The following is a 57,671-nucleotide window of genomic DNA, read 5'->3' as shown; positions in this document are numbered from 1 at the left end:
CTCCGTGAAAGCGGTCAACGCCGCGCGTATGGCGCTGCGTCGTACCAGCGAGCCGCGCGTGTGCCTCGATAAAGTTATTGAGACCATGTACGAAACCGGTAAAGACATGAACGCCAAGTACCGTGAAACCTCTCGCGGCGGCCTGGCGATGAAGATTGTCGCCTGCGATTAAGTCCTACCACGTTTCAGGATCTGTAGGCCGGATAAGGCGCTCGCCGCCATCCGGCATTTATTGCCTGAGGGCGCTTCGCTTATCAGGCCTACGGATCGCGCTATTTCGCAACACTCGCCTCCTGTCGCCCTGGATGTTACCCTGTCCCCAAATTTGTCAGGGAGAACACCGTGGCCGTCCATCTGCTTATCGTCGATGCACTGAATTTAATTCGCCGTATTCATGCGGTTCAAGGCTCTCCCTGCGCGGAGACCTGCCTGCATGCGCTTGAGCAGTTGATTGTACACAGTCAGCCGACACACGCCGTCGCCGTATTTGACGATGACGCGCGCAACAGCGGCTGGCGTCATCAGCGTCTCCCGGACTACAAAGCCGGTCGTCCTCCCATGCCTGACGAGTTGCACAATGAAATGCCCGCAATACGCGCCGCCTTCGAACAGCGCGGCGTGCAATGCTGGGTTTCCAGCGGCAATGAGGCGGATGATTTAGCCGCTACGCTGGCGGTCAAGGTCACACAGGCCGGGCATCAGGCCACTATCGTTTCTACCGACAAAGGCTACTGTCAGTTGCTCTCCCCGACACTGCGTATCCGCGATTATTTCCAGAAACGCTGGCTGGATGCGCCATTCATTGAGAAAGAGTTCGGCGTCCTTCCCCAACAGTTGCCGGACTACTGGGGACTGGCGGGGATCAGCAGTTCAAAAGTCCCCGGCGTGGCGGGCATCGGCCCCAAAAGCGCGACCCAATTGTTGGTTCAGTTTCAGACTCTGGAAGGGATTTATGCGCACCTCGACGAGGTGGCGGAAAAGTGGCGCAAGAAGCTTGAAGCGCATAAAGAGATGGCATTTTTATGCCGCGATATCGCGCGCCTGCAAACGGATCTCCATATCGACGGGAACTTACAGCAGCTACGGCTGACGCGGTAGCTGTGTTGCCGGGTGGCGCTGCGCTTATCCGGCCTACATTTCGTGCAATCCTGTAGGCCGGATAAGGCCATCTGGCAAAATTACCAGGCGGTATGATACAACTCGACGATATCGGCAATACTCGCTTCACGCGGATTACCACCGGTGCAAACATCGTCAAATGCCGCCTGCGCCAGCGCCGGAATATCCTCTTTACGCACGCCGACATCGCGTAAATGCAACGGAATACCGACGTCCCGGTTGAGGGTAAATACCGCTTCCACGGCGGCATTACGCGCCTCGCTCAAACTTATCCCTTCGACCTTCTCGCCCATCGCACGCGCGATATCACGGAACTTCTCACCGGTATATTCCGCGTTGTAGCGCATGATATGCGGCAGAAGAATCGCATTAGCAACGCCGTGCGGAGTGTTATAAAACGCGCCCAGCGGATGCGCCATCCCGTGCACCAGCCCAAGCCCCACGTTGGAAAAGCCCATCCCGGCAACGTACTGCCCCAGCGCCATCGCTTCGCCCGCTTCACGCTCGCCCACAACCGAACCACGCAATGCTCCGGCGATGATCTCAATGGCCTTAATATGCAGCGCATCCGTCAACGCCCACGCGGCACGGGTGATGTATCCTTCGATCGCGTGGGTTAACGCATCCACCCCGGTTGCCGCCTTCAGCGCGGGCGGCATGCCATCCATCATGTCGGCATCAATAAACGCAACCTGCGGGATATCATGCGGATCGACACAAACAAATTTACGCCGCTTTTCTTCATCGGTGATCACATAGTTAATGGTCACTTCCGCTGCGGTTCCCGCAGTGGTCGGGATCGCCATCACCGGCACGCTCGGATAACGGGTCGGCGACAGACCTTCCAGACTGCGCACGTCAGCAAACTCAGGGTTATTGCTGATAATACCGATCGCCTTACAGGTATCCTGCGGGGAGCCGCCGCCGATGGCAATCAGGTAGTCTGCCCCGCTTTGTTGAAATACGTTCAGCCCCTCTTTCACCACGCCGATGGTTGGATTTGGGATCACGCCATCGTAGATCGCCCATGCCAGCCCTGCGGCATCCATCTTCTCCGTGACGTTTCTGACCACACCGCACTGCACCAGCGTTTTGTCACTGACAATTAGCGCCTTGCGATAGCCCCGGCGTTGAACCTCATCGGTTAACGCCGCCACCGCCCCCCGGCCAAACCATGCCGTTTCGTTCAGGATCATTCTGTTCGCCATAGCCCGTCTCCTTCGCTGTGCGAAATTACTCTTCGATACGTAATCCGTAGGTTTTGAATTTTTCCAGCACAATGGCGATAGCCTCATCATCCAGTACAGGCACCGGATCGGTAATCGCCAGCGTACTGAGGTACAGCTGCGCCAGCACTTCCACTTCATGCGCCAGCCACAGCGCTTTTTCCAGGTTCTCTTCGCAGGCGATCAACCCATGATGCTGTAGCAGGGTCGCTTTGCGATTTTTGAGCGCAACGGCAACGTATTCAGAAAGTTCACGCGTGCCGAACGTGGCGTAAGGCGCACACGGAATGGAGTTCCCCCCCGCCGCCGCAATCATGTAATGAATGGCTGGAATAGGACGATTGAGGATCGACACCGCCGTGCAGTGAACGGCATGGTTATGGACGACAGCGTTAGCATCCGGGCGCGTCTGGTAGGCCGCCATATGAAAACGCCACTCGCTGGAAGGCAATTTTCCCTGCTCATGCTGGCCCTCTGCATCAATAAAGACGATATGTGATTCGGTGAGTTTGTCATACGGAATGCCCGTTGGCGTGATCAGCATCCCGCCCTGATAACGCACGCTCACATTGCCTGCGGTCCCCTGGTTCAACCCCAGCCGGGTCATCTCCAGGCAGGTGTCGATAATCTGGCGGGCCAGTGTGTTTCGTTCCATTAGTTACCTCTCTCAGTCATTCAAAACGCGACAACAGAACAGCACGTTGCTCTGCTGAATTAATTGAACATTTGGTAACCATCATCATATTGAATAGCGATAAAGAAATTTACATGACTTTATTTTGTGATACGCATCAATTAATCACGTCAGTTAAATACCGTTTTCGCCGGATTCACTCCCTCCAAAATGACCGCTCTTAATATTATTTATCCAAACGGGCATTTTCATAATATTTGTAACAAATGCCCGTTTTCGCAGTAATAAATTAAATCGGTCATCAACGCTGTGGGTTTTTAATTTTATTTACTCAAACGGGCATCATTTTTCAGAAATTAAAGTGATGATAATCACATAAAGCCACCCTCCAGGTGCTAAATGTGACCACCATCATATTAAACAGCGTTTTTTATTTGAAAATGAATTCATGAGTTCACCATCAACAGCCAATTTTCTCTGGCAGATAACAGGAACTCGCCTGGTTTGTCGATCTGGTGAGAAACACCGGTCGTACTTCTAAAATGTTGAACACGCTTCTGAGCCAATGAGGATGCTATGGGAAACACAACAATACAGACGCAGAGTTTTCGTGCGGTGGATACAGGGCAAAGCAAACGCTATATCATTCCGTTTGCTTTACTCTGCTCACTGTTTTTCCTTTGGGCGGTTGCCAATAACCTGAATGACATTTTATTACCACAATTTCAGCAAGCCTTTACGTTAACTAATTTTCAGGCAGGTTTGATTCAGTCTGCTTTTTATTTCGGCTATTTTGTTATTCCCATCCCCGCGGGTATTTTGATGAAAAAGCTGAGTTATAAAGCGGGGATAATTACCGGACTATTCTTATATGCTTTTGGCGCAGCATTATTCTGGCCGGCTGCTGAAGTGATGAATTACACCTTGTTTTTGATTGGTCTTTTTATTATTGCCGCAGGACTTGGTTGTCTTGAAACCGCCGCGAACCCTTTTGTTACGGTATTAGGGCCAGAAAGCGGTGGCCATTTCCGTCTCAATCTGGCGCAAACATTTAACTCTTTCGGCGCTATTATCGCCGTGGTGTTCGGGCAAAGTCTTATTTTGTCTAACGTCCCACATCAATCTCAGGACGTGCTCGATAAAATGACGCCTGAGCAATTGAGTACGTATAAACACAGCCTGGTTTTGTCGGTACAGACGCCTTATATGATCATCGTGGCTATCGTTTTACTGGTTGCCCTGCTGATCATGCTGACCAAATTCCCGGCGCTACAGAGCGACGATCACAGTGACGCCCAACAAAGTTCATTCACCGCTTCGCTTGCCCGCCTGGTGCGTATTCGCCACTGGCGCTGGGCGGTGCTGGCGCAGTTCTGCTACGTCGGCGCGCAAACCGCCTGCTGGAGCTACCTGATCCGTTACGCTATCGAAGAGATCCCCGGTATGACGCCTGGCTTTGCCGCCAACTACCTGACCGGCACAATGGTGTGCTTCTTTATCGGCCGCTTCTCCGGCACCTGGCTTATCAGCCGCTTTGCGCCGCATAAAGTGCTGGCTGCCTATGCCCTGCTCTCCATGATCCTGTGTCTGGTTTCAGCCTTTAGCGGCGGCCATATCGGTCTGCTGGCCCTGACGCTGTGCAGCGCATTTATGTCGATTCAGTACCCCACTATCTTCTCGCTGGGTATTAAAAATCTGGGACAGGACACCAAATACGGCTCGTCGTTCATCGTCATGACCATCATTGGCGGCGGCATCGTCACGCCGGTCATGGGTTTTGTCAGCGATGCGGCGGGCAACATCCCAACGGCTGAGCTGGTCCCGGCGCTCTGCTTTGCCGTCATCTTCATCTTTGCCCGTTTCCGTTCACAAGCGGCAACTAACTGAACATTTTTCCGAATAACGTGAGGAACCTGTAATGAAAAAAATCAGCTTACCGAAAATTGGCATTCGCCCGGTTATTGATGGACGTCGCATGGGGGTACGCGAGTCGCTGGAAGAACAGACCATGAATATGGCGAAAGCCACCGCTGCGCTTATCACCGAAAAACTCCGCCATGCCTGCGGCGCGCAGATTGAGTGCGTGATTGCGGATACCTGCATTGCCGGAATGGCGGAATCCGCCGCCTGTGAAGAGAAATTCAGCAGCCAGAATGTTGGCGTAACAATTACCGTGACGCCGTGCTGGTGCTACGGCAGCGAAACCATCGATATGGACCCAATGCGCCCGAAAGCCATCTGGGGCTTCAACGGTACGGAACGTCCCGGCGCCGTTTATCTGGCCGCCGCGTTGGCCGCGCACAGCCAGAAAGGCATTCCGGCATTCTCTATTTATGGTCATGACGTACAGGATGCCGACGACACCTCGATCCCTGCCGACGTTGAAGAAAAACTGCTGCGCTTTGCGCGCGCGGGTCTGGCGGTCGCCAGCATGAAAGGCAAAAGCTATCTCTCTGTGGGTGGCGTCTCAATGGGGATTGCCGGTTCCATCGTCGATCACAACTTCTTTGAGTCCTGGCTGGGGATGAAAGTGCAGGCGGTGGACATGACCGAGCTGCGCCGTCGCATCGACCAGAAAATCTATGACGAAGCCGAACTGGAGATGGCGCTGGCGTGGGCGGATAAAAACTTCCGCTATGGCGAGGATCAGAACGCGCAGCAGTACAAACGTAATGAAGAACAAAGCCGCGCGGTGCTGAAAGAGAGCCTGCTGATGGCGATGTGCATTCGCGACATGATGCAGGGCAACAACAAGCTGGCGGAAAAAGGGCTGGTCGAAGAGTCGCTGGGTTATAACGCTATTGCGGCAGGCTTCCAGGGCCAGCGCCACTGGACCGATCAATACCCGAACGGCGACACCGCCGAAGCGCTGCTGAACAGCTCCTTTGACTGGAACGGCGTGCGCGAACCGTTTGTCGTCGCTACCGAAAACGACAGCCTCAACGGCGTAGCGATGCTGCTGGGCCACCAACTCACCGGAACCGCGCAGGTCTTTGCCGACGTGCGAACCTACTGGTCGCCGGAAGCGGTAGAGCGCGTCACAGGCCAGCCGCTCACCGGCCTTGCGGAGCACGGCATCATTCACCTGATCAACTCCGGCTCTGCGGCGCTGGACGGCTCCTGCAAGCAGCGCGATAGCGAAGGCAAACCGACCATGAAGCCGCACTGGGAAATCAGCCAACAGGAAGCGGACGCCTGCCTAGCCGCCACCGAATGGTGCCCGGCGATCCACGAATACTTCCGTGGCGGCGGCTACTCCTCTCGCTTCCTGACCGAAGGCGGCGTGCCGTTCACCATGACCCGCGTGAACATCATCAAGGGTCTGGGGCCGGTACTGCAAATCGCTGAAGGCTGGAGCGTGGAACTGCCGAAAGAGATGCACGATCAGCTCGACGCCCGCACCAACTCGACCTGGCCGACCACCTGGTTTGCGCCACGTCTTACCGGTAAAGGCCCGTTCACCGACGTTTACTCGGTGATGGCGAACTGGGGCGCTAACCACGGCGTACTGACCATCGGCCACGTCGGCGCTGACTTCATCACGCTCGCCGCCATGCTGCGTATTCCGGTCTGTATGCACAACGTGGACGATGCGAAAATCTACCGTCCTTCCGCCTGGGCTGCGCACGGTATGGATATTGAAGGTCAGGATTATCGCGCCTGCCAGAACTACGGGCCGCTGTACAAACGTTAATGCGTCACTTCTTTGCCCGGTGGCGTAAGCTTACCGGGCCTACAATTTCGCATTTTGTAGGCCGGATCAGCGCAGCGCCATCCGGCAACGTTTCGGAGCTACTATGAAACAAGACGTCATTCTGGTTCTCGACTGCGGCGCCACCAACGTACGGGCAATGGCCGTTGACCGTCAGGGAAACATTGTCGCCCGCGCATCAACAGCGAATGCCAGCGACATCGCCACGGAAAATAGCGCCTGGCATCAGTGGTCGCTGGCGGCCATTCTGCAACGCTTCGCGGACTGCTGTCAGCAACTGAAGACGGAACTGGCGGCCTGCCGGGTTCGCGGCATCACCGTCACGACGTTCGGCGTAGACGGCGCGCTGGTTGATGAACAGGGTCAGTTACGCTATCCGGTCATCAGTTGGAAATGCCCTCGCACCCTTGCCGTCATGGAAAACATCGGCCGCTTTATGCCGCCGCAGCAGTTGCAGGCGATCTCCGGCGTCGGCGCATTCGCCTTTAATACGCTGTATAAACTGGTGTGGCTGAAAGAGAACCACCCGCAGTTGCTCGAACAGGCGCACGCCTGGCTGTTTATTTCATCGCTGATCAACCACCGTTTAACCGGTGAATTCACCACGGATATCACCATGGCGGGCACCAGCCAGATGCTGGATATCCACCAGCGGGATTTCAGCCCGGAGATTTTACAGGCCACGGGTTTACCCCGCCGTCTGTTTCCACGGTTAGTTGAGGCGGGCGAACGGATTGGCACGCTGCAAAACGACGCCGCAAACCTGCTTGGGCTTGAGGCGGGTATTCCGGTGATCTCCGCCGGGCATGACACGCAGTTTGCCCTCTTTGGCGCCGGCGCAGAACAGGATGAACCGGTACTCTCATCCGGTACGTGGGAAATCCTGATGGTACGCAGCGCGCAGGTGAACACGCCGCTGCTCAGCCATTACGCCGGTTCCACCTGTGAACTGGACAGCCAGGCCGGACTTTATAACCCAGGCATGCAGTGGCTGGCTTCCGGCGTACTCGAATGGGTGCGCAAACTGCTCTGGACGCCAGAAACGCCGTGGCAGACGCTGATTGACGAGGCGCACGCCATTCCGCCGGGTGCTGAAGGCGTGAAGATGCAGTGCGATCTCCTCACCTGTCAAAACGCGGGCTGGCAGGGGGTGACGCTGAACACAAAGCGTGGTCATTTTTACCGCGCCGCGCTGGAAGGGCTCACGGCGCAACTGCAACGTAATCTGCAAACGCTGGAAAAGATTGGTCACTTCCAGGCAACTGAGCTTCTGCTGGTTGGCGGCGGAAGCCGCAACGCGCTGTGGAATCAAATCAAAGCCAATCTGCTTGATATACCGATTAAGGTGCTGGATGACGCGGAAACCACCGTCGCCGGGGCCGCCATGTTCGGCTGGTATGGCGTAGGCGAATTTGCCAGCCCGGAACAGGCCCGAGCCCAGGTGCGCTATCAGTACCGCTATTTCTGGCCGCAAACTGAACCCGAATTTATTGAGGGAGTGTGAGATGCTAAAAACTATTTCGCCATTGATATCCCCTGAGTTACTGAAAGTGCTGGCTGAAATGGGGCACGGGGATGAGATTATTTTTTCCGATGCCCACTTCCCCGCGCACAGCATGGGACCGCAGGTTATTCGCGCAGATGGTCTGAAAGTCAGCGATCTGCTCCGGGCGATTATCCCGCTGTTTGAACTGGACAGCTACGCGCCGCCGCTGGTGATGATGGCCGCCGTAGAGGGCGATTCGCTCGACCCGACGGTTGAAGCGCGTTATCGCGATGCGCTCTCATTGCAGACGCCGTGCCCGGAGATTGTCCGCATCGACCGCTATGCGTTTTATGAGCGGGCGCAAAAAGCCTTTGCGATCGTTATCACAGGAGAGTGCGCGAAGTACGGGAATATTCTTTTAAAAAAAGGGGTAACGCCGTAATCTCTTGCCGGTGCGCCCGCATGATGCGGGCGTTCATCGAATGATGGGGTGAGAAAAGATGAAAGCGGCACGCCAACAAGCGATAGTAGACCTGCTGATCAACCATAAAAGTCTGACCACCGAGGCGCTGTCGGTACAGCTTAACGTCAGCAAAGAGACCATTCGCCGCGATCTCAGCGAGCTACAGGCGCAGGGAAAAGTGCTGCGCAATCACGGGCGCGCCAAGTATATTCACCGGGAAAACCAGGACAGCGGCGACCCGTTCCACATCCGGCTGAAAAGCCACTATGCGCATAAGGCGGATATCGCCAGGGAAGCGCTGGCATGGATAGAACCGGGCATGGTGATCGCTCTGGACGCCAGCTCAACCTGCTGGTATCTGGCCCGCCAGTTGCCGGACATTGATATTCACGTCTTTACCAACAGTCACCCGATTTGCCAGGAGCTGGGCAAACGCGAGCATATTCAGCTCATCAGTTCCGGCGGCCAGCTTGAGCGTAAATATGGCTGCTACGTCAATCCGTCGCTTATTTCTCAGCTTAAGCCGCTCGACATTGACCTGTTTATTTTTTCCTGCGAGGGGATCGACCGCGGCGGCGCGCTCTGGGACTCAAATACGATCAACGCGGATTTCAAATCCACGCTGCTTAAGCGCGCATCACAGTCTTTATTGTTGATCGACAAGAGTAAGCTCAACCGCTCGGGAGAGGCCTGCATCGGGCATCTGGATGATGTGACGCACATCATTTCCGATGAGCGCCAGGGGGTAATTCACGCCTGATAGCCTTGCCGCTTATCAGGCCAACAAATACCCGGCGCAGGCCGGATAAGGCATTTACGCCGCTATCCGGCAATCCATCGTATTACCGCTCGTCGCGACGCCCGCCCACGGCGGCCCACAGCCGACGGACATGCACGGTCACTTCTTCACGATCGTGATACAGCTGTCGCGCCTGAATTTGCGCGTTAATGCCGTGTTCATCAAGCTGCGCCTGAATGTACGCCAGGTTCTGCGACACCTCTTCATAGCGTTTTTTCATCGGCAGCTTGAGATTGAAGATCGTCTCGCGACACCAGCCGTTTACTAACCACTGCGCCATCAGCGCGGCAACCTTAGCAGGCTTTTCCACCATGTCGCACACCATCCACGAGATGTTATTGCGATTCGGACGGTATCTGAATCCATCTTCGCGCAGCCAGGTCACCTGCCCGGTATCCATCAGGCTCTGCGCCATTGGGCCGTTATCGACAGAGTAAACCCACATGTTGCGCTTCACTAACTGGTAGGTCCAACCGCCAGGGCAGGCGCCTAAATCCACGGCATACATCCCGTTCGCCAGACGTTCATCCCACTCATCCGCCGGAATAAAAACATGCAGCGCTTCTTCCAGCTTCAGCGTCGAACGGCTTGGCGCATCGGCCGGGAATTTCAGCCGTGGAATCCCCATATAGAACGGCGAGTTGTTGTCAGGATACGAATACCCGGTATAACAGCAGCCCGGCGCGATGAAGAAAACATGCACCACCGGACGCTTTGGCGTTTCATAGTTTGTCAGAATCCCCGCGTCGCGCAGCGCGGCCCGCAGCGGCACCGTAAATTTACGGCAAAACTTCATCAACTCTTTGCTTTCATTGGTGTCTGCGACTTCAACACGCAGCTCGCCGCCTTTTTCCACAACGCCCTGTAGCATCCCGACAATCGGCGTAATGCGATCGTCCGGCGGCAGGTCGCGCAGCAGCTCGCCGACGACGAACATCTGACGCGCAAAAATGAGCGAGGAAAAAGGCAACTCTTTTACTATTTTTTCAGCATCGTCCGGCTGATAGCACTCAAAGACGACGTATCCGGCATTGTCTTTAACACGAGCGAAGCCAAAGATTTCCCGACGCGCCGCCTTATCCGTCATTTCAGCAGCACACTCCTTTTCAAAACCAGGGCGACACAACAATACAACCTTATTCATGACCAACGCCCTTACGTTTCAAACGGATGGCGCCAATTAACATCAGCACCCAGCCTGCCAGGAAACTCACGCCGCCGACAGGAGTAACAAACGCCCACAGGCGTAAATGAGACAGCGCCAGGCAATACAGGCTGCCGCTAAACAGCACCGTACCTAACGCCAGAAAAACGCTGCTCCAGTAAAACCAGATGCTAATGCGTCGCTGCATCGCAACCGCCAGGCCAAAAATGGCCAGCGTATGAAACGCCTGATATTGCAGGCCGGTCTGGACCCAGCCCATTTCAACCACACCAAGAGTTTTGCTCAGGACATGCGCCCCAAAGGCACCCAGAGCAACATAGATAAAGCCGCTTATCGCGGCAAAAATCAGCATAAAACGGCTGGTCATGGTAGTACCCTAAATAAATTATTGTTCGTAACGAAAGCGGAATTTTTCTTGTTCAGCGGCCGCTTTGGTCAGAATCCACTGACGAAAGGCGGCTATTTTACCCAGTTCTGCCTGACTGTCATGACAAACCAGATAAAAAGCATTTTTACTGACCAGAACGTCGTTAAAGGGACAGACAAGACGCCCGGCTTCAATTTCTGATTGCGCCATGACGTTGTTCGCCAGCGCAACCCCCTGTCCGTGGATGGCAGCCTGTAGCACCATTGCGCTATGGCTGAAAATAGGTCCCTGCTGCACATTAATATGATTCAGCCCCAACTGACGCGTATAGGTCTGCCAGTCTCTTCGCGAAGCATCATGCAGTAATGTATGTTTTGCCAGATCTTCCGGCGTCTTTAACGGCTTATCGCCCGTCAGTAATAACGGTGAACACACCGGCAGTAAATATTCTGCGTACAATTTTTCGACGCGCAAGCCCGGCCAGTTGCCACGCCCATAAAAAATAGCGACGTCGACATCATCAGCCAGCTTATCTTCCTGACGGTCCACGGCCTGAATTCTGACATCGATTCCCGGATAAGTTGAGTTAAAGCTTGAGAGTCGAGGAACCAGCCACTGGATCGCAAAACTGGGCAATAAACTGACCGTAAGCGCGCCTTTTGCACTCCGCGCCTGAAGTTTACGCGTCGCTTCGGTTAATTGCGAAAAAATCTCTTTGATGTCGAGGAAATAGCTCTGCCCCTCTTCCGTGAGCAAAAGCGAACGATTGCGACGACGGAACAGTTTTAGCCCCAAAAAATCCTCAAGTGACTTGATTTGGTGACTTACTGCGGCCTGTGTCACAAAAAGCTCTTCTGCTGCGCGAGTGAAGCTTAAATGCCGCGCTGCGGCATCAAAAACACGTAATGCATTTAAGGGTGGTAATCGTTTTGACATGGCTTTTAGACTTTGATGTTAAATAAATTTAACAATTAGGTAACTTTGTGTAACCTATTAGTTTTTTTAATCTGAGCCATTATAATTTGTCCGTTGAGGTTCTACCAGCAAATACCTATAGTGGCGACACTTCCTGAGCCGGAACGAAAAGTTTTATCGGAATGCGTGTTCTGATGGGCTTTTGGCTTACGGTTGTGATGTTGTGTTGTTGTGTTTGCAATTGGTCTGCGATTCAGACCATGGTAGCGAAGCTACCCTTTTTCACTTCCTGTACATTTACCCTGTCTGTCCATAGTGATTAATGTAGCACCGCCAATTGCGGTGCTTTTTTTTGTCCATGATCGACCGGTTACTGATCCAGTTCGACCATCTCTTTAACGTCAGTACGATTGATCTGCTGTTTGTTGCCGTTAGCGTCTTTATAAGAAATCATGCCGGTTTCATCATCGGTTTTTGGCTTACCGTCTGACACGATAGTACGGCCATCATTTGTGTGCATCACATAATTCGGACCGGAACAGGCGCTCAGGGCAAAAGTCAGCATACATGCAGAGATCATTGCGGCAGTCTTTTTCATTTTCATCTTCTTCTCCTTAAAGCTGTTTATGCTAAATAAAACGGGTTCCGTAACAGGCAAAAACATTCGCCTAACACTATTTAGCATAACCTGCTTCCCTGACTTCACCAGGATAACCAGACAATTCCGATGGTTAGGACAAACCTTGTATCACAGCCCTTTTTGCGCCACGATCGGTATACTGAATTGAGGAATACCATGAACGCTTTCAATCCTGCGCAGTTTCGCGCGCAATTTCCTGCCCTTACCGATGCGGGCGTTTATCTCGACAGCGCCGCGACGGCGCTTAAGCCTCAGGCCGTGATCGACGCCACGCATCAGTTCTACAGCCTGAGCGCCGGAAACGTCCATCGCAGCCAGTTCGCCGAGGCACAGCGGCTAACCGCGCGCTATGAAGCGGCGCGCGGCAAAGTGGCGCAGTGGCTGAACGCGCCTGATGATGCTTCGATTGTCTGGACACGCGGCACCACGGAAGCCATCAATATGGTGGCGCAATGCTATGCCCGCCCGCGCCTGCAACCCGGCGATGAGATAATCGTCAGTGAAGCGGAGCATCACGCGAATCTCGTTCCCTGGCTGATGGTCGCTCAGCAGACGGGCGCAAAAATCGTCAAACTGCCCCTGAATGCCCTTTTCCTCCCCGACGTGGAGCGTCTGCCTGAACTCATCACGCCACGCAGCCGGATTCTGGCCCTGGGACAGATGTCGAACGTCACGGGCGGCTGCCCGGACCTGGCGCGCGCTATCACGCTGGCGCACGCGGCAGGGATGGTGGTGATGGTTGACGGCGCGCAAGGCGCGGTGCATTTCCCCGCCGATGTACAGCAGCTGGATATTGATTTTTATGCCTTCTCCGCCCACAAGCTGTACGGCCCGACGGGCATCGGCGCGCTGTACGGCAAACCGGCCTTACTGGAAGAGATGTCCCCGTGGCTCGGCGGCGGCAAGATGATCGCTGAAGTCAATTTTGAAGGATTCACAACCCAGGCCGTTCCCTGGCGTCTGGAAGCCGGCACGCCAAACGTGGCTGGAGTTATTGGCCTTAGCGCCGCGCTGGAGTGGCTGGCGGAAGTGGATATGGCGCAGGCCGAAAGCTGGAGTCGCGGTCTGGCGACGCTGGCGGAAGACGCACTGGCGAAGCGTCCGGGTTTCCGCTCTTTCCGTTGCCAGGACTCCAGCCTGCTGGCCTTCGATTTTGCCGGCGTTCATCATAGCGATATGGTGACATTACTGGCCGAATACGGCATCGCCCTGCGCGCCGGGCAGCACTGCGCGCAGCCGCTGCTGGCGGCGCTTGGCGTAACGGGCACCCTGCGCGCCTCTTTTGCGCCGTATAATACAAAGCATGATGTGGATACGTTGGTCAGCGCCGTTGACCGCGCGCTGGAAATACTGGTGGATTAATGACAAGCCCTCTTTTTGCCGGACACCCGTTTGGCACGACCGTAACGGAAGAGACGTTACGCGCTCTCTTTATCCCGCTCTCGCAGTGGGAGGACAAGTATCGCCAGCTTATTCTGTTGGGTAAGCAACTCCCGGCATTGCCGGATGAGCTAAAAACGCAGGCAAAAGAGATCGCAGGATGTGAGAACCGCGTCTGGCTGGGGCATACCCTGTCAGAGAAGGGAACGCTGCACTTTTTCGGTGACAGCGAAGGGCGTATTGTACGCGGTTTGCTGGCGGTTTTACTCACGGCGGTAGAGGGAAAGACCCCGGCGGAACTGCTGGCGCACTCGCCGCTGGGGTTGTTTGATGAGTTAGGCTTAACAACACAACTTAGCGCATCGCGCAGCCAGGGGCTGCATGCGCTGAATAACGCGATTATTGAGGCTGCCCAGCAAGCCGGATGACGACACTGATGCGTCTTATCCGGCCTACAACACCGCACGAACCGTAGGTCGGATAAGCATAGCGCCATCCGACACAATCAAGCCTGACGCGCCGCCTTCGCCATCATCTTCTTCAGCGCATGAGACACAGCAACAAAGCCAAAGGTCGCAGTTACCATCGTGGCTGCGCCGAATCCAGAGGCGCAATCCATTCGTTTCGGCCCTTCCGCCGTCGCTTTCATCGCACATACGGAACCATCAGCCTGCGGATAAACCAGCGCTTCCGTTGAGAACACGCAGTCCACGCCCAGTTTGCCCTTGCTGTTTTTCACCACGCCAAAGTCGCTTTTCAGTCGTTCGCGCAGTTTCGCCGCCAGCGGGTCCTGGATGGTTTTCGCCAGATCCGTTACCTGAATCTGGGTCGGGTCTATCTGCCCACCCGCCCCGCCGGTGGTGACTAACGGAACCTTATTTCGGCGGCACCAGGCAATCAGCGCGGCTTTTGGCCGCACGCTGTCGATGGCATCAATGACATACGAAAACCCTGCGCTCATATACTCCGCGACATTATCCGGCGTGACAAAGTCATCCACCACCGTCACCCGGCACTCCGGGTTGATCTGACGAATACGCTCAGCCATCACCTCGGCTTTCGCCAGACCGACGTTATCGCGCAGCGCATGAATTTGCCGGTTGGTGTTGGTGACGCATACGTCATCCATATCGATGAGCGTGATCGCGCCAATGCCGGTACGCGCCAGCGCCTCTGCCGCCCAGGAGCCGACGCCGCCGATTCCGACCACGCAAATATGCGCACCGGCAAACAGCTGCAACGCTTTTTCACCATACAGACGGGCGGTGCCGCCAAAACGCTGGCGCCAGGCATCACTAATTACAACAGACATACGACCTCAGAATTAAAAAGGGGTAATACGATCGTAGGCCGGATACGTCGCTTGCGACGCCATCCGGCATGATTTGCCTGATGGCGCTACGCTTATCAGGCCTACGATTTAAATCTTCAGCGAAGCCGCCATCAGGCAATCAACCGCTAAATACGTTACCGGTTCCCGGGGCGTTTTTCAGCACCCAGACGCGCCCATAGTGATTATACCAGCCTGCGCGGTGCCCGGCGTCCGGGCCAATCCCCTGATAAATATCAAAGTGCTGGCCTTTAATCGCGCCGCCCACGTCCAGCGCCACCATCAGGCGCAATTCGTACTGGCCGTTAAACTTGCCGTTGTTATCCAGCAGCGGGACTTCCGCCAGCAGGGTTGTTCCTGCCGGGATAATGCTGCGATCGGAAGCCACAGACGCACGGCCGATAAGCGGCACGGCGCTGGCGCCTTTCACCGGGGCAAAAGATTGCGGCTTAAAGAAGACGAATGACGGGTTTTGCTCCAGCAGCTCGCGCACTTCCGCTTCACTGTGGGTTTCTCCCCAATGGCGAATAGCCTGCATCGACATATCTTCTTTCTTCACTTCACCGCGATCGATCAGCACCTTGCCGATACTGCGGTAAGCATGGCCGTTTTTCCCGGCATAGCTGAAGAAATTCAGCGGGCTGCCGTCGCCAAAATCAATATAGCCGCTGCCCTGAACGTCCATGATGAAGTTATCCATCAGCGAGTTGCTGTACGCCAGAATGTAGCTGTCGCTCAGCGCGCCGGAATAGATCTCGGCACGAGACGGTAAGCGGCCGCGTTTTGGCGGCATACGATAAATAGGGTACTGGAACTCCCCCTGACGGGTATGGCGCGCCTGAATAACCGGCGTGTAGTAACCGGTGAACTGGACGTTGCCGTAGTTATCCGCCCCTTCCATCTGCCAGGCATCAATACCAAACTGGCGCATCATTCGCGTATCGCCACCGGAACGTAACCACTCCTGCACGGCGTTATAGACGTTGCTCTGGTTGCCATACAGACGCGGCGACGCGCTGCGGATTTGGTTGACCTGCTCGGCGAAATCGCCTGCGTTGATAGGCGCCCCAATGGCGTCAGGTTGGTTCACCAGTGAGAAAGGCTGGGTAAACTTCCCGTCTTTATACTGCTGGCCGCGATCGGTCGGTTTAGAGGAACAGGCGGCAAGCATTGCAACCACTGCCCCCATAAGAAGGTAATTTGCCCAACGTCCTTTCATGAGTTCTCGTCTTTTAGCTGTAAATCTTGCACTATGAAGATAACAAACCCCCGAACCTAATGAAATGCGAAGCGCTCCCCTGACGCAAATTACGCACAAAAAACGTACCAAAGCGCGTTGTTTTTGCACACAATCATCCCAATTTCGTGATCCGGGTGAAAAAAGGGTTGCATGAAAATGTTAGCAGAGTATAGTGCGCATCCACGGACGCGGGGTGGAGCAGCCTGGTAGCTCGTCGGGCTCATAACCCGAAGGTCGTCAGTTCAAATCTGGCCCCCGCAACCAATACAATGTGAAGAAAAGGTTACTCGATGGAAGAGTAACAGACGGACGCGGGGTGGAGCAGCCTGGTAGCTCGTCGGGCTCATAACCCGAAGGTCGTCGGTTCAAATCCGGCCCCCGCAACCAATTGAAATATGATGTAATATTTTGCAAAGTAGTTCGAATCACAACAAGGCGGCGACGCAGTGAATCCTTAGGAGCTTACTCCAGTAAGTGACTGAGGTGAACGAGGAAAGCCAACGCAGATGTGGTTTGAAATACGAAGCAGAAAGACGGACGCGGGGTGGAGCAGCCTGGTAGCTCGTCGGGCTCATAACCCGAAGGTCGTCGGTTCAAATCCGGCCCCCGCAACCAATATTAAACACCTTAACGGGTGTTTTTTCGTTTCTGCGGCCCGTAAAAAAAGCGCCTTTCAGCGCTTTTTTATTATCCCCTTCTCGCCAGCGTCGCCCCATCGGCAAAGTAGGCTTTAATACCCGCCAGAATCGACTCCGCCACTTCCTGCTGGAACTTCGCCGTTTTGAGCTTACGCTCCTCTTCAATATTACTGATAAAGGCGGTTTCCACGAGAATAGAGGGAATATCCGGCGCTTTCAGCACCGCAAAGCCGGCCTGCTCAACCTGATTTTTGTGCAGATTATTAACCCTTCCCAGCTTGTTGAGCACCGCTTTACCGAACTTCAGGCTATCGGCGATGGTCAACGATTGCACCATGTCGAACATCGTGTGATCGACATAGCGATCGCCGCTTTTACTCACGCCGCCGATCAAATCCGAGGCGTTCTGAGTTTGCGCGAGGTATTTTGCCGCCGTACTGGTCGCGCCCTTCGTCGAGAGCGCAAAAACGGATGAACCGCTGGGCTGTCGGCTGGTAAACGCGTCCGCATGGATAGAGACAAACAGGTCGGCGCGCTGCTTCTGGGCTTTCGCCACGCGCACTTTCAGCGGAATGAAGATATCCTCATTACGCGTCATGTAGACCTTCATATTGCCTTCTCTCTCAATTAACGCGCGCAAGCGGCGGGCAATCTGCAACACCACGTCTTTTTCGCGCGTCTTGTATTTCCCCACGGCGCCGGGATCTTCCCCTCCATGACCGGGATCGAGCATGATCACGATCGGGCGATCGCGCCCCGCCTTGCCCGGCTGCGGCCCGCTCTGCGCAGGCGGCACCTGCTTATCCAGATCGCCTTTGTTGTAATCTTCCAGCAGCGCCAGCAACGGGTCCTGCATATCCTGCGCATTGGCAGGGTAGAGATCCATCACCAGGCGTTCTTTAAAGCCCGCCACTGGCGCAAGGGCAAACAGCTGCGGTTTCACGTTTTGCTTCAGCTCAAACACCATCCGCACCGTCTGTGGATCAAACTGCCCCACTCGCGCTGACTTGATATACGGATCGTCCGCGCGGATCTGCGCGCCAATGCCTTTAAGCACCGAGTTCAGATTCACGCCTTCAATATCCACCACCACGCGCTCAGGGTTACTCAGGGCAAACTGTTTGTATTTCAGCAGACGGTTCGATTCCACCGTGACGCGGGTATAGCTGGACGCAGGCCAGATGCGTACCGCGACGACCTGGCTGACGGCAGCCAAACCGACCTGACTTACGCTCAATAGCCACATGGCGCCCGTCCCTTGTAGTAAACGACGGCGACTGATTGCTGAGTTGGATCCCGACATGCTTCTCCCGAGCAAAACAAACTTAACGGTGCTGATGTACAAAACGTCTAAATTGACCGGAAACTTTAGCGAATGACGCATAATCTGTCATCTATAAAAGGGTAAACTTTCTTTTTGTATTCACGGTATTACTGGGAGAAAACTTCAGCGGGATTAAAATTTGCGCTTGCGCACGACGGAAAAACAGAATAAAAATACATTAATTTCGAATAATCATGCAATGAGGGTGTGCCGTGGTGAAGGAACGTAGAACCGAACTGGTACAGGGATTCCGCCATTCTGTTCCCTATATCAATACCCATCGGGGAAAAACGTTTGTCATTATGCTTGGCGGTGAGGCCATTGAGCATGAAAATTTCTCCAGTATCGTCAATGACATCGGGCTTCTGCACAGTCTGGGCATTCGCCTGGTGGTGGTGTATGGCGCGCGTCCGCAAATCGACGCGAACCTTGCCGCACATCATCATGAGCCGCTGTACCACAAAAATACCCGCGTGACGGACGCCAAAACGCTGGAACTGGTTAAGCAAGCGGCAGGCACGTTGCAGCTGGATATCACCGCCCGTCTGTCGATGAGCCTGAACAACACCCCCTTACAGGGCGCGCACATCAACGTCGTCAGCGGCAATTTTATTATTGCACAGCCGTTGGGCGTGGATGACGGCGTGGATTACTGCCACAGCGGACGCATTCGCCGTATTGATGAAGAGGCGATTCATCGCCAGTTAGACAGCGGCGCAATTGTGCTGATGGGGCCGGTCGCGGTTTCCGTCACAGGCGAAAGTTTTAACCTGACCTCAGAAGAGATCGCCACGCAGCTCGCCATCAAACTGAAGGCGGAGAAGATGATCGGCTTCTGTTCGTCGCAAGGGGTAACTAACGACGAAGGCGACATCGTTTCCGAACTTTTCCCGAACGAAGCGCAGGCACGCGTTGAAGCGCAGGAAGAAAAAGGCGATTACAATTCAGGCACCGTGCGGTTCCTGCGCGGCGCGGTGAAAGCCTGTCGCAGCGGCGTGCGTCGCTGCCATCTGATTAGCTACCAGGAAGACGGCGCGCTATTGCAGGAGCTGTTCTCACGCGACGGGATCGGGACGCAAATCGTGATGGAGAGCGCCGAGCAGATTCGCCGCGCCACCATTAACGATATCGGCGGGATCCTGGAGCTGATTCGCCCGCTGGAACAACAGGGGATTCTGGTGCGCCGCTCCCGTGAACAACTGGAGATGGAGATCGACAAATTCACGATTATCCAGCGAGATAATCTGACCATCGCCTGCGCCGCACTGTACCCTTTCCCCGAAGAAAAAATCGGCGAAATGGCCTGCGTGGCGGTACATCCAGATTATCGCAGTTCATCGCGTGGCGAAGTTTTGCTGGAGCGGATAGCCGTGCAGGCAAGACAGATGGGCCTCAGCAAGCTGTTTGTGCTGACAACGCGCAGTATTCACTGGTTCCAGGAACGTGGGTTTACGCCGGTGGATATCGAACTGCTGCCCGAGAGCAAAAAAGAGATGTACAACTATCAGCGTCGTTCAAAGGTGTTGATGGCAGATTTGGGATAACCCATTTTGCCTGACGGCGACGCTAAAGCGTCTTATCGGGTCTACGGGGATGCTGTAGGCCGGATAAGCGCAGGCGCCATCCGGCAACTTGCCTCACAGCCCGTTATTAAAAAACGCGGACAGTCCGCTACGTCGCTCCGTGCGCGTCGCAATTGCCCCGCTCAAAACCCGTTCATCGGCATAGAGAGACAGGCGACGACGTGCGCGCGTCACGGCGGTATACACCAGCTCACGGGTCACAACCGGCGAGCGCTGGCTGGGTAAAATCAGCGCCGCATGATCGAACTCCGATCCCTGCGATTTATGCACCGTCATCGCCCAGGTTGTTTCATGCTCCGGCAAACGGCTGGGCTGCACCGACTTAATGCTGCTATCCGGCATGGCGAACCACACCCTCAACCCCTGGCCGCGATCGAGCGCAATGCCGATATCGCCATTGAACAACCCCAACGCGCTGTCATTGCGCGCAATCATTACCGGACGCCCTTCATACCAGCGGCTGTGCGGGTGACGCTGAATTTTGCGTTTTTGCAGCATAACCTGTTCGATGCGTTCATTCAGACCGCCAACACCAAACGGCCCTTCACGCAGCGCGCACAACAACTGGTACTCATTGAAAGCCTGAATAATCGCCCCCGGCTCCGCGCCCTCGCGAACAAGCGCCAGATAACGCCCATAACCGGCCAGCGCCTCATCGAGCATGGCGGCGTAATCCTCGCTGCTCTGTAGCGTTCGTTTTTCAATATCGCTGAATCCCTGCTGAAAGACCGTTTTCATCGCCGCTTTATCGCCGCGATTAATGGCTGCCGCCAGTTGACCAATGCCGGAATCATGCCCGAAGCGATAGCTTTTTTGCAGCAAACACAGGCTATCGCGCAAAGAGGCCGCCTCCGTGCCTGCGCCCGCAGGAATGGGGCTTCCCGTCAATCGGCTCAGCTGCTGTGCGCGCCCGGCGGTAAATCCGGCATTTACCCAGGCGCAGATATCGCCCAGCACCGCCCCCGCCTCAACGGAAGCCAGCTGATCGCGATCGCCGAGAAAAATCACGCGTCCGTGCGGCGGCAGCGCCTCAATTAGCCGCGACATCATCGGCAAATCGATCATTGATGCCTCATCCACCACCAGCACGTCCAGATGCAGCGGATTTCCCGCGTGATGGCGCAGCCTCTGGCTACCGGGCTGTGCGCCCAACAGCCGGTGCAACGTACTGGCGTCATCCGGGATGCGTTTTTTTTGCTCATCCGTGAGCGGAAGCTGGCGCAATGCCGCGCCAAGCGACTCGGTAAGACGCGCCGCCGCTTTCCCCGTCGGCGCCGCCAGTCGTATACGGCATCGCTCGCCGTCCGCCATCTGAATCAACGCGGCCAGCAGCTTCGCCACGGTAGTGGTTTTACCGGTGCCAGGCCCGCCGGAAATGACGGAAATACGGCGCGTCAACGCCACGGCCGCCGCCACCTTTTGCCAGTTGACGTCATCCGTCGGCGGGAAAAGCGCATCCAGCGTGCGGGCCAGTTGCTGTTCATCTACCGCGATCGCCTGGTTAACCTCGCTAAAAAAGCGGGCTACCGTGCGCTCGTTACTCCACATCCGGTTCAGGTAAAGGCGATCTTCATGCAGAATCAACGGCGTTGGCCGCTCTCCCCGACTGACCGCCCCGGAAGCCAGCAGACACGATGCCCAGTCTTCAGGCGCATCCCTCTCGCTAAACCAGGAGACCAGTAGCGGATGCGACTCTTCCGTTATCGCCAGGCGCGAAAGCGGCATACAGACATGCCCTTCCCCGGCATCGCGGCTGAGCAATGCAACGGCCAGCGTTACGCACGGATCGTCCTGCCCGGCAACCGCCAGCGCAAACTGAGCGTCTAATGGCCGCAACAGCTTTTGTTCTACGGCCTCCAGTAATCGCTTCTGAATTGTCATTACGCCTCCTCCGCTACAACGCCTGCAAACATCTCATCCATTAACGCAATCAGTTCGCCGTCCGGCCGGGTCGAGAAAATGCCCTGCCGTGGATATTCACGGTCAACGCCGCGCAGGAAAAGGTAGATCACGCCGCCGAAATGACGTTCATAGTCATAATCGGCGATGCGATGGCGCAGATAGCGGTGCAACGCCAGCGTATACAACTGATATTGCAGGTCATAGCGATGCGCCTGCATCGCTGAGGCCATCGCCTCCTGAGTGTAGGCCGTGCTGTCTTCGCCCAGCCAGTTTGATTTGTAATCGAGCAGGTAATACCGCCCTTCATGGCGAAACACCAGGTCGATAAACCCTTTCAGCATGCCGCGAACCTGCATGAAGTCGAGCGGCGGGCAGCCCGCCGAGAGCGGATCAAACCGGCGAATCAGCGCATCCAGTTGACTGGCGATAAGCGGCTGTGCGATCGGCAGATAAAACGCCATCTCCACCTGTTTTTCACGGGCAGAAAGATGACGCAGACTCACGCCGCGTTCGGTCAGGGGAGCCTGCAAAACAGCGTCCAGCCACTGCGTTAAAACCGGCTCCCAGTGCGCGTCATAACCGCCAAGCTCCAGTTTTTCCCGCACCCAGGCCGGGTCAACGGGCTGCGTAAAGTCGAGGTCTTCAAACAGGCTATGCAGGAATGTACCCGGCGATGCCCCTCGCGGGAACTGGTGCGGCGTCAGCTCCGGCTCTTCCACCACGTCCCCTACCCCGGCGGCATCCACATCCAGACGCGGAATTAAATCCTGGGCGACGCTATGGCCTTGCTGCTGTAAGCCGGAATAACTGGTTACTCGCCAGTTATCGGCAGACGTTCGGCGTAACGCTCTGGCGCTTAGCGCCGCACGCGACGCTTCCGTTACCTGCCAGCGTTCGCTGTCCGGTTCGGCTGGCGTCCGACAGGTGATATCCTCCCCGCAAAGCGCGTCAATGCAGGCGCGAAGCCCGGCGGCATCTTTCGGCTCACCTTTTTGCAGCAGGCGCCCGAGCGCGCTCTGGTGTACATCGGTATCGCCTTTCTTATCTCCGCGACGACGCACCAACGGCGCAACGCCGAGACTGCAATGCCACACCGAACGGGTCAGCGCCACATAAAGCAAACGCAGGTCTTCCGCCAGACGCTCTGCTTCCGCCAGTTCAACGCTCTCCTCGGCGTGGCTGAGATCCAGCACCGCGTCAAACGAATTGCGATCGTGATAAAACGCCTGATCCTGCACGCGGAAATGGGTAATAAAAGGCAGCCAGACGAGCGGGTATTCCAGCCCTTTTGATTTATGGATGGTGACGATTTGCACCAGATGTTTATCGCTTTCCAGCCGCAGTTGCTGGCTGGCGGCATTGCTGTCCGGCTCAAGAATATGCTGCGACAGCCAGCGCACCAGCGCATGCTCGCTTTCCAGCTGCGAACCGGCTTCCTGCAACAATTCGCTAATGTGCAGAATATCGGTCAGGCGGCGCTCGCCTCCCGCCGTCGCCAGCAGGTTTTCGGCAATATTCCGCGCTGACATCAGCGCGCGCAGCATGGGCATGACGCCGCGCTTATGCCAGATTTGACGATAGCCGTCGAACTCTTCGACCACCGCATCCCAGGCATTTTCGTCGTTATTCAGCGTTTCGATGTCCTGCGCGGTCAACCCCATCATCGAGGCCGCCATCGCGCTACGCAGCGTATTTTCACGCTCTGGCGTCATGACGGCCTGTAAGATCCACAGCATTTCCTGCGCTTCCAGCGTCTCAAATACGCTGTCGCGGTTGGAGAGATAAACGGACGGAATCGCCAGCAGCGTCAGCGCATCACGAATTTGCGCCGCTTCCTGGCGGCTTCGCACCAGCACGCTGATATCCGAGGCTCGAACCGGTCGTGAGGTTTTCTCGCTAACAAGCAGCGCATCGCCAGTTTGCCCGGCTTTCAGCCAGTCACGAATTTGCGTCGCGCACACCTGCGCCATGTAACTCTGATAGTCGCCAATGCCGCAGCTTTCCCCTTCCATCAACCACATGTTCATGGCGGGCTGCGTCTCGCCGTTCAGCACAAAGCGCAGCGACTGGTTTTTCTGGGCCGATTTAACCGGCGCAAATGGAATTTCGCGGAACATAAAGGCGTCGTTCATCTGACTGAATAACGTATTCACGCTGTTGACCATACCCGGTGCGGAACGCCAGTTGGTATCCAGCGTATAATGGGCGCTGACCTCGCTGCGGGCTTTCATGTAGGTGAAGATATCCGCGCCGCGAAACGCATAAATCGCCTGTTTCGGATCGCCAATCAGCAACAGCGCGGTGTCCGGCTGATGCCGCCAGATGCGGCGGAAAATGCGGTACTGCTGCGGGTCGGTATCCTGAAATTCATCAATCATCGCCACCGGGAAACGGCCACGAATTGCGCTTGCCAGCGCATCGCCGCTATTACTACGCAGCGCAACATCCAGACGACTCAGCATGTCGTCGAAACCTAATTCACCCCGGCGTTGTTTTTCCTGCGCAACCGTCTCGCGGATTTCTGCCAGCGCACGGGTAATCAGCAGATCTTTTATCGTCAACGGTTCAGCCAGCAGTTCCTCAATGGCGACAAACAGCGGATGCTGCGGGGTTATGCCGCCCGCTTTGGTTCTCTCTTCCAGGAATCGCCGGGAGAATTTCTCCAGCGCGTCGGGTAATTGATAGGTTTGCGTTTCCGCCTGCGCCCACGCCGTGATCTTCTCGATCCATTTCGTCTGGTTGCCGCGATTGAATTTTCTGCGATCGATTCCCGACGACTCTATCACCCCATCCAGTTCATCAACGGACGCGCACCATTGCTGCTTCAGGGCGTTAATACGCGACAAAATATGTTCGTGGCGAGACGCCAGCGTCTCGTCTGACGGCGGCGGGGCTTTGATGACCGGCGCTTCACCCTGCAAATAACGATCGATATCTTTCAGTAGCGCCCGGGGGCCTTTCCACGCTTCAAAGACAACCTGGGCAATTTCGCGCGGCAGCGGATAACAGTGACGCCGCCAGAAGTCGGCGCAGGCCTGATAGCGCAGAAGGGATTCATCTTCGATTAATTGTTGCTCGAACAACATGCCGGACTCAAACGCATTCAGGCTGAGCATGCGCTGGCAAAAACCGTGGATGGTGAATACCGCCGCCTCATCCATCTGTCTTTCCGCCAACAGTAACCACTGCGCCGCCTGCTTTTTATCCTCGATCTCTTCCAGCAGGCGAGCATATAACGGGTTATCGGTAGTTTCACGCAGACAGGCGATGCGCAGTTCATGGATGTTGCTGCGGATGCGGCCGCGTAACTCTTCGGTGGCCGCCTCGGTAAACGTCACGACCAACAGTTCTTCCACGGTCAGCGGTCGGGGAAAGGCGGCAGAGCCGCCCAATCCGAGCAGCAGGCGCAGATACAACGCGGCGATAGTAAACGTTTTGCCAGTGCCCGCAGAGGCTTCAATCAGACGCTCGCCCGTAAGGGGCAAGCGTAAAGGATCAAGGGACTCAGCGGCATCATTCATTCTTTTCACTCATCAGGGGTAAGGTTTGCTGCAACGCGCTGACGTTCTCCCACACTTTCCAGCCTTCCGGGCGCACGTACTCTGCTTTCCCGTTCTGACTGCCGGAAACCTGTGACAGTATCGCCATGCCTTGCGGCTCAACCACCGCCTGATGGAAGAAATCGGCAAGTTTTTGCGGCGTCAGCAGTTTAATCTGAGCCACGATTTTATCACGTGAATCAAAGCGCATATTGCCGCGATCGAAATCTTTGCTTAATTTCGACGCTTCTTCGCCCAGCGTTTGCGGCGCTTGCAACATCTGCGCGATGATCGCCTGCTGAATTTGCGCAAACTCTTCCGGCGTCATCGCCCGTAGCTTCGCTTCCGCCGTTGGGAAGAATGCTTTGTAACGCTCCCAGAGATAAGACGGTTGCTTGTCGCTGCTTTGCAGCAGGAAACCCATCCCCCACTGACGCCCGACGCTCATCGGGAAAGCGAACACCGCATAGCCTAACTGTTCTTCAGTACGCAACTGATTATAGAACCACGGCTGAACGATTTGCCCTAACATCGCGCTGTAGGCTGAACTGGCATATTCATCGTAACCGGTTGGAACGAATACCGCCGCCAGCGCGGAGTCAGTGCTGCTCCCCGCCTTCTCAAAGATGACCAACTGCTTTTTATCCACCAGTACGTCTTTATTGCGACACCACTCTGAACCGTTGGCGCCAAGCTGCTGTTGGATATCCCGCGCCATAGTTTTCACCTGCGCTTCGCGCATATTGCCAATCACCAGGAACTCCGGTCGCGCGCCTGCTTTTAACGTATCGCGGTAAGCCATGACCTCTTTCAGCGTGATCGAAGGCAACAGCTTACGGCGTTCGTCACGCTGGAAGTAAGGCACCTGAGAAAGCATCTGTGCCGGCATAATCGCCTGATCGTAGGCCTTCCCTTTTTCTGCGGAATCCATCATCTGCGCATACCAGGATTTCGCCTGTTCCAGCTGTTCTTCCGTCGCGGTGTAGCTGAAATACCCTTCCAGCAATGCCTGGAAAAGCTGCGGCAAGCGCTGCGTGTAACCGTTCGCGTTAAGCATCAGACCATTGTTGGCGTTGGTGGAAAAGCCAATCCCGCCGACCGATGCCTGGTTGCTTAACTGGTCGAGCGCGATCCCCGCGAGATAATCGTTTAACGCAAACATCACCTGGTTTCTGGCGCTGTCCATTGCTTTCGGGTTACGCAGAATAACGCTGACATCCGCCTTAGGCTCGCTGGCAAAATAACGGCTCGGCGCATAAACCACGCGCAAATCCGGTTCATCGACAATCAGCTCCGGGTGGGGATATTCCTTCTCCGGTTTGATCAGCGTGAAATCGTCTGGAATATAGGGGTTAAGCTCCGGTAATGACAGCGCAATGCCCTGCGCTTTTTGCTGCCAGTCGGCGAGCGTTTTGTCGTCGATTTTATTCACCTGATAAGGCGCGTCGACAAAATAGGCCGTTTTGTTGTATGGTTCCTTCGGGCTGATGTACCAGATACGCGCATTCTGCGGCGTCATCATCGCCAGGCGTGATTTCACCGCCGCCGCATCATATTGATCGGCGATATTCACCGCATCCAGCGTATGTTCAACCGGAACGCGAATCATCGTATCCGCCAGCCATTCGACGTAATCCATATCACGGGTGATAGAGGGGTAACGGAAGTCGAGATCCAGCACATGCGCCAGCTCATCGAAGTAGCGTTTATCCACGCCTTTTTCACGTAACAGGTTGAGATAGCTGAAGATGGCGGCGACAACGTCGTCCCGGTTCGCCAGCCCTTTGTCCGTCAGGGTAGCGGAAATGGCCAGTACGCCGCTGTTACCGTTAACCACCGGGTCAGAGTCCGCACGAATGCCTTCCACTAATCCTTGTTTTTGCAGCCAGTCAGAGAGCGTTCCCGGGCTCCGGTTGCCAATCAGGTAGGTCACCAGTTCGTCGGTTTTGCTGCGAAACTGCGCGCTGTTGTTATCAATACGAAACTCCACGCGCAGCACTTTACGCGGCAGAGCAGGCACATAATGAATGATGATGCCCTTTTGCGCGTCCGTTACTACCGGCACGGTAATTTCCGGCTTTTTGATATTTTTATTCGGCACCCGGCCATAGGTTTCAGCCGCAATACGCGCCAGTTCCGGCAGCGGTTTGTTACTGTAAATCACCGCCTTCATCAGGTTCGCTGAATAATATTTTTCGTGAAACGCCTGCAACGCCTGCTGAACCGGATTGCCAGGTTTGTCGCTTAAGGTTTCCAGATTGCCGCCAGAGAAGCGCGAACCCGGGTGCGCTGGGTTGATGGTTTCTGCGCTGACCTGCGCCATACGCATACCGTCTCGCGTACGCGCCATCGTCAGTTCGGCATTGACCGCATTGCGCTCACGCTCAGCATATTTTTTATCCAGCAACGGGGCGGCAATGGCATCGGCAAGGCGATCGACCGCACCTGACAGGGCGTCGTTTTCCACCTCCAGATAGAAGGCGGTACGATACGGCGCGGTGCTGGCATTATGGCTGCCGCCGTGCATTTTAAGGTATTCGGCAAGGCTGTCAGGCTGGGGATATTTTTTAGACCCCATCAGGCTCATATGTTCGAGATAGTGCGCCAGCCCCTGATGTTCATCGGGGTCCTCCAGCGATCCAACAGGCACCACCAGCGCGGAAAGCGATTTCACCGCTTGCGGATCGGATACCAGCAAAACCACCATGTCATTGTCCAGACGAATCGCCTGATACTGACGCGTATCTTTCTCGCTTTTACGGATGGTTTCCGCCAAAGGCTGCCAACCGGTATCTGCCTGACTTAAGGGTGCCCAAAGGGCGACAAACAACAATAACGCTTTGAACCAGGTGCTGCGGGGCATTCACGAACCTCATCATTAACTTTCTTTCCCGCTCAGGTGAAGCGCGAGCGCGACGCTGGCGCTTATTGAGCAGGACAAAACTGTGTGCTAAACGAGTCAGCATCTCTTATTGTAAAATCAGTCCGTGACAGAAAACGCATCATAAATGAAGCCATTTAATTGCGCAATTTTTATACATCCCTCACGCCTGATTAAAACGAAATAGCGGTAACAGATAACGTTGAGACTGAGAAATAATGCTCTCTATCGTCTTCGGCTCCAGCTGACGCCACAACCGTTGATACCAGATATCATCCCCTTCTCCGCGTATCACCATGTTACCTTCATAAGCCTGTAAGAACTTCGTCCGGGCTTTTTGCAGCGTGTCAGCATCATCTAACATGGCATCATTCGCCGCGTCATAACAAGCTTTTATCCATGCGCCGCCGCTTTCAGGAAGAACCAGCAGTGGGGACGACATCCCTTCCCGATAACCGTCAATCAGCTGTGCGAGGTAAGTTAACGCCTGTTCAGCCTCTAACGGCGGGAAGCGCCACTCTCCCTCTTTACGCAGGAACAAACGACTTTCGCCTTTTCCGCCACAGGCACAATAGACAAGGTGTTCCAGCCAAAGTTGCATTCCCTGCGCAACGCTTATTAAAGATGGGCGCCAGCGCAACAAACCGTCCTCCTGCACCTGCGGCAACCACCCCGTGACCTGCACGCCATTGCAGAGCAGATCAACTTCCATACTTTTCCCCGGCTGACGACACGCGATAATCCTGTCCGCCAGCGACTGCATCTCCTGACGCTGCGTATCCCAGAGGATCTCGCCAAAAGCGCCATACGGGAGATCGCCCGCCGCCCGGAAGCGACGGAATAAAAGCCCGGCATCCTCTTCTTCGACCAGCGTATTAAGCAACTGCTGATTAAGCTGATAGCGGGTTAGCCCTTCCAGAATGAACGGCTCCGTATCGGGAATTTCACTCTCTTCCGCGCGGAAATTCACCTGTAACCGCATCTGGAAAAACGCCCGCACCGGATGTGCCCAGAAGCGCTGAAGTTTTTCCAGCGTCAACGTCTCAGGGAGTTCATAGGGCAACGGCTGTACAAAATCAGAGTGGGCCTCGCCTGACTGACTTGCAGCAGGCAGCCATTCGCGCGCGTAGCTTTGCTGTTCACCGGGAAGATAGTTTTGCGCATCAAACGGCATCCGCGTGTGCAGGCGAGCGATATGCGCTTTCACGCGGGCCTCGCTCTCATCGCTGGTCAGTTCTTCATCTCCAGGCAAATAGTGACTTTGCCCGATATAATCCATCAGTTCCTGCACCAGGACTGACGGGAAACGTTCGCTGTTATCCTGAATAGAGCGCCCGATGTAGCTAATATAGAGCGTCTGCTGCGCAGAGATTAAGGCCTCAAGGAACAGGTAGCGGTCATCATCGCGACGGCTACGATCCCCACGCATCGGTTTCTGACTCATCAGGTCAAAACCGAGCGGCGCCAGCTGACGCGGATAGACGCCGTCATTCATACCAAGAAGACACACAACCTTAAAGGGGATAGAACGCATAGGCATGAGCGTACAGATGTTTACCGGCCCCGCCAGAAAACGCTGGCTGATGCGTTCCTGATCCAGCCTTTGCGCCAGCTCGTCCCGTAACAGAGACAGCGGCACCGCATCGCCATACTCCGCCTCAAGCCCTTCGGTGATAATCGCCTGCCATTGCTGCTCGATAAGGGTCATCGCGGCTTCCGTTTCCGCATCGGGCAGGAAAAAGTCATTGAGCATGTCGCGGCAAACCGGGAGCCACTCTTCCAGCGGACGCGCCTGCGCCAGCCCGCGACGCCAGAGGTTCAACTGCATAAGCAGGGACGCCAGATGCCCGACCAGCTCCGCAATCAACCCGCTGGACTCGTCATAAGGCAGCACGGACTGCCATTCGCCCTGCGCGCTTTCCATCGCGTAACCCAGCAGCATACGCGTCAGGCCAAATTGCCAGGTATGCTGCCCCGTTGCAGGAAGCGCCAGCTCGCGCACGTTGTCATCATCAATCCCCCAGCGGATACCCGACTCATTGACCCATAAGCGAAGATAGCGCAGCCCTTCTTCGTTGATGTTAAATCGAGCCGCCAGAACCGGCACGTCCAGCAGCGCCAGCACATCTTCAGAGACAAAACGGCTGTCCGGCAACGACAGCAGGCTGATAAACGCCTGCAAAACAGGATGCGACTGACGCGCCCGGCGATCGGAGATGGCATAAGGCAGATAGCGTTCGGCAGGCGCACTGCCAAATACGGCCTGAATAAAGGGGCTATAGCTGTCGATATCCGCCACCATGACGATAATATCGCGCGGCATCAGCGTCGGGTCGGCCTCCAGCATCGCCAGCAGACGATCGTGCAGGATCTCCACTTCACGCTGCGGGCTATGGCATATGTGAAAGGTCACGCTGGCGTCATTCGGGTCAAGCAGACGCTTGTTGTCGCTTCGGGCGTACTCTTCGAGGTTCACCCCAGCCACGGCGCGACTTTCCAGCTCAAGGATGTCCGCCTGAATGTTATGAAGCAGATTGTCCGGGGGAATATCGACAAACGCATCCAGTTCCTGTGTGTTTTCCAGTTCGGAAAGCAAGTAGATGTAGTCCCGCCCCAGTTTCCCCCAGGACGCCAGCATCGGGTTCCCGACATCCTGCTCGCCGTCGCTATTAAATAACTCCCCGGCGCGTTGGTTATCGCGAAACAGCGGTAAGTCGCGCTCCTCAAAGCTGTGACGACGCTGACGAGCCACCAGTTTTGCCAGCCAGGCAGGGTCTCTGATATCCCCCCAGTAATAACGACAGGGGTTAGTGAACAGCAGATGGATTTCGATGTGCTTTCCCAGCGCCTGCAAGGCCCGGAGATACACCGGCGGCAGCGCGGAAATACCACAAATAAAGACGCGCGAAGGCAGCCCCGTCGGGCTGGTTGTCGCATTTTCCAGCGTCTGGATAAAACGCTGATACACATTCGCACGGTGCCAGCGCGGCTGCCCCAGTTCAGCCGTGTATTCCACCAACGCCTTCCACAGCGGCGCCTGCCAGATCTGAGCCTCCCCTAACCCGTCAACCATCTGCCCCGCCTCCCACTGGGTAAGCCAGTCGGGGCGATAGACCAGATACTGATCGAAAAGATCGGCGGCACGCGAGGAAAGCTGGAATAGCTTGCGCTTATCAGCGTCGTCCGTCAGATAATGGCGCAGTAGCGTAAAATCCTCACGCTCCAGCAGTTGCGGCAGCAGCGTCATCAGCTTCCAGCTCATGTTTTGCTTGCTGAACGCGCTCTCTTTCGGGATATCAGGCAGCACGCGTACAAACATATCCCAGATAAAACTCGCGGGTAGCGGAAAATCGATATTCGCGGCGATACCAAATTTCTGCGAAAGGGTCATTTGCAGCCACTGCGCCATACCGGTACTTTGAACCAACACAATTTCGGGTTCAAAGGGATCGTCAAGCCGATCGCGCTCAACGATGAATTCCATTAACGCTTCCAGCACGTCCAGACGGTTGGAGTGGTAGACCCTTAACATAGCAACTCCTGACTACTGACTTTTCGGGCAATGTAAGCGCGACATCTGGCCTTGCCTGCCCAAAGGGGAAATGAGTTTAACGCTGATGCTGACACATCCCGCTTGTGTTGTCTGCATTCGGTTGGCCTGCCAGCTTTCGGGAGGTGAAAATGAATACAGCGCCGTTTGCTGCCAGCCGTACCGCCAGAGCTGTTGATATTGCGCCCTGACGACAAGACTCGTCATCAACGCCCGCTGATAACCCGATAACGCGGTGACGGTTATCACCAGCAGCGCCATCGCCAGTATCACTTCCGGCAGACTAAAACCACGCTGCCTGTTCAGGGTATCTGGCATAACGCCACCTCACTCAACGGGCAAAAATCGCTCCATCCATGCGGAGAAAATACAACGCCGCTTTCCTCCCGCGCTCCCAGACGCCAGACCGATGCGCCATCATACTGCGCAATCAATAAAGCGGTGTTGTTCGCGAGCAGGCGCAGGCAAACGCGGGCATTCGGCGTGGTGTATTGCCGACACTCAACCGCAGCCTGCGCCGACCATGACTGCATCCTTCCCCATTCCAGCGCCGCCTGCGCCACCGCCTGACGCTGCAAGGCCCGGCTTTCTGTCGCCACCAGAGTGGAAAAACTCGCCTGCTGCTGGTTTGCCCCCTGAAGCAGCAGGCTGCCCAATACCAGCAGCAAAAGCACCATCGCCAGAGAAGACACACCCCGTTCACGCTTCACAGATTAAACCCGGTGACGCTGTATTGCGCCTTAACAGCGGTTTTAGAAGCCGCTTTACTGCGCCCCTGAAGAGACAGCGTCAGTACCGGCGCAAAACCGGGCATCTCCTGACGCTCAACGTTAAATACCTCAATCTGTACCGTATCGGGATCGGTCATTTTATCCCACCCTTTATCTGCGCATGATGTTGCCCCACGCAGTGTTTCCAACGTTTTATTGTTTAAACGAAACCCGGTCTGTTCGGCCTCTTTTCCCGGCGCAGTCTCCCAGCGCCCGTTATTATTGGCGTCCCACTGTACGATAACGCACTCCCCCTGCCCGGCAATCACCAGTCCTTTCCCTGTGCAGTTTCCCCGACAATATCCCGCGCGTTGCAGGTGTTTTGCCACGGTATAAGCACGCTGCCAGATCTCATCTTCCAGCAACAGCTGCCGCGTGGTCTGTAGAATCTCACGCTGTAGCGCGGGTAAAAATCGTGCCGCGCCGAGCAGTAGCATGCTGCTTATCGCCATCGCGATAAGTACCTCCAGCAGAGAAAAACCGCGCTCGTTCATCGACATGCTTCGGCCTCGCGTCCCTCACAGAGCCGGATTCGCCCCCAGGACGAAACCACCAGACGCCATTCGCCCGCGGCGTTTTTCAGGCGGATATGCCCGGCCCAGGCGGTATTGCGCAGACCAAAAAACGCCAGCGAGGGGGTGATCTCCACCATGTCTATATCGCGCCATGCTGGAATAAAGACAAACGGCGCGTCTGGCGTACAGGCACCTTGCGCCGAAGCAGCGCTGACAAAGCACCAGCCGCCGCGTTCTCTGATGACCTGAACAATGTGATCCCGGTTGTGCCAGTTCGCATCCTCACGCAGTTGCAGCAAGTAATCCCGCAGCTGGCTGGCGGTTTGCCATAACCGTTGCTGCTGTTGCCAACGCTGCCAACCATAGAGCCCTGTGGCGCTAAGGCTAACCATAAGAAGCATTGCGACCATTGTTTCAATGAGCGTATAGCCCTGTTGTTTTTTCATAGCGGCAGTATGCCGGGGGCGGAGAAAATGACGAGGCAAGAATGCAGATTATTCGGCGCGTTACGAGAAATAGTTATCGTATTACAGCACGTTGCAAAAATTCGGGAATCTGCGCCGAAGAATGGCGTACGGGATAAAAAAAACCGACGCGCAAGGGCGTCGGTTATGACAGGATGAGCTCAGGTCAGATAGCGACCGGCGCTTTAATGCCAGGATGCGGGTCGTAGCCTTCAATCTCAAAATCTTCAAAACGGTAGTCGAAGATAGAGTCAGGCTTACGTTTGATCACCAGTTTCGGCAGCGCGCGCGGTTCGCGGCTTAACTGTAGGTGCGTCTGTTCCATATGGTTGCTGTACAGGTGCGTGTCGCCGCCGGTCCAGACGAAGTCGCCCACTTCCAGGTCGCACTGTTGCGCCATCATATGCACCAGTAACGCATAGCTGGCGATATTAAACGGCAGCCCCAGGAAGACGTCGCAGGAGCGCTGATACAGCTGGCAGGAGAGCTTGCCGTCCGCAACATAGAACTGGAAGAACGCATGACACGGCGCCAGCGCCATTTTATCCAGCTCGCCGACGTTCCAGGCGGAAACAATAATACGGCGGGAGTCCGGGTCATTTTTCAACTGGTTCATGACCGTGGTGATCTGGTCAATATGGCGACCGTCCGGCGCAGGCCATGCGCGCCACTGTTTGCCATATACCGGGCCTAAATTACCGTTTTCATCGGCCCATTCGTCCCAGATCGTCACATTGTTTTCATGCAGGTAAGCGACGTTGGTATCGCCTTGCAGGAACCACAACAGCTCGTGAATGATGGAGCGTAAATGGCAGCGCTTCGTCGTCACCAGCGGAAATCCTTCCCGCAGGTTAAAACGCATCTGATGACCAAAAATGGAAAGCGTTCCGGTTCCGGTACGGTCGTTTTTCTGTGTGCCTTCATCCAGCACTTTTTGCATCAGTTCTAAATACTGTTTCATGGTTCCTCAGGAAACGTGTTGCTGTGGGCTGCGGCGGTAAGCCCAAACCATCATGATCACACCAGCGACAATCATCGGGATAGAGAGAATCTGCCCCATGCTGATGTACTGTACCCATGCGCCGGTAAACTGCGCATCCGGCTGGCGGAAGAATTCAACAATGATACGAAACGCGCCATAGCCAATCAGGAACAGGCCAGAGACAGCCCCCATCGGGCGCGACTTGCGGATAAACAGGTTAAGAATAATGAACAGCACGATACCTTCCAGCACCAGCTCATACAGCTGGGACGGGTGGCGAGGCAGAACGCCATAGGTATCAAAGATCGACTGCCACTGCGGGTTTGACGGCAACAGCGCGATATCTTCCGCGCGAGAGCCCGGGAACAGCATGGCAAACGGGAAGCTCGGATCGACACGCCCCCACAGCTCACCGTTGATAAAGTTCCCCAGACGCCCTGCGCCTAAACCAAAAGGAATCAGCGGCGCGATAAAATCGGATACCTGGAAGAAAGAACGTTTAGTGCGTCTGGCGAAGATCACCATCACCAGAATGACGCCGATCAGGCCGCCGTGGAAGGACATGCCGCCATCCCAGACGCGGAACAGATAGAGCGGATTTTCCAGGAACAGCGGGAAGTTGTAGAACAGAACGTAACCAATACGGCCACCGAGGAAAACGCCGAGAAAACCGGCATAGAGTAAGTTTTCAACTTCGTTTTTGGTCCAGCCGCTGCCCGGACGGTTTGCCCGGCGAATCGCCAGCCACATTGCAAAGACAAAACCGACCAGGTACATCATGCCGTACCAGTGCAGCGCAACGGGTCCAATTGAGAAAATGACCGGATCAAATTCCGGAAAATGCAGATAGCTACTGGTCATCTGTCACCACAAGTTCTTGTTATTTCGCTGAAAATAGACAGCAATTGATATGCGCGCCAGCCGTTCACAGGCGCTCCAAAGGAGCGAATGATAGCACAAGGGGTGCATCGGTGATGCCGGGAAGATGTAAAAGATCTGTATAGGCTATCAATGACAATCCCAGGAATGCCTGATGGCGCTTACGCTTATCAGGCCTACAAACGGCACAACACCTTTGCCTGATGGCGCTATGCTTATCAGGTCTACAGACGGCACCGTGCCGTAGGCCGGATAAGGCGCGTGCGCCGCCATCCGGCAATCAAGGGCACGGCAGTCACAACCCCCCGCGTATCAGGCCTCCCATGCCACGGCGCTCCATAAACGCCGCCACCTGATGACGCACTTCCGTCGCCATTTGCGCTTCCAGACTGCGCTGCGCCAGCGTTTGCGCGTCTTCATAATCAATGTGCCGCAGCAGGTATTTCACCCGCGCGACGGAGCGACCATTCATCGACAGATGGCGGAATCCCAGGCCTATCAGGATCGCCACGCACATCGGATCGCCCGCCATTTCACCGCATAGCCGCAAATCAAGCCCCTGTTTTTCGGCTTCCTGAGCGATCATCGCCAGCGCACGTAACATCCCCGGGTGCAGGCTGTCGTAAATACTGGCCACACGCGTATTGTTGCGATCAACCGCCAGGATGTACTGCGTCAGATCGTTGGTGCCAACGGAGATAAAATCGACCCGGTTCGCCAGTTGCGGCAGCATAAATACCATCGACGGCACTTCCAGCATGATCCCAATGCGCGGTCTGGGGATCGCGTAACCGATCATCTCTTCGACTTCACGCCCGGCACGCTCAATCAGGCGTCGCGCTTCATCCACTTCATCAATGCTGGTGACCATCGGCAGTAAAATGCTCAGGTTGCCGGTCGCGGCGTTGGCGCGCAGCATCGCGCGCACCTGGATCAGGAAGATCTCCGGTTGATCGAGCGTAATACGAATGCCGCGCCAGCCCAGGCACGGGTTTTCTTCGCTGATCGGCATATAGGGCAGTTGCTTGTCCGCGCCGACATCCAGCGTACGCAGAGTCACCGGTTTGTCGTTAAACATTTGCAGCATCCCCTGATACTGCGCCACCTGCTCTTCTTCCGAGGGGAAACCGCTTTGCAACATGAACGGAATTTCGGTGCGATAAAGCCCGATACCGTCGATACGGCTGCCCAGCTTCTCTTCATGTTCCGGGCTTAACCCTGCGTTAAGCATCACCTTAACGCGTTCGCCGCTTTTCAGATGCGCGGGCAGATTGACATCATCTTCCGCCAGCCGGCTTAGTTCATTCTCTTCGCTGATAAGCCGCTGATATTCCTGCAACAATACCGGTTCAGGATCGACCAGCAGTTCCCCGCGATAGCCATCCACCACCAGCGTGCGGTGATGAAGAACCGAAGGCTGAATATCCGCGCCCATCACGGTCGGAATACCGAGCGCGCGCACCATAATCGCCGCATGCGAGTTAGCCGCGCCGTCGCGAACCACGACGCCAGCCAGTCTGTCCTGCGGCAGTTCCGCCAGCGTGGTGGCTGAGAGTTCGTCCGCCACCAGCACAAAACGCTCGGGCCATGTGTTCGGCCCCTGAATGGTGTCATCCAGGTGGAATAACAGACGCTGGCCCAGCGCGCGTAAATCTCCGGCACGCTCTTTGAGGTAGCCATCCGTCAGGGCGGCAAACTGCTCGGCAAACTTTTCGATGACTTTTTTGACGGCCCACTCCGCCACCGCGCCTTTATCGACTTCGGCAAACAGTTCACGACGCAGTCGGGCATCAGAAAGCAGGTGTGAATACAGATCGAAGATCGCCGCCGTCTCTTTCTGCGCGCCAGCGGCAAAGCGCTTACTGTAACGACGAAATTCGTTAGCGGCCTCTTCCAGCGCGCCGGTCAGTCGCTCGCGCTCAAGCGCCGGGTCAAGGGTGGAGGCTTCATAGACCTGCTCCATCAGCGGCAACGTTGCATCCTGCCAGCCTTCCGCTATCGCCACGCCGGGCGCGGCGGGCAGCGCACGGATGCGCGTATGGCGGTATTGACCAAATAACGCGGTTAGCTGCGTCTGCGAAAGGATAGCCGCCATCTGGGTCGCCAGCGTAACGAGGAAAGACTCTTCGCTTTCATCGTACTGGCGCAGTTCACGCTGCTGTACCACCAGCACACCCAGTAGCTGGCGGCGCTGGATAATCGGCACGCCCAGAAAAGCGCGGAAACGCTCCTCTTTTACTGACGGAATGTATTTAAAGCTGGGGTGTTTCTGCGCATCGGCAAGGTTGATCGGTTCCGCCAGCCTGCCAACCAGGCCGACGATACCTTCATCAAATGCGAGTGTGACAGTACGGCCACGCGGTTTTTTTAGCCCTCGCGTCGCCATGAGGTAGTAACAACGTCGGTCGTGATCGGCCAGATAGACCGAACAGACCTCTGTATCCATCGCAAGACAGATATCAGTGACCAGAATATTCAGCGCCTCGTTAAGGCGCGGCGCACTGGCCACCTTTTCCACTATTTCGCGCAGGCGGGTGAGCATAATTTGCGTAGCTTTAACCTCTTTTACGTCGCCAGGCAGGTGCGTTTTGTGGCTTCGGCGTACTCTCCTGAAGCGCCATCACGACACTTGCGAACTCTTTCATCACCCTGCGGTAGACATCGCGTTTAAATGACACCACCTGCCTGACCGGGTACCAGTAACTTACCCAGCGCCAGCCATCAAACTCAGGGGTGCTGCTGGTTTGCATATTGATTTCCGCATCAGCGCTCATCAATTGCAGAAGAAACCATTTTTGTTTCTGGCCGATACAAACCGGCTTCGTGTCCCAACGCACCAAACGTTTCGGTAACTTGTAACGCAACCAGTTGCGAGTAGAAGCAAGTATCCGCACATCTTTACGGCTCAACCCGACTTCTTCAAACAGTTCCCGGTACATCGCTTGTTCTGCTGACTCCCCTGAATTTATCCCGCCTTGCGGGAATTGCCAGGAGTGCTGACCAAATCGCCGGGCCCACATAACCTGCCCCTGGCGATTACAAATTACGATACCTACATTTGGGCGGTAGCCATCGTCATCAATCACCGGACTACCTCAACATAAACCTTATATATGAATGATTGTTTCACACTCCAGAGAGACGGTAAACCACTCTGTTAGGCGTACGCGCTACTAATAACAATTGAATAACTCACAGCAAATAGCCGAGTTATAAACAGAGAGGTGTGTTCACAGACGATTTTATTCACCTTTTCTGTGGATATAGTTGTGAAGAAGTACGGAATTACTACGGGAAAACCCGGAACAGTCTGAATTGGGCGGCAAACACCATCAAAAAATAGCCTCGTAAATTCATAAAGTTAAATGCAAAACCTGCGACCATTCGTGCTAAATCGTGACAGCCATCACATTGAAGATCGTCAGGCTGATGAAAGATCAACCACCGTCGCTTTTATCCACAGATTGTGCCAATAAGTTAGGCACAATTTGTGTAAAAATTCGATTTTCGTCGCACGTCAAGGCTGTAAATTGAAACAGTAGTGGCGGTTTTTCACAGTTATCCCATCTTTCTGTGGATAACATGGTGTAAGATCCTGTTTATTTTCAGTGACCAGATTTGGAAAACCCATTTCTCTGTTGCGCAACTTGCAGGATCAGATCCTAAAAACCAATATAAATCATGCGATTGAACATCGCGTGTGGAAATCGTTAAACTCTGTTCATACGGTATAAAATCATTGTTCACTTTTTCGCCTAAGGTATAACGTCATGCCCGGACTCCGCCCGCTACTTTCTCCGCCAGCATCTGAAGCCCTTTTGCTTGCCCAGGCGCAGCAGCTTTCAGGTTACTCGCTGGGCGAACTGGCGGCGCTGGCCGGTTTAGTGGCCCCCAAAGATTTGAAACGGGATAAAGGCTGGATTGGCGTGCTGCTGGAGATCTGGCTCGGCGCCAGCGCCGGTAGCAAACCGGAACAAGATTTCGCCGCGCTTGGCGTGGAGCTGAAAACCATTCCCGTCGATAGCCTTGGCCGCCCGCTGGAAACCACGTTTGTCTGCGTCGCGCCGCTAACCGGCAACAGTGGCGTGACGTGGGAAACAAGTCACGTCCGCCACAAATTAAAACGCGTGTTATGGGTCCCCGTAGAGGGGGATCGCAGTATTCCGTTAGCCGATCGGCGCGTCGGTTCCCCACTGCTGTGGAGCCCAAATGAAGAAGAAGATCAGCAGCTTCGCCTCGACTGGGAAGAGTTGATGGACATGATTGTGCTGGGTCAGGTTGAGCGGATCACCGCCCGGCATGGCGAATTTTTACAACTGCGGCCAAAAGCAGCGAATGCCAAAGCCCTTACCGAAGCAATTGGCGCGCAGGGAGAGACCATTCTGACGCTGCCGCGCGGCTTTTATCTGAAAAAGAACTTCACTCGCACGCTGCTGGCCCGCCATTTCCTGTTACAGGGCTAACAGGCACAGACTGGACTTTCACCTGCCGCATTGCGCGCCTATAATTAGCGCTTCTTTTTTTTGGCAGGACTTTGTTCGATGTTATTTGCATGGGTAACCGATCCTAACGCCTGGCTCGCGCTCGGTACGCTGACGCTGCTGGAGATCGTTCTTGGGATCGACAATATTATTTTCCTCTCTCTGGTGGTGGCGAAACTTCCTACAGCGCAACGGAATCACGCCCGACGCCTTGGGCTGTCGGCGGCGATGGTGATGCGTCTGGCTTTGCTGGCTTCTATCGCCTGGGTCACACGCCTGACAAACCCACTGTTCGAGGTTTTCGGCGAAGCGATTTCCGCCCGCGATCTGATCCTGCTGCTGGGTGGGTTGTTCCTGATCTGGAAAGCCAGTAAAGAAATTCACGAATCGATTGAAGGCGAGGAAGAAGGGCTGAAAACGCGCGTCTCCTCCTTCCTGGGCGCGATTGTCCAGATCATGATGCTGGATATTATTTTCAGCCTTGACTCCGTCATCACGGCGGTGGGCCTCTCGGATCATCTGTTTATCATGATGGCGGCAGTTGTGATTGCCGTCGGCGTGATGATGTTCGCGGCGCGTCCTATCGGCGAGTTTGTTGACCGCCACCCTTCCGTAAAAATGCTGGCGCTCTCTTTCCTGATTCTGGTCGGCTTTACCCTGATTCTGGAAAGTTTCGATGTACACGTTCCGAAAGGGTACATCTACTTCGCCATGTTCTTCTCTATCGCGGTAGAGAGCCTGAACCTGATGCGCAATAAAAAGAACCCTCTCTGATTCACTCTTTCGCTCCCTGTAAGGGGAGCGAATACCCGCAATGCCGCTCCCGTTCCGCACAGTTTAAGATTTTACTGCTTTTATCAGACATAACTTCAGGTTATTACTAGACTATTATCAGACGCAGGCCACGTGAGGATAAATGGATGAAAAAATGGGCAGTTGTGATTTCCGCTGTAGGACTGGCTTTTGCTGTTTCTGGATGTAGCAGCGATTATGTAATGGCGACCAAAGATGGTCGGATGATTCTGACCGACGGTAAACCAGAAATTGACGATGATACGGGTCTGGTGAGCTACCACGATCAGCAAGGCAACGCGATGCAAATCAATCGTGACGAAGTCTCTCAGATCATTGAACGCTAATTGTTGAGGTCAGCAGCCCTGCTGGCCTTAGAATTTTCTCTTTCCCTTTTCTCTTCCCTCTGCCATTTTTATATTCCTTTGTCGGGATTTACTGACTTCATAATAAGAAGGAAACGGCTATGCACTATCACCGTATACCCCACAGCTCGCTTGAAATAAGTACACTGGGGCTGGGCACAATGACGTTTGGTGAACAAAACAGCGAAGCCGACGCACATGCACAGCTCGATTACGCCGTGGATCAGGGCATTAACCTGATCGACGTCGCCGAAATGTATCCGGTGCCTCCACGCCCGGAAACCCAGGGACTAACAGAAACCTATGTCGGTAACTGGCTTGCTAAACACGGCAGCCGTGAGAAGCTGGTTATCGCTTCCAAGGTAAGCGGCCCATCGCGTAATAACGACAGCGGAATTCGCCCCAATCAGGCGCTGGATCGTAAAAATATCCGTGAGGCCTTACACGACAGCCTCAAACGCCTGCAAACCGACTATCTGGATCTGTATCAGGTTCACTGGCCGCAGCGCCCGACCAACTGCTTCGGCAAGCTGGGCTACAGCTGGACGGATTCGGCTCCAGTTGTCACGCTGCTCGAAACGCTGGACGCGCTGACGGAGTTCCAGCGCGCGGGCAAAATTCGCTATATCGGCGTCTCTAACGAAACGGCCTTCGGCGTCATGCGCTATCTGCATCTGGCGGATAAACATGACCTGCCGCGCATTGTCACTATCCAGAACCCTTACAGCCTGCTGAACCGCAGTTATGAGGTGGGATTAGCGGAAGTCAGCCAGTATGAAGGCGTCGAGCTGCTGGCCTACTCTTGCCTGGCATTCGGTACGTTGACCGGTAAATATCTGAATGGTGCCAAACCCGCTGGCGCGCGCAACACCCTGTTTAGCCGCTTTACGCGCTACAGCGGCGAGCAGGCGCAAAAGGCGGTTGCGGCCTACGTCGACATCGCCAGACGCCACAACCTCGATCCGGCCCAGATGGCGCTGGCGTTTGTGCGTCGTCAGCCGTTCGTCGCCAGCACCCTGTTGGGCGCAACGACGATGGCGCAGTTAAAAACCAACGTTGAGAGTTTGCATCTGGAGTTAAGCGAAGAGGTGCTGGCGGAGATCGAAGCGGTACACCAGGTTTATACCTACCCGGCACCGTAATGCGCTCATCCGGCGCTTCTGCCTGATGGCGCTGCGCTTATCAGGCCTACCGACAGCACCATACTGTAGGCCGGATAAGGCGCCTGCACCGCCATCCGGCGCTTCTGCCTGATGGCGCTGCGCTTATCAGGCCTACCGACAGCCCCATATTGTAGGCCGGATAAGGCGCCTGTGCCGCCATCCGGCGTTTCTGCCTGATGGCGCTACGCTTATCAGGCCTACCGGCAGCACCATACCGTAGGCCGGATAAGGCACCTGTGCCGCCATCCGGCACCTTTGCCTGATGGCGCTGCGCTTATCAGGCCTACCGACAGCACCATACCGTAGGCCGGATAAGGCACCTGTGCCACCATCCGGCACTTCTGCCTGATGGCGCGACATTTATCAGGCCTACCGACGGCGCAACAATCACATCTGGCGGCGCTGCCAAATCCACAGCGCCGCAATCGCCAATGCAAACAGCCCGCCAAAACCAATGCCGATCGCCACGACCGGAATGCCCACCAGTACGGCCAGCGAATAGAGACCCAGCATCAACAGCATCGCGCTGTTCTCCCCCAGGTTCTGTACCGCAATCGCGTTGCCCGCGCCGACGCTTTTCTTGCCACGCTCCTGCAACAACGCATTGAGCGGCACCACGAAAAAGCCGCCCAGCACGCCAATAAGCGTCAACAGCGCATAGGCCGGAAGCAACGCGTGTTGCAAAGAAAAAATCAGCACCACCACGCCAATCAGAATACCCGCAGGCATACAACGCGCTACCGTCTCCAGCGTAACCAGCTTCGCCGCAGCGCCTGCGCCCACAACAATACCGATCGCCACCATTGCGTTCAGGTAAGTCGGCGTGGCGTTATCGGTAATTCCCAGCGCTACCGGCACCCACAGCACCAGCAGAAAACGCAGCGTGACGCCCGCGCCCCAAAAAAGGCTGGTGCCAACCAGCGAGAAACGCGTCTCCCCGTTACGCCAGAGCGACATGCAGGCGCAGAAGAAGCTGCGCACCATCTTACGCAAATGCCAGGACTGGCCTGGCCGCGCCGCCGCGAGTTTCGGAATAAAAAGGTTAGCGACAACTGCGCCCGCATAGGCCAACGCACAGGCGACCAGCGCCGCAATCACATGCCAGTCTGCCAGTACGCCGCCCGCCACCGATCCCAGCAGAATCGCGGCAATGGTGGAGGCTTCCATCAGACCATTGGCTTTCACCAGTTTGTCGCCCGTGGTCAGCTCGCCAAGAATGCCATATTTCGCCGGAGAGTAAGCCGCCGCGCCAATCCCCACCAGCGTATAGCCGACAAAGGGATTAAAACCAAAACAGATGCTCGCGGCGCCCAACAGTTTCAGGCCGTTGGCGAACATCATCACCCGACCTTTGGCAAAGCTGTCCGCCACCTGCCCGACAAAGGGGGCAAAAAGAATGTAAGCGCCTACAAACACCATTTGCAGGATCGGCTGGCTCCAGTCCGGGTAGAACTGCGCCTTCAGCAGCGCCAGCGTCGCGAACAACAGCGCGTTATCGCCAAACGCAGAGAGAAACTGCGCGGCGATAACCGACATCATCCCTTTCGACCAGATCGAGGTGTTAGTATGTACTGACTCACGCATGTTGTTTTTCCGGTTCATCAACCCAGCTTTTCAGCGTCACAAAGTCCGGCTTGCCGCTGCCCAGTAACGGAAGTTGTTTCAGATAGCGGATATCACGCGGTACGGCAAGTTCAGGAATGCCGTGTGTGCGGGCATATTGCAGCAGGCTTTCACGCGTCAGCTCGCCGTCTGTCGTGAACAGCACCAGCGCTTCGCCTTTGCTGGCGTCGCTTTTAATCGCCGTGGCGTGCATTTTATCTGGCGAGACGCCCAGCGCCAGCTGTTCGACCATCTCCAGCGAAACCATCTCTCCGGCGATTTTCGCAAAGCGCTTCGCTCGCCCCTGGATCTGCACAAAACCGTTTTCATCGAAACGCACAATATCGCCCGTGTCGTACCAGCCCTGTTCAACGTCGCCCAGCGCATTTTCCGCCGCAGGCGCTTCCAGCACGCCCGGTTTTTCAACCCGCAGGTAGCCGTTCATGATATTAGGCCCTTTGAGTTGCAGACGCCCGCCGTCATCAATGCCCGGAACCGCCAGCAAGCGCGCATCCATGCCTGGCAAAATGCGCCCAACGGTGCCCGGCTTAGCCGCCATAGGTACGTTAATCGACACGACCGGCGCGCATTCGGTCACGCCGTAACCTTCCAGAACGCGCAGGCCGAATTTGTCCTGCCAGAGCTGTCGGGTGCTGTCCTGCAATTTTTCCGCGCCGGCGACGACATAGCGCAGACGATAGAAGTCATACGGGTTGGCAAACCGCGCGTAGTTGCCCAGAAACGTCGACGTGCCAAACAGCACCGTGCAGTTCCGGTCATAGACCAGTTCCGGCACAATGCGATAGTGCAACGGGCTGGGATAGAGAAACACCTCAGCGCCGGTCAGCAGCGGCGTCAACAGGCCGACGGTCAGACCGAAGGAGTGGAACAGCGGCAGCGCTGACATAAAGCGGTCGTTCGCCGTGAAATCGGCAATGGTTTTTATCTGCTCAACGTTCGCCAGAAGGCTTTTATGGCTGTGCACCACGCCTTTCGGGTGCCCTTCCGAACCGGATGTAAAGAGGATCATTGCCGCCTCTTCCGGCCGCTGTTTGACCTGCGCCAGGCGCGGCATCAGCAGATGCGCAAAAATCCAGAGCTTATCGGCGAGCGTCACATCAGCTTTTAAATCTTCGAGATAAATCCAGCGAACCTGCGTCAGTTGCTCCGGCAGATGCCAGAGTTTGCCTTTCTCAAGAAACTGACGGGAGGTGAATACGGTTTTGATCTCCGCAGCGGTAATGGCGCTGGTCAACCCTTTCACACCCGCCGTGTAGTTCATCATCGCCGGGATACGGCCACGAGAAACCGCGCCAAAGATGACGGCGGCGCTGATGGCCGCGTTTGGCAGCATCAGGCCGATGTTTTCGCCCTGCGCGCTGTATTTTTCCAGAATGCGGCCGACAAACAGCGTTTTTGTCAGCAATTTGCGATAAGTGTCCGGCGTGAAGTTAATATCTTCAACACAGTTTTTACCCGCCCCGTAGCGGTACTGCGCAGCTAACAGTGATTCATACAGCGTTTCACGCGGGCGCACCGCCATGCGCGCTTCCATCATAATTTGATGCAGCATTTCTCCGGCCAGTTTGCGGCGCTCGCGCGCTCGCGGCGCCTCCGGCATCGGCAGATGGGTAGGCGGCAGGATATGCAGGTGAATGCGCGGGAAAAAGCGCTGTTTTACCAGACCTTTCAGGCGGCTAAAGTGCGTAAGCTCTGCGCCTTCAATACGAACCGGCACCACCGTTGCGCCAGACTTCGCCGCCACAAACCCGGCGCCGTCGTAGATTTTCATCAACGAACCGCTAACCGAAATTCGCCCTTCCGGGAAGATAACCACCGGGCGGCCCTGCTCTACCAGGCGTACCAGGTGCTTAATCGCCATCGGCTTCGTCGGGTCGAGCGGCACAAAATCAATCAGCGACTTTAACCAGCGCATGTACCATTGCTGGCTGATAGAGGAATAGACCGCGAAAACAGGGCGAACCGGTAAAAACAGGGCGAGTAAAATACCGTCGATAAAAGAGACATGGTTTGGCGTGATCAGGATGCGCTCACCCTGTAGCGCCCTGGCATCCCCGGTGACGCGTACACGATAAAGCACGCGGAACAGGTTGCGAAAAAATCCAAAAAGCATGTCAACTCCCTTTGCTCACAGTTCGGTAAAGATGCATGGTTGCAGATTATACGAGATGGGGAACAGGCGCGACAGGTAAATGGAAGGACGAAAAAAAACCTGCGCATCCGCGCAGGTTGGTGCAAGAGACAGGTACGAAGAGCGTACCGAATAATCTCACCAATCAATACCTCTGGGATCTTGATTGTGGTCTCCGGCGACGCTGCGCGCCACCAGCAAAACGCAAAGGAATGAACACAAATGCAACGAGTTGTGTAAATTATCGGTTACTGTTACAGATTGGTGTAAGCGCAAAAAAAAACCTGCACATGATGCGCAGGTTGGTGTAATTCTTGTGATCAACCCGAAAGCTGATTTCACCTATCAATACCTCTGGGATCTCAACTCTAGCAATCCGCCCGACGCCCTCACCAGCGAACAATCGCAACAGCGCTTCGCAAAGTGTAACCAAAGGTTTGCATTCTCCCTTTTCTGTCTTACTTCCCCGGCGTGCGCTCACATTTGCGCGTTCCCGTCAGGCAATCTGCTTGAACAGATAGCCATTTTCCGTAACACTGACGAAATGTAAGCGTTTACCCACTATAGGTACTGTCATGGCGACCATAAAGGATGTAGCCCGACTGGCTGGTGTTTCAGTCGCCACCGTTTCTCGCGTTATTAATGATTCCCCGAAAGCCAGCGAAGCATCCCGCCTCGCGGTCACCAGCGCGATGGAGTCGCTCAGCTATCACCCCAACGCCAATGCGCGAGCGCTGGCGCAGCAATCCACGGAGACAATTGGTTTAGTCGTGGGGGATGTCTCCGACCCTTTCTTTGGCGCGATGGTTAAAGCGGTCGAGCAGGTGGCCTACCACACCGGTAATTTCTTACTGATTGGCAACGGCTACCATAATGAACAAAAAGAGCATCAGGCGATTGAACAACTGATCCGCCATCGTTGCGCGGCGTTAGTCGTACACGCCAAGATGATCCCGGACGCGGATCTGGCGTCATTAATGAAACAGATGCCCGGCATGGTGCTGATTAACCGCATCCTGCCTGGGTTTGAGCAGCGCTGCGTGGCGTTAGATGACCGTTACGGCGCCTGGCTGGCAACGCGTCATTTAATTCAGCAGGGCCATACCCGCATCGGCTATATCTGTTCCAACCATTCGATTTCTGATGCGGAAGACCGGCTCAAGGGTTATTACGACGCGCTGGAAGAGAGCCATATTCCGGCTAACGACAGGCTGGTCACATTTGGTGAACCGGATGAGAGCGGCGGTGAACAGGCAATGACCGAACTGTTAGGTCGCGGAAGAAACTTCACGGCGATCGCTTGTTACAACGATTCGATGGCCGCAGGCGCAATGGGCGTATTAAACGACAACGGTATTGACGTGCCGGGCGAAATTTCACTGATTGGTTTCGATGATGTGCTGGTCTCGCGCTACGTGCGTCCACGTCTGACCACGGTACGCTACCCGATCGTGACCATGGCGACCCAGGCCGCCGAACTGGCGCTCGCGCTGGCGGAAAAACGGCCTGTACCCGAAATCACCCATGTCTTTAGCCCTACTCTGGTACGCCGGCATTCCGTTTCGACGCCGTCGGAAACCGGGAGTTCTTCGTCAAACGATTAATCAGGATAGCGTCATGACAACAATGCTGGATGTTTCACGTCGCGCGGGCGTATCAAAAGCGACGGTTTCTCGCGTGCTGAACGGAACGGGACAGGTGAAAGAGAGCACGCGCCAGAAAGTCTTCAAAGCGATGCAGGCGTTAGATTACCGACCCAATTTTTTGGCGCGATCGCTGGCGAACCGCACCAGTAACAGCATTGGGCTTGTTGTCTCGACCTTTGACGGATTTTACTTCGGGCGTTTGCTGCAACAGGCGTCACGCCAGACGGAGTCGCACGGTAAGCAGCTTATCGTGACCGATGGCCATGACACGCCGGAACGCGAGCAAGAGGCGGTGCAGATGCTGGCCGACAGGCAGTGCGACGCGATCATTCTCTATACCCGCTATATGAGCGAAAAAACGATCATCTCGTTGATTAATACCATAGAGACGCCGCTGGTCGTGATCAACCGCGATGTCAGTCTGGCCCGCGATCGCGCCATATTCTTTGAACAGGAAGATGCCGCGTTTCAGGTGGTGGATTACCTGATCTCACAAGGCCATCGGGATATCGCCTGCATTACCGTACCGAATCACACGCCAACGGGAAAATCCCGTCTGACGGGCTACCGCAAGGCGCTGGAGAAAAACGGGATCGCCTGGGACCCGGCGAAAGTGAAATACGGCGACTCCAGCATGACACGCGGGTACGAAGCGTGCCGTGAACTGCTGGAGGAAGGGATCGCCTTTACCGCGCTCTTTGCCTGTAACGACGATATGGCGCTTGGCGCATCAAAGGCGCTGCATCAAGCCGGGCTGCGGATACCGCAGGATATTTCGCTGTTTGGCTTCGATGACGCGCCCAGCGCGAAGTGGCTGGAACCGGCGCTGTCCACCGTTTATCTGCCGATCGACAGTATGATCACCACCGCAATCGATCAGGCGATTCGGCTGGCGAGCGGCGAAGAGCTGGAGCCGATCCCGCCGTTTACAGGAACATTAGTGCTGCGTGATTCAGTGACCACCGGGCCATTTTTTCAGTCGGATTGCTGATGGTTTGCCGGATGGCGGCGCAAGCGCCTTATCCGGCCTACGATATTGCGCCGTCTGTAGGCCTGATAAGCATAGCGCCATCAGGCAAAGACGCCTTATCCGGCCTGTGATATAGCACCGTCTGTAGGCCTGATAAGCGTAGCGCCATCAGGCAAAGGAACCTTATCCAGCCTGCCGGTTAAAAAACTTCCAGCGCCAGCAACTCTTCAATCGTCTGGCGGCGGCGAATCAATCGCGCTTTACCATTATCAAACAGCACTTCCGGCAGCAGCGGTCGGCTGTTGTAATTTGATGACATGGACGCGCCGTACGCGCCGGTATCGTGCAGAACCAGGTAATCCCCCGGTGCTACCGCAGGCAGCGCACGCGTTTCCACGTTACCGCCTTCCTGCTGTGTAAAGACATCGCCAGATTCACACAACGGCCCCGCCACCACGGTGTCCAGCAGCGGCGCATGTTCAAGCGAGCGACCGTCCGCCGCCAGCGCCGTAATATGATGATAGCTGCCGTACATTGCCGGGCGCATCAGGTCGTTGAAACCGGCATCCACCAGCACAAAATGACGGCGCCCCATCTCTTTCACGCTGCGTACCTGCGTCACCAGCACGCCGGATTGCGCCACCAGAAAACGTCCCGGCTCAATTTCCAGCTTCACCTGATGCCCCAGATGGCGAGCGATTTGCTCGCGGGCGGCGTTCCACAGTCCGAAGTAATGCTGCGTATCGACCGCCTCTTCTCCCTCGTGATAAGGGATCGACAGCCCGCCTCCCGCCGAAATCGCCTCCAGATCCTGCCCAAAATCGATAACCTGGCGCACCATCGCGCCGCATACCTGCTCCAGATGACCGTAATCAACGCCGGAACCAATGTGCATGTGAACCCCGACAAGCTGAAGCCGATGGCGCTGCATCACCGCCAGCGCGGCAGGCAGATCGGTATGCCAGATGCCGTGTTTGCTGTTCTCGCCGCCGGTATTGGTTTTCTGGCTGTGCCCGTGACCAAAACCGGGATTGATACGCAGCCAGACGCGATGACCCGGCGAAACCTGCCCCAGCTGATCCAGCATATCCACCGACCCGGCATTCACCGGAATGCGCAGTTCGCTGACGCGGGCCAGCGTGGCGGCGTCAATGACATCAGCCGTGAAGACAATATCATCAGGATGGTTTTGCGGATCGTATCCCGCCGCCAGCGCGCGCTCAATTTCACCCAGCGAAACGGAATCCACCTTTACGCCCTGCTCACGCATCAGGCGTAAAATATGAATATTTGAGCAGGCCTTTTGCGCAAAGCGCACCACATCAAACTGTTGCAAGGCCGCGATCTGACAGCGAATAATCTGCGCGTCATAGACCCATACCGGGCAGCCGAATTCCGCCGGTAGTCTGAGCAGATTTTCAGCGTTGAGGTCAGTATCAGTGCAATTCAGTGAATGTGGCATAGCAGGCTCCGGGCAAGACATTTTTTATGATTACGCCACAAACTGAAGGGAATAAAAAATATCGTTTTATGGCGAGTCTATGCAAAAATGATATGGATGATATCCACTGAGGGGAAAGCCAACGATGGCAGCCGTGAACCTGCGCCACATTGAAATCTTTCATGCCGTGATGACCGCCGGAAACCTGACCGAAGCGGCGCGCCTGCTGCATACCTCGCAGCCCACCGTTAGCCGGGAGCTGGCGCGGTTCGAAAAAGTATTGGGGCTTAAACTGTTTGAGCGCACGCGCGGACGCCTGCACCCAACGGTGCAAGGATTACGGCTATTCGAAGAGGTGCAGCGTTCCTGGTATGGGCTGGATCGCATTGTAAACGCGGCAGAGAGCTTGCGTGAATTCCGCCAGGGCGAGCTGTCGATTGTCTGCCTGCCCGTTTTCTCCCAGTCCTTTTTACCCACGCTGCTGCAACCGTTTCTCGTCCGCTATCCTGATGTCAGCCTGAACATCGTGCCGCAGGAGTCGCCGCTGCTGGAAGAGTGGCTTTCCGCTCAACGCCACGACCTCGGCCTGACGGAGACGTTGCATACCCCGGCAGGCACCGAACGCACCGCGTTGTTGACGCTAAATGAAGTGTGCGTGCTGCCGCCCGGCCACCCGCTGGCGACCAAATCCGTGCTGACGCCGGGCGACTTTCAGGGAGAGAATTACATCAGCCTGTCGCGCACCGACAGCTATCGCCAGCTGCTGGATGCGCTGTTTAACGAACACCAGGTTAAACGCCGGATGATCGTGGAAACCCACAGCGCGGCGTCGGTTTGCGCGATGGTGCGCGCGGGCGCCGGGCTCTCGGTGGTTAACCCGCTCACCGCGCTGGATTATGCCGCCAGCGGAGTGATCGTACGGCGGTTCAGTGTCGACGTTCCGTTTACCGTCAGTCTGATCCGCCCGCTGCACCGGCCATCATCCGCGCTGGTGGATGCGTTCAGTGAGCACCTGCAAACCAGCCTTCCGCGTCTTGTCGATCCGCTGGAGGCCATTCTGGAGCCGGTTACGAAAGCATAAACTCCACGGCGTCAGCCGCATGGATCGCCGCAGTATCAAACACCGGCAGCGCGCTCTGCGCTTCCGGCACCAGCAACCCAATCTCGGTACAGCCGAAAATCACGCCCTGAGCGCCCTGCGCCGCCAGACGTTCGATCACCTGCAAATAATACTGGCGGGAGCGTTCGCTAAACTCGCCGAGGCACAGTTCGTCAAAGATTATCTGGTTGATCTGCGCGCGGTCGTCAGTTTCCGGCACCAGGGTTTCAATCGCAAACCGCTGCTCCAGACGCCCGCGATAAAAATCCTGCTCCATCGTGTAGCGCGTCCCCAGTAGCGCCACGCGCGTCATGTTTTTGCGCACAATCGCCCGCCCTGTCGCATCCGCAATATGTAAAAACGGCAGTGAACAGCGCGACTCAATCGTCTCCGCCACTTTATGCATGGTATTAGTACACAGCACTATCGCTTCTGCGCCCGCCTGCTGCAAACCCAGTGCGGCCTGCGCCAGAATATCTCCCGTTTTATCCCACTCGCCCTGGCGCTGACACTCTTCAATTTCATGGAAATCAACGCTATGCAGCAACAGGCTGGCGGAATGCAAACCACCCAGGCGTGCTTTGATTCCTTCATTAATCAAACGGTAATAGGGGATCGTCGATTCCCAACTCATGCCGCCCAGCAGTCCAATCGTTTTCATTACCTTCTCCTTCTCACCTTGATGACAGCAGTGAAGCAAACTTGTGATCAAGTTTCCAGTTCATTTGGTCTGCCATTTTCTTTTTCCCCGGTATGAACTAATTTAGTTGAAACATTGTTTCAATAAATAACAGGATCACCGCATGTTTATTTTTCATAATGAGACGACGCTTGAGGATCTGGGAAATGGCGTTACCCGGCGTATTCTGGCTCACGACGGCAACATGATGGCGGTAGAGGTGAATTTCGAAAAAGGCGCAATCGGGCCGTTGCACAATCATCCTCATGAACAGCTGACTTACGTTTTGTCCGGTGAATTTGAGTTTACTATTGGTGAAGAAAAGCATGTGGTGCGCGCCGGCGACACGCTATATAAACGGCCCAATATCATGCATGGCTGCGTGTGTTTACAACCGGGGACACTGCTGGATACCTTCACGCCAGTACGCGAAGATTTCCTCAACGCGTAAGCCATACGCATCCGGCCTGTACAGGAACCCCTGCGCAGGCCGGATGTTATCGCCTCACCGGGGCGAGGCTTTTACGACATCAGAATTAACGCGCCAGCCAGCCGCCATCCACCGCAACGGTATAGCCGTTAATATAGTCAGATGCGCTGGACGCCAGGAACACCACCGGCCCCATCAGATCGCTCGGCAGACCCCAACGCCCCGCCGGAATACGGTCGAGGATTTCCGCGCTACGCTGCTCATCAGCACGCAGTTGCTGAGTATTGTTCGTCGCCATGTAACCCGGCGCGATAGCGTTCACGTTGATGTTATGTTTCGCCCATTCGTTCGCCATCAGGCGCGTTACGCCCATAACGCCGCTTTTAGACGCGGTGTAGGAAGGAACGCGAATCCCGCCCTGGAAGGAGAGCATAGAGGCGATATTAATAATTTTGCCGCCGTTACCCTGGGCGATGAAGTGCTTCGCCGCAGCCTGAGACATAAAGAACACGCTCTTAATGTTCAGGTTCATGACGTCATCCCAGTCTTTTTCACTGAAGTCGATCGCGTCTTCACGGCGGATCAGACCGGCGTTATTCACCAGAATATCGATGTGACCGAACTCCGCCACCGCACGTTCAAGCAGGGCTGGAATACCGTCAATCTGACGCAAATCCGCCGTCAGACTTAAAAAACGGCGGCCCAGCGCGGTGACGCGTTCAATGGTTTCCGTCGGCTCAACAATGTTGATCCCGACAATATCACAGCCCGCTTCCGCCAGACCCAGCGCCATCCCCTGACCCAGACCGGTATCACAACCTGTGACTACCGCGACCTTACCTTCAAGAGAGAATGCATTCAAAATCATTGTTAATCCTTATTTTCTTAGTGCCTGTCACGGACAGACATGATTGCCGTCCGCGACTAGCGCAGATCTTTTACTGCAACGTGGTCCATATCATCAAAGACCTGGTTTTCACCCACCATCCCCCAGATGAACGTATAGGCCTGGGTGCCGACGCCGGAGTGAATAGACCAGCTTGGGGAGATAACCGCCTGCTCGTTGTGCATCACGATATGACGCGTTTCCTGAGGCTGCCCCATCATATGAAAGACGCAGGCGTTCTCTTCCATGTTGAAATAGAAGTACACTTCCATGCGGCGTTCATGGGTGTGACAAGGCATGGTGTTCCACAGGTTGCCGGGCGCCAGTTCGGTCAGACCCATGCTCAGCTGGCAGGTCTCCAGTACGTCCGGCACGAAGTATTTGTTAATGGTGCGGCGGTTACTGGTGAGGTTGTCGCCCAGAGTGACCGGCGCGACATCGGCTGGCGTCACTTTTTTAGTCGGATAAGTGGTATGCGCCGGCGCGCAGTTGTAGTAGAACTTCGCCGGATTTGCGCCATCAACGCTGGCGAAAACAACTTCTTTCGCGCCTTTACCGACGTATAAGGCATCGCGGTGGCCGATCTCATAGCACTGACCATCGACAGCAATCGTGCCCGGCCCGCCGATGTTGATCACCCCCAGTTCACGACGCTCCAGGAAGTAGGTAACGCCCAGCTGTTTACCGACTTCACCACCAACGGAAACCGTTTTCGCTACCGGCATGATGCCGCCGACAATAATGCGGTCGATGTGGCTGTAAACCATGGTGTATTCATCAGCAACAAACACTTTCTCGACCAAAAACTCGTTGCGCAGCCCCTGGGTGTCCAGCGTTTTAGCGTGCGCGCTGTGGATGCTCTGTCTTACGTCCACATCAACCTCCAATAATAAACCGACCGTGAATGTCAGAACGGAAGGCGAAACACCGTTCCGTTTTACTTTATGCGGTAATGATATCCCTCCAGAAACGGGTTTTCAATTACAAATAAAACGTTGTTTCAGTTTTTCTGCATCTTATTATCAAAAGTGTAATTGCGATCACGTCAGCGCGAGATTTCCCTTTAGCAGGCACAGGCGGAGATACTTAAAATAAAATTAAAAACAATAAGATAGGTTTATCAGGTGGATATGGGAGCAGCGTGCGCTCCTGAAAAGAAACGCCGGATTGCTGCAACCCGCGGCGTCAGGGAGGGGAAATATCAGCACATATTGCGGCTGGCGCGGTTGGCAGCGCCAGTACGGGGAAGCGGAAAATGAAGGCGGTCTTAATCTCGTTCGATAGCAAGCGCCACGCCTTGCCCGCCGCCAATGCAGAGCGTTGCCAGGCCCTTTCGCGCATCGCGTTTAACCATCTCATGCACCAGCGACACCAGAATCCGGCAGCCGGATGCGCCAATGGGATGACCGAGCGCAATCGCTCCGCCGTTAACGTTCACCCGGCGTTCGTCCCACTCCAGCATTTTGCCGACGGATAACGCCTGCGCAGCAAAAGCCTCGTTAGCCTCGATAAGATCCACATCCGCCAGCTGCCAGCCTACCCGTTCAAGACAACGTCGGGTGGCGTAAACGGGCGCGATGCCCATCAGTGCGGGATCGACGCCGACGCTGGCAAAAGCGCGAATACGCGCCAGTACGGGTAAATCCAGTTCCTGCGCTTTGGCTTCGCTCATCATCATGACAGCAGCCGCGCCATCGTTAATTGACGAGGCATTGCCCGCCGTGACCGAGCCGAGGAGATCAAATGCCGGGTTCAACTGGGCCAATCCTTCCGCGCTGGCATCGGTTCTTGGCTGCTCATCAGTATCGACAACGACAGGCTGGCCGTTACGCTGGGTGACAACCGGGACAATCTCAGCTTTAAAACGCCCGGCATCAATGGCCGCTCGCGCTTTTTGCTGGGAACTGAGGGCATAGGCGTCCTGCAATTCGCGGCTGATGCCGTATTCCCGCGCCAGATTTTCAGCGGTAACGCCCATGTGGTAATCGTTAAACGCATCCCACAAGCCGTCGTGAACCAGGCTGTCCACCAGTTGGCTGTTACCGAGCTGCGCCCCTGTGCGGCTGTCGGTAAGAACGTGCGGCGCCCGGCTCATGTTCTCCTGCCCGCCGGCAATGACAATATCCGCCTCGCCGCACTGAATCGCCTGTGTAGCCAGATGCAGCGCTTTCAGGCCGGAACCGCAGACATCGTTGATGGTGATAGCGGAAACGGTGTTGGGCAGCCCACCTTTGATGGCTGACTGCCGCGCCGGGTTTTGTCCTGCGCCCGCCGTGAGCACCTGACCGAGGATAACTTCATCGATAGCATGTACATCAACGCCGGTACGCTCCATCAACGCTTTTACCACCATGCTGCCCAGTTCAACGGCAGAATGGCGGGACAGCGTTCCCTGGAAGCATCCGATCGGCGTACGTAAAGCCCCAACTATCACAACCTCTTTCATCACCACCTCAGCGCAAAATAACACCGCAATAGTAGAGGATTGTTAAAGATAATTATCCTGCTTGTTTAAAAATGGTGAGTTTTATCACAAAGGAAATTGCAGCTATTTTAATCAGCCGGTATACGCCCCTGCTGTAAATGATCGCGGAGCCAGCTTCCCGCCGCGCCCGGCGGCGACTTCTTGTTCCAGAGAAGATCAATCGAGATCGCCTTTGGCCAGCCGGGCACATCCAGTTGCACCAGCGGTTTTTCAGCCGCGAACTCTTCCACCAGTGCGCAAGGCAATGCGCACCAGCCAAATCCCTGCACCGCCATACTCAGTAATAACAAATAGTTAGGTGCAGACCAGGCCGGGCCGCGCGCCACGCTGGCGCCACTTTCCAGATAGGTATTCAGCCGCAGTTCACGCCAGGTATGCAGTTGATCCCATTGCAGGGTTTTCTGCACGGCCAGAGGATGTGAGGCCGCCACGTAGAGTCCCATCCAGGTTTGCATGGGCAGGCGCGTCACCCCCATCTCGGTAGGGTAATGATTGCGCGCTTCAATCAGCCCAACCTGCGCGCGTCCCTTTTGCAGGAGATCGATGACATCTTCATCTTCGCCGATCAGACATTCAAATTCCGTATGGGGAAACTGGCGGTCGAACTGCACCATTAATTCTTCCAGAACGTCTGGATGCAGGGTGTCGGATAGCACGAATGTCAGACGGGTTTCCGTTTCGCCAGACAGGGATAACGCCACCTCATCCAGACGATCGCTTGCTGACAGAATAGCCTGCACATAGCTGAGCACCCGCTTGCCCTCTTCCGTCAGCACTGGCTGTCGTGAAGAGCGATCAAACAGTGAAAACCCCAGATCGGCTTCCAGGTGGGCAATCGCCGTACTGACGGTGGACTGACTTTTCCGTAACCGGCGCGCCGCAGCGGAAAACGAGCCGCAGGAGACCGTCTCAACAAATGCGATCAATGCTTCGGGAGAGTAACGCATAAACTATCTACTTTATCGATGGATTCTATCTTTTAGATATCATATTAAACGATAAAATGCCTGACATTCCGTTTTCCCGGAGATGAAAAAAAAGGTTTGATCCTATGCAACATGATTTAGTCCAACGCCGTTCGCTACTCGAACGCATTTTCCATGCGGTCTGCTTCGAAGGCATTGCCACCGCCATTCTGGCCCCGACTACCGCCTGGCTGATGCAGCGCTCAGTGCTGGAAATGGGAGGCTTAACCATTCTGCTGGCAACCACGGCGATGATCTGGAATATCATCTATAACGCGCTGTTTGACCACTTCTGGCCGTCACACGTAGTGACGCGCACCGCTAAAGTTCGCGCACTGCACGCGCTGGGATTTGAAAGCGGCTTTATCGTTATTGGTGTAAGTATTGTCGCCTGGGCGCTGAACGTCAGCCTGTTGCAGGCCTTCACGCTGGAAATCGGTTTCTTCCTTTTCTTCCTGCCATACACCATGTTCTACAACTGGGCCTATGACACGTTGCGTCTTCGCGTAGTAAGACGCCGCCAGCAGCGCGTTACTGCCTGATAATGCTCTGTTTAGCCGGAACATTCCTCGTTCCGGCGCTTCCTGCCTGCCCTCGCACACCGCTTTAGTTTCCCCAGCCTCATGCCATTTATGGTAAATTGCGCTTCTTTTTGTTTATTTTATAGTTGATACGTTCAAATAATGTCGAAAATTTGGTCAAAAGAAGAAACTCTCTGGAGTTTTGCACTATATGGGACTGCGGTCGGCGCAGGCACCCTTTTCCTCCCCATTCAGTTGGGTTCCGCGGGGGCTATCGTGCTGTTTATTACCGCACTGGTTGCCTGGCCTCTGACTTACTGGCCTCATAAAGCGCTGTGCCAGTTTATCCTCTCTTCGAAAACCTCCGCTGGCGAAGGGATCACCGGTGCGGTAACGCATTACTACGGCAAGAAGATCGGCAGTCTCATCACCTCGCTATACTTTATTGCGTTTTTCGTGGTGGTCCTGATTTACGCCGTGGCGATAACCAA

The 57,671-nt window shown here is 55.4% G+C and carries 50 protein-coding genes and 3 tRNA genes (2 of these 53 cut by a window edge); 23 read left to right on the top strand and 30 right to left on the bottom strand.

Annotated features, from left to right (window positions below; genetic code table 11):
- Together sdaB and xni are read left to right on the top strand one after the other, a co-directional pair.
- A protein-coding gene (gene sdaB / locus OGX81_RS08855; RefSeq protein WP_012134908.1) for an L-serine ammonia-lyase II crosses the window boundary here: on the top strand, positions 1 to 172 show its 3' end. 1,196 nt of this gene lie to the left of the window's left edge; the window shows 172 of its 1,368 coding nt (coding positions 1,197-1,368); its start codon lies off the left edge, out of view; its stop codon occupies positions 170 to 172.
- Positions 173 to 342: 170 nt separating this feature from the next.
- Entirely contained in the window at positions 343 to 1,098 is a 756-nt protein-coding gene (gene xni / locus OGX81_RS08850; protein WP_058668031.1) for a flap endonuclease Xni, read from the top strand.
- 80 nt (positions 1,099 to 1,178) lie between these two features.
- Here xni and fucO read toward each other — a convergent pair whose 3' ends face one another.
- Positions 1,179 to 2,327 carry a lactaldehyde reductase gene (gene fucO / locus OGX81_RS08845; RefSeq protein ID WP_104868250.1) on the bottom strand — a complete coding sequence of 383 codons (1,149 nt, stop codon included), beginning with the start codon at positions 2,325 to 2,327 and terminating at the stop codon, positions 1,179 to 1,181.
- 25 nt (positions 2,328 to 2,352) lie between these two features.
- A complete protein-coding gene (fucA, locus tag OGX81_RS08840) occupies positions 2,353 to 3,000 on the bottom strand; it encodes an L-fuculose-phosphate aldolase (RefSeq protein WP_012134912.1) in 648 nt (215 codons plus the stop codon).
- Between the two features lie 555 nt (positions 3,001 to 3,555).
- Between fucA and fucP the strand changes: the two genes are divergently transcribed.
- The 5 genes from fucP to fucR all read left to right on the top strand — a co-directional run bounded on the left by fucP (position 3,556) and on the right by fucR (position 9,400).
- Complete coding sequence (gene fucP / locus OGX81_RS08835; RefSeq protein WP_012134914.1) at positions 3,556 to 4,866, top strand: L-fucose:H+ symporter permease; 1,311 nt, start codon at positions 3,556 to 3,558, stop codon at positions 4,864 to 4,866.
- A 31-nt stretch (positions 4,867 to 4,897) separates the two neighbouring features.
- Positions 4,898 to 6,673, top strand: a complete 1,776-nt coding sequence (gene fucI, locus OGX81_RS08830; protein WP_012134915.1) for an L-fucose isomerase — start codon at positions 4,898 to 4,900, stop codon at positions 6,671 to 6,673.
- Between the two features lie 103 nt (positions 6,674 to 6,776).
- A complete protein-coding gene (gene fucK, locus OGX81_RS08825; RefSeq protein WP_104868248.1) occupies positions 6,777 to 8,195 on the top strand; it encodes an L-fuculokinase in 1,419 nt (472 codons plus the stop codon).
- A 1-nt stretch (position 8,196) separates the two neighbouring features.
- Positions 8,197 to 8,619: an L-fucose mutarotase gene (gene fucU, locus OGX81_RS08820; protein ID WP_012134919.1), complete on the top strand. Its 423-nt coding sequence runs from the start codon at positions 8,197 to 8,199 to the stop codon at positions 8,617 to 8,619.
- 58 nt (positions 8,620 to 8,677) lie between these two features.
- Positions 8,678 to 9,400: an L-fucose operon activator gene (gene fucR / locus OGX81_RS08815; RefSeq protein WP_012134922.1), complete on the top strand. Its 723-nt coding sequence runs from the start codon at positions 8,678 to 8,680 to the stop codon at positions 9,398 to 9,400.
- 82 nt (positions 9,401 to 9,482) lie between these two features.
- Here fucR and rlmM read toward each other — a convergent pair whose 3' ends face one another.
- The 4 genes from rlmM to OGX81_RS08795 all read right to left on the bottom strand — a co-directional run bounded on the left by rlmM (position 9,483) and on the right by OGX81_RS08795 (position 12,484).
- Positions 9,483 to 10,583, bottom strand: a complete 1,101-nt coding sequence (gene rlmM, locus OGX81_RS08810) for a 23S rRNA (cytidine(2498)-2'-O)-methyltransferase RlmM (RefSeq protein ID WP_104868247.1) — start codon at positions 10,581 to 10,583, stop codon at positions 9,483 to 9,485.
- Positions 10,576 to 10,971: a DUF423 domain-containing protein gene (locus tag OGX81_RS08805; protein WP_012134924.1), complete on the bottom strand. Its 396-nt coding sequence runs from the start codon at positions 10,969 to 10,971 to the stop codon at positions 10,576 to 10,578. The genes rlmM and OGX81_RS08805 overlap by 8 nt, the downstream gene beginning before the upstream one ends.
- Before the next feature lie 18 nt (positions 10,972 to 10,989).
- Positions 10,990 to 11,907 carry a glycine cleavage system transcriptional regulator GcvA gene (gene gcvA / locus OGX81_RS08800; protein ID WP_012134925.1) on the bottom strand — a complete coding sequence of 306 codons (918 nt, stop codon included), beginning with the start codon at positions 11,905 to 11,907 and terminating at the stop codon, positions 10,990 to 10,992.
- 349 nt (positions 11,908 to 12,256) lie between these two features.
- The gene (locus tag OGX81_RS08795) at positions 12,257 to 12,484 is read right to left on the bottom strand and encodes a YgdI/YgdR family lipoprotein (RefSeq protein WP_024130904.1); all 228 of its coding nucleotides are present in this window, start codon (positions 12,482 to 12,484) and stop codon (positions 12,257 to 12,259) included.
- Between the two features lie 198 nt (positions 12,485 to 12,682).
- Here OGX81_RS08795 and csdA point away from each other — a divergent pair, with 198 nt between their 5' ends.
- Both csdA and csdE read left to right on the top strand, forming a co-directional pair.
- Positions 12,683 to 13,888, top strand: coding sequence for a cysteine desulfurase CsdA (gene csdA / locus OGX81_RS08790; protein ID WP_104868246.1), 1,206 nt, complete (start codon positions 12,683 to 12,685; stop codon positions 13,886 to 13,888).
- Positions 13,888 to 14,334 carry a cysteine desulfurase sulfur acceptor subunit CsdE gene (gene csdE / locus OGX81_RS08785; protein ID WP_104868245.1) on the top strand — a complete coding sequence of 149 codons (447 nt, stop codon included), beginning with the start codon at positions 13,888 to 13,890 and terminating at the stop codon, positions 14,332 to 14,334. The genes csdA and csdE overlap by 1 nt, the downstream gene beginning before the upstream one ends.
- A 77-nt stretch (positions 14,335 to 14,411) precedes the next feature.
- Here the strand turns inward: csdE and tcdA are convergent, their stop codons facing one another.
- A complete protein-coding gene (gene tcdA, locus OGX81_RS08780; protein WP_012134929.1) occupies positions 14,412 to 15,218 on the bottom strand; it encodes a tRNA cyclic N6-threonylcarbamoyladenosine(37) synthase TcdA in 807 nt (268 codons plus the stop codon).
- A 139-nt stretch (positions 15,219 to 15,357) separates the two neighbouring features.
- A complete protein-coding gene (mltA, locus tag OGX81_RS08775; protein ID WP_012134931.1) occupies positions 15,358 to 16,455 on the bottom strand; it encodes a murein transglycosylase A in 1,098 nt (365 codons plus the stop codon).
- A 208-nt stretch (positions 16,456 to 16,663) separates the two neighbouring features.
- On the opposite strand from mltA, the gene OGX81_RS08770 reads away from it, so the two are divergent.
- From OGX81_RS08770 to OGX81_RS08760, 3 genes are all read left to right on the top strand, one after another.
- A tRNA-Met gene (locus tag OGX81_RS08770) sits at positions 16,664 to 16,740 on the top strand.
- 46 nt (positions 16,741 to 16,786) lie between these two features.
- Positions 16,787 to 16,863: transfer RNA gene (locus OGX81_RS08765), tRNA-Met, on the top strand.
- Between the two features lie 151 nt (positions 16,864 to 17,014).
- Positions 17,015 to 17,091, top strand: a tRNA-Met gene (locus OGX81_RS08760).
- Between the two features lie 72 nt (positions 17,092 to 17,163).
- On the opposite strand, the gene amiC is transcribed toward OGX81_RS08760, so the two are convergent.
- Positions 17,164 to 18,417, bottom strand: coding sequence for an N-acetylmuramoyl-L-alanine amidase AmiC (gene amiC, locus OGX81_RS08755; protein WP_024130905.1), 1,254 nt, complete (start codon positions 18,415 to 18,417; stop codon positions 17,164 to 17,166).
- Positions 18,418 to 18,650: 233 nt separating this feature from the next.
- Here amiC and argA point away from each other — a divergent pair, with 233 nt between their 5' ends.
- Positions 18,651 to 19,982 carry an amino-acid N-acetyltransferase gene (gene argA, locus OGX81_RS08750; protein WP_024130906.1) on the top strand — a complete coding sequence of 444 codons (1,332 nt, stop codon included), beginning with the start codon at positions 18,651 to 18,653 and terminating at the stop codon, positions 19,980 to 19,982.
- 93 nt (positions 19,983 to 20,075) lie between these two features.
- Here argA and recD read toward each other — a convergent pair whose 3' ends face one another.
- From recD to OGX81_RS22110, 13 genes are all read right to left on the bottom strand, one after another.
- On the bottom strand, positions 20,076 to 21,902 hold the full coding sequence (gene recD, locus OGX81_RS08745; protein ID WP_104868244.1) for an exodeoxyribonuclease V subunit alpha: 1,827 nt from the start codon (positions 21,900 to 21,902) through the stop codon (positions 20,076 to 20,078).
- Positions 21,902 to 25,444: an exodeoxyribonuclease V subunit beta gene (recB, locus tag OGX81_RS08740; RefSeq protein ID WP_104868243.1), complete on the bottom strand. Its 3,543-nt coding sequence runs from the start codon at positions 25,442 to 25,444 to the stop codon at positions 21,902 to 21,904. Before recB ends, recD begins: the two co-directional genes overlap by 1 nt.
- The gene (ptrA, locus tag OGX81_RS08735) at positions 25,437 to 28,325 is read right to left on the bottom strand and encodes a pitrilysin (protein ID WP_104868242.1); all 2,889 of its coding nucleotides are present in this window, start codon (positions 28,323 to 28,325) and stop codon (positions 25,437 to 25,439) included. Before ptrA ends, recB begins: the two co-directional genes overlap by 8 nt.
- A gap of 181 nt (positions 28,326 to 28,506) precedes the next feature.
- The gene (gene recC, locus OGX81_RS08730) at positions 28,507 to 31,875 is read right to left on the bottom strand and encodes an exodeoxyribonuclease V subunit gamma (protein WP_104868241.1); all 3,369 of its coding nucleotides are present in this window, start codon (positions 31,873 to 31,875) and stop codon (positions 28,507 to 28,509) included.
- A gap of 12 nt (positions 31,876 to 31,887) precedes the next feature.
- Positions 31,888 to 32,211 (bottom strand): prepilin-type N-terminal cleavage/methylation domain-containing protein, encoded by a 324-nt coding sequence (locus OGX81_RS08725; protein WP_012134939.1) that lies wholly within the window; start codon positions 32,209 to 32,211, stop codon positions 31,888 to 31,890.
- Positions 32,196 to 32,603, bottom strand: coding sequence for a DUF2509 family protein (locus OGX81_RS08720; RefSeq protein ID WP_071257903.1), 408 nt, complete (start codon positions 32,601 to 32,603; stop codon positions 32,196 to 32,198). The genes OGX81_RS08725 and OGX81_RS08720 overlap by 16 nt, the downstream gene beginning before the upstream one ends.
- Positions 32,600 to 33,163, bottom strand: coding sequence for a prepilin peptidase-dependent protein (locus OGX81_RS08715; RefSeq protein ID WP_104868240.1), 564 nt, complete (start codon positions 33,161 to 33,163; stop codon positions 32,600 to 32,602). Before OGX81_RS08715 ends, OGX81_RS08720 begins: the two co-directional genes overlap by 4 nt.
- A complete protein-coding gene (locus tag OGX81_RS08710) occupies positions 33,154 to 33,624 on the bottom strand; it encodes a prepilin peptidase-dependent protein (protein WP_012134942.1) in 471 nt (156 codons plus the stop codon). The genes OGX81_RS08715 and OGX81_RS08710 overlap by 10 nt, the downstream gene beginning before the upstream one ends.
- Before the next feature lie 184 nt (positions 33,625 to 33,808).
- A complete protein-coding gene (gene thyA, locus OGX81_RS08705; RefSeq protein ID WP_012134943.1) occupies positions 33,809 to 34,603 on the bottom strand; it encodes a thymidylate synthase in 795 nt (264 codons plus the stop codon).
- 6 nt (positions 34,604 to 34,609) lie between these two features.
- Positions 34,610 to 35,485: a prolipoprotein diacylglyceryl transferase gene (gene lgt, locus OGX81_RS08700; protein WP_047461522.1), complete on the bottom strand. Its 876-nt coding sequence runs from the start codon at positions 35,483 to 35,485 to the stop codon at positions 34,610 to 34,612.
- A gap of 313 nt (positions 35,486 to 35,798) precedes the next feature.
- Positions 35,799 to 38,045 (bottom strand): phosphoenolpyruvate--protein phosphotransferase, encoded by a 2,247-nt coding sequence (gene ptsP / locus OGX81_RS08695; protein WP_012134945.1) that lies wholly within the window; start codon positions 38,043 to 38,045, stop codon positions 35,799 to 35,801.
- Between the two features lie 13 nt (positions 38,046 to 38,058).
- Positions 38,059 to 38,589: an RNA pyrophosphohydrolase gene (gene rppH / locus OGX81_RS08690; RefSeq protein ID WP_024130909.1), complete on the bottom strand. Its 531-nt coding sequence runs from the start codon at positions 38,587 to 38,589 to the stop codon at positions 38,059 to 38,061.
- A 351-nt stretch (positions 38,590 to 38,940) separates the two neighbouring features.
- Positions 38,941 to 39,087 (bottom strand): hypothetical protein, encoded by a 147-nt coding sequence (locus OGX81_RS22110; RefSeq protein WP_047461519.1) that lies wholly within the window; start codon positions 39,085 to 39,087, stop codon positions 38,941 to 38,943.
- Positions 39,088 to 39,273: 186 nt separating this feature from the next.
- Between OGX81_RS22110 and mutH the strand changes: the two genes are divergently transcribed.
- The 4 genes from mutH (at position 39,274) to OGX81_RS08670 (ending at position 42,283) form a co-directional block, all read left to right on the top strand.
- Positions 39,274 to 39,966: a DNA mismatch repair endonuclease MutH gene (gene mutH, locus OGX81_RS08685; RefSeq protein ID WP_047461516.1), complete on the top strand. Its 693-nt coding sequence runs from the start codon at positions 39,274 to 39,276 to the stop codon at positions 39,964 to 39,966.
- A 78-nt stretch (positions 39,967 to 40,044) separates the two neighbouring features.
- Complete coding sequence (locus OGX81_RS08680) at positions 40,045 to 40,758, top strand: TerC family protein (RefSeq protein ID WP_104868239.1); 714 nt, start codon at positions 40,045 to 40,047, stop codon at positions 40,756 to 40,758.
- A gap of 146 nt (positions 40,759 to 40,904) precedes the next feature.
- Positions 40,905 to 41,123 carry a lipoprotein YgdR gene (gene ygdR, locus OGX81_RS08675; protein WP_012134951.1) on the top strand — a complete coding sequence of 73 codons (219 nt, stop codon included), beginning with the start codon at positions 40,905 to 40,907 and terminating at the stop codon, positions 41,121 to 41,123.
- A gap of 119 nt (positions 41,124 to 41,242) precedes the next feature.
- Complete coding sequence (locus OGX81_RS08670) at positions 41,243 to 42,283, top strand: NADP(H)-dependent aldo-keto reductase (protein ID WP_047461513.1); 1,041 nt, start codon at positions 41,243 to 41,245, stop codon at positions 42,281 to 42,283.
- Positions 42,284 to 42,691: 408 nt separating this feature from the next.
- Here OGX81_RS08670 and lplT read toward each other — a convergent pair whose 3' ends face one another.
- Both lplT and aas read right to left on the bottom strand, forming a co-directional pair.
- Complete coding sequence (gene lplT, locus OGX81_RS08665; protein ID WP_047461510.1) at positions 42,692 to 43,888, bottom strand: lysophospholipid transporter LplT; 1,197 nt, start codon at positions 43,886 to 43,888, stop codon at positions 42,692 to 42,694.
- Complete coding sequence (gene aas / locus OGX81_RS08660) at positions 43,881 to 46,040, bottom strand: bifunctional acyl-ACP--phospholipid O-acyltransferase/long-chain-fatty-acid--ACP ligase (protein ID WP_012134954.1); 2,160 nt, start codon at positions 46,038 to 46,040, stop codon at positions 43,881 to 43,883. Before aas ends, lplT begins: the two co-directional genes overlap by 8 nt.
- Positions 46,041 to 46,633: 593 nt before the next feature.
- On the opposite strand from aas, the gene galR reads away from it, so the two are divergent.
- Both galR and OGX81_RS08650 read left to right on the top strand, forming a co-directional pair.
- Positions 46,634 to 47,662, top strand: coding sequence for an HTH-type transcriptional regulator GalR (gene galR, locus OGX81_RS08655; protein WP_104868237.1), 1,029 nt, complete (start codon positions 46,634 to 46,636; stop codon positions 47,660 to 47,662).
- A gap of 13 nt (positions 47,663 to 47,675) precedes the next feature.
- The gene (locus OGX81_RS08650) at positions 47,676 to 48,695 is read left to right on the top strand and encodes a LacI family DNA-binding transcriptional regulator (RefSeq protein WP_104868236.1); all 1,020 of its coding nucleotides are present in this window, start codon (positions 47,676 to 47,678) and stop codon (positions 48,693 to 48,695) included.
- A 178-nt stretch (positions 48,696 to 48,873) separates the two neighbouring features.
- On the opposite strand, the gene lysA is transcribed toward OGX81_RS08650, so the two are convergent.
- Entirely contained in the window at positions 48,874 to 50,136 is a 1,263-nt protein-coding gene (lysA, locus tag OGX81_RS08645) for a diaminopimelate decarboxylase (protein WP_104868235.1), read from the bottom strand.
- A gap of 124 nt (positions 50,137 to 50,260) precedes the next feature.
- On the opposite strand from lysA, the gene OGX81_RS08640 reads away from it, so the two are divergent.
- Positions 50,261 to 51,196: a LysR family transcriptional regulator gene (locus tag OGX81_RS08640; protein ID WP_286487540.1), complete on the top strand. Its 936-nt coding sequence runs from the start codon at positions 50,261 to 50,263 to the stop codon at positions 51,194 to 51,196.
- Here OGX81_RS08640 and OGX81_RS08635 read toward each other — a convergent pair.
- On the bottom strand, positions 51,183 to 51,875 hold the full coding sequence (locus OGX81_RS08635) for an aspartate/glutamate racemase (protein WP_049011182.1): 693 nt from the start codon (positions 51,873 to 51,875) through the stop codon (positions 51,183 to 51,185). The genes OGX81_RS08640 and OGX81_RS08635 overlap by 14 nt on opposite strands.
- 142 nt (positions 51,876 to 52,017) lie before the next feature.
- Between OGX81_RS08635 and OGX81_RS08630 the strand changes: the two genes are divergently transcribed.
- Complete coding sequence (locus tag OGX81_RS08630) at positions 52,018 to 52,344, top strand: cupin domain-containing protein (protein WP_012134962.1); 327 nt, start codon at positions 52,018 to 52,020, stop codon at positions 52,342 to 52,344.
- 85 nt (positions 52,345 to 52,429) lie between these two features.
- Here the strand turns inward: OGX81_RS08630 and kduD are convergent, their stop codons facing one another.
- From kduD to OGX81_RS08610, 4 genes are all read right to left on the bottom strand, one after another.
- A complete protein-coding gene (gene kduD / locus OGX81_RS08625; protein ID WP_005123393.1) occupies positions 52,430 to 53,191 on the bottom strand; it encodes a 2-dehydro-3-deoxy-D-gluconate 5-dehydrogenase KduD in 762 nt (253 codons plus the stop codon).
- A 56-nt stretch (positions 53,192 to 53,247) separates the two neighbouring features.
- Positions 53,248 to 54,084 carry a 5-dehydro-4-deoxy-D-glucuronate isomerase gene (gene kduI / locus OGX81_RS08620; protein ID WP_024130911.1) on the bottom strand — a complete coding sequence of 279 codons (837 nt, stop codon included), beginning with the start codon at positions 54,082 to 54,084 and terminating at the stop codon, positions 53,248 to 53,250.
- A 392-nt stretch (positions 54,085 to 54,476) separates the two neighbouring features.
- Positions 54,477 to 55,655, bottom strand: coding sequence for an acetyl-CoA C-acetyltransferase (locus OGX81_RS08615; RefSeq protein ID WP_104868233.1), 1,179 nt, complete (start codon positions 55,653 to 55,655; stop codon positions 54,477 to 54,479).
- A 107-nt stretch (positions 55,656 to 55,762) separates the two neighbouring features.
- Positions 55,763 to 56,641: a LysR family transcriptional regulator gene (locus OGX81_RS08610; RefSeq protein ID WP_104868232.1), complete on the bottom strand. Its 879-nt coding sequence runs from the start codon at positions 56,639 to 56,641 to the stop codon at positions 55,763 to 55,765.
- A gap of 104 nt (positions 56,642 to 56,745) precedes the next feature.
- Here OGX81_RS08610 and OGX81_RS08605 point away from each other — a divergent pair, with 104 nt between their 5' ends.
- Positions 56,746 to 57,201, top strand: a complete 456-nt coding sequence (locus OGX81_RS08605) for a multidrug/biocide efflux PACE transporter (RefSeq protein WP_104868231.1) — start codon at positions 56,746 to 56,748, stop codon at positions 57,199 to 57,201.
- A 141-nt stretch (positions 57,202 to 57,342) separates the two neighbouring features.
- On the top strand, positions 57,343 to 57,671 hold the 5' portion of the coding sequence (locus tag OGX81_RS08600) for an amino acid permease (protein WP_104868230.1). It continues 901 nt past the right edge of the window; 329 of the gene's 1,230 nt are visible here — the first part of the coding sequence; it begins with the start codon at positions 57,343 to 57,345; the stop codon falls past the right edge of the window.

This window comes from Citrobacter sp. CK206, assembly GCF_030333125.1.
Taxonomy (GTDB): Bacteria; Pseudomonadota; Gammaproteobacteria; order Enterobacterales; family Enterobacteriaceae; genus Citrobacter_B; species Citrobacter_B koseri.
Note: the sequence above shows the minus strand (reverse complement) of the source record. Positions and strands in the feature narration are given on the sequence as shown.

What these genes read in the sequence shown, in the direction of transcription:
- gcvA (WP_012134925.1), bottom strand. Translation starts at nt 11,907, where the DNA reads ATGTCAAAACGATTACCACCCTTAAATGCATTACGTGTTTTTGATGCC.
- csdA (WP_104868246.1), top strand. Translation starts at nt 12,683, where the DNA reads ATGAACGCTTTCAATCCTGCGCAGTTTCGCGCGCAATTTCCTGCCCTT.
- mltA (WP_012134931.1), bottom strand. Translation starts at nt 16,455, where the DNA reads ATGAAAGGACGTTGGGCAAATTACCTTCTTATGGGGGCAGTGGTTGCA.
- ptrA (WP_104868242.1), bottom strand. Translation starts at nt 28,325, where the DNA reads ATGCCCCGCAGCACCTGGTTCAAAGCGTTATTGTTGTTTGTCGCCCTT.
- OGX81_RS08725 (WP_012134939.1), bottom strand. Translation starts at nt 32,211, where the DNA reads ATGCCAGATACCCTGAACAGGCAGCGTGGTTTTAGTCTGCCGGAAGTG.
- recC (WP_104868241.1), bottom strand. Translation starts at nt 31,875, where the DNA reads ATGTTAAGGGTCTACCACTCCAACCGTCTGGACGTGCTGGAAGCGTTA.
- lgt (WP_047461522.1), bottom strand. Translation starts at nt 35,485, where the DNA reads ATGACCAGTAGCTATCTGCATTTTCCGGAATTTGATCCGGTCATTTTC.
- OGX81_RS08640 (WP_286487540.1), top strand. Translation starts at nt 50,261, where the DNA reads ATGGCAGCCGTGAACCTGCGCCACATTGAAATCTTTCATGCCGTGATG.
- aas (WP_012134954.1), bottom strand. Translation starts at nt 46,040, where the DNA reads ATGCTTTTTGGATTTTTTCGCAACCTGTTCCGCGTGCTTTATCGTGTA.
- lplT (WP_047461510.1), bottom strand. Translation starts at nt 43,888, where the DNA reads ATGCGTGAGTCAGTACATACTAACACCTCGATCTGGTCGAAAGGGATG.
- ygdR (WP_012134951.1), top strand. Translation starts at nt 40,905, where the DNA reads ATGAAAAAATGGGCAGTTGTGATTTCCGCTGTAGGACTGGCTTTTGCT.
- OGX81_RS08795 (WP_024130904.1), bottom strand. Translation starts at nt 12,484, where the DNA reads ATGAAAAAGACTGCCGCAATGATCTCTGCATGTATGCTGACTTTTGCC.
- OGX81_RS08630 (WP_012134962.1), top strand. Translation starts at nt 52,018, where the DNA reads ATGTTTATTTTTCATAATGAGACGACGCTTGAGGATCTGGGAAATGGC.
- lysA (WP_104868235.1), bottom strand. Translation starts at nt 50,136, where the DNA reads ATGCCACATTCACTGAATTGCACTGATACTGACCTCAACGCTGAAAAT.
- fucK (WP_104868248.1), top strand. Translation starts at nt 6,777, where the DNA reads ATGAAACAAGACGTCATTCTGGTTCTCGACTGCGGCGCCACCAACGTA.
- OGX81_RS08650 (WP_104868236.1), top strand. Translation starts at nt 47,676, where the DNA reads ATGACAACAATGCTGGATGTTTCACGTCGCGCGGGCGTATCAAAAGCG.
- OGX81_RS08610 (WP_104868232.1), bottom strand. Translation starts at nt 56,641, where the DNA reads ATGCGTTACTCTCCCGAAGCATTGATCGCATTTGTTGAGACGGTCTCC.
- tcdA (WP_012134929.1), bottom strand. Translation starts at nt 15,218, where the DNA reads ATGTCTGTTGTAATTAGTGATGCCTGGCGCCAGCGTTTTGGCGGCACC.
- mutH (WP_047461516.1), top strand. Translation starts at nt 39,274, where the DNA reads ATGCCCGGACTCCGCCCGCTACTTTCTCCGCCAGCATCTGAAGCCCTT.
- rlmM (WP_104868247.1), bottom strand. Translation starts at nt 10,583, where the DNA reads ATGAATAAGGTTGTATTGTTGTGTCGCCCTGGTTTTGAAAAGGAGTGT.
- amiC (WP_024130905.1), bottom strand. Translation starts at nt 18,417, where the DNA reads ATGTCGGGATCCAACTCAGCAATCAGTCGCCGTCGTTTACTACAAGGG.
- OGX81_RS08805 (WP_012134924.1), bottom strand. Translation starts at nt 10,971, where the DNA reads ATGACCAGCCGTTTTATGCTGATTTTTGCCGCGATAAGCGGCTTTATC.
- ptsP (WP_012134945.1), bottom strand. Translation starts at nt 38,045, where the DNA reads ATGCTCACCCGCCTGCGCGAAATAGTGGAAAAGGTGGCCAGTGCGCCG.
- OGX81_RS08680 (WP_104868239.1), top strand. Translation starts at nt 40,045, where the DNA reads ATGTTATTTGCATGGGTAACCGATCCTAACGCCTGGCTCGCGCTCGGT.
- OGX81_RS08670 (WP_047461513.1), top strand. Translation starts at nt 41,243, where the DNA reads ATGCACTATCACCGTATACCCCACAGCTCGCTTGAAATAAGTACACTG.
- fucI (WP_012134915.1), top strand. Translation starts at nt 4,898, where the DNA reads ATGAAAAAAATCAGCTTACCGAAAATTGGCATTCGCCCGGTTATTGAT.
- fucR (WP_012134922.1), top strand. Translation starts at nt 8,678, where the DNA reads ATGAAAGCGGCACGCCAACAAGCGATAGTAGACCTGCTGATCAACCAT.
- csdE (WP_104868245.1), top strand. Translation starts at nt 13,888, where the DNA reads ATGACAAGCCCTCTTTTTGCCGGACACCCGTTTGGCACGACCGTAACG.
- fucU (WP_012134919.1), top strand. Translation starts at nt 8,197, where the DNA reads ATGCTAAAAACTATTTCGCCATTGATATCCCCTGAGTTACTGAAAGTG.
- fucO (WP_104868250.1), bottom strand. Translation starts at nt 2,327, where the DNA reads ATGGCGAACAGAATGATCCTGAACGAAACGGCATGGTTTGGCCGGGGG.
- galR (WP_104868237.1), top strand. Translation starts at nt 46,634, where the DNA reads ATGGCGACCATAAAGGATGTAGCCCGACTGGCTGGTGTTTCAGTCGCC.
- recB (WP_104868243.1), bottom strand. Translation starts at nt 25,444, where the DNA reads ATGAATGATGCCGCTGAGTCCCTTGATCCTTTACGCTTGCCCCTTACG.
- fucA (WP_012134912.1), bottom strand. Translation starts at nt 3,000, where the DNA reads ATGGAACGAAACACACTGGCCCGCCAGATTATCGACACCTGCCTGGAG.
- OGX81_RS08615 (WP_104868233.1), bottom strand. Translation starts at nt 55,655, where the DNA reads ATGAAAGAGGTTGTGATAGTTGGGGCTTTACGTACGCCGATCGGATGC.
- OGX81_RS08605 (WP_104868231.1), top strand. Translation starts at nt 56,746, where the DNA reads ATGCAACATGATTTAGTCCAACGCCGTTCGCTACTCGAACGCATTTTC.
- OGX81_RS08710 (WP_012134942.1), bottom strand. Translation starts at nt 33,624, where the DNA reads ATGAAAAAACAACAGGGCTATACGCTCATTGAAACAATGGTCGCAATG.
- recD (WP_104868244.1), bottom strand. Translation starts at nt 21,902, where the DNA reads ATGACAATTCAGAAGCGATTACTGGAGGCCGTAGAACAAAAGCTGTTG.
- kduD (WP_005123393.1), bottom strand. Translation starts at nt 53,191, where the DNA reads ATGATTTTGAATGCATTCTCTCTTGAAGGTAAGGTCGCGGTAGTCACA.
- OGX81_RS08715 (WP_104868240.1), bottom strand. Translation starts at nt 33,163, where the DNA reads ATGTCGATGAACGAGCGCGGTTTTTCTCTGCTGGAGGTACTTATCGCG.
- thyA (WP_012134943.1), bottom strand. Translation starts at nt 34,603, where the DNA reads ATGAAACAGTATTTAGAACTGATGCAAAAAGTGCTGGATGAAGGCACA.
- OGX81_RS08635 (WP_049011182.1), bottom strand. Translation starts at nt 51,875, where the DNA reads ATGAAAACGATTGGACTGCTGGGCGGCATGAGTTGGGAATCGACGATC.
- OGX81_RS22110 (WP_047461519.1), bottom strand. Translation starts at nt 39,087, where the DNA reads ATGTTATCCACAGAAAGATGGGATAACTGTGAAAAACCGCCACTACTG.
- fucP (WP_012134914.1), top strand. Translation starts at nt 3,556, where the DNA reads ATGGGAAACACAACAATACAGACGCAGAGTTTTCGTGCGGTGGATACA.